At 72.4% G+C, this 57,671-nt stretch carries 17 protein-coding genes and 1 pseudogene (1 of these 18 running past the window's edge); 3 read left to right on the top strand and 15 right to left on the bottom strand.

Annotated features, from left to right (window positions below; all coding sequences use genetic code 11):
- The 3 genes from LUZ64_RS16835 to LUZ64_RS16825 form a co-directional block, all read right to left on the bottom strand.
- A protein-coding gene (locus LUZ64_RS16835) for a type I polyketide synthase (RefSeq protein ID WP_232389837.1) crosses the window boundary here: on the bottom strand, positions 1-10,079 show its beginning. The gene continues 15,736 nt to the left of window position 1, outside the view; 10,079 of the gene's 25,815 nt are visible here — the first part of the coding sequence; the start codon lies at positions 10,077-10,079; the stop codon falls past the left edge of the window.
- Between the two features lie 38 nt (positions 10,080-10,117).
- Positions 10,118-29,944, bottom strand: a complete 19,827-nt coding sequence (locus LUZ64_RS16830; protein WP_095583397.1) for a type I polyketide synthase — start codon at positions 29,942-29,944, stop codon at positions 10,118-10,120.
- A gap of 155 nt (positions 29,945-30,099) precedes the next feature.
- On the bottom strand, positions 30,100-35,664 hold the full coding sequence (locus LUZ64_RS16825) for a type I polyketide synthase (RefSeq protein ID WP_372478728.1): 5,565 nt from the start codon (positions 35,662-35,664) through the stop codon (positions 30,100-30,102).
- Between the two features lie 381 nt (positions 35,665-36,045).
- Here LUZ64_RS16825 and LUZ64_RS16820 point away from each other — a divergent pair, with 381 nt between their 5' ends.
- The 3 genes from LUZ64_RS16820 (at position 36,046) to LUZ64_RS16810 (ending at position 43,413) form a co-directional block, all read left to right on the top strand.
- Entirely contained in the window at positions 36,046-36,882 is an 837-nt protein-coding gene (locus LUZ64_RS16820; RefSeq protein ID WP_143593379.1) for a hypothetical protein, read from the top strand.
- Positions 36,883-36,945: 63 nt separating this feature from the next.
- On the top strand, positions 36,946-40,155 hold the full coding sequence (locus LUZ64_RS16815; protein ID WP_095583394.1) for a non-ribosomal peptide synthetase: 3,210 nt from the start codon (positions 36,946-36,948) through the stop codon (positions 40,153-40,155).
- A gap of 423 nt (positions 40,156-40,578) precedes the next feature.
- Positions 40,579-43,413, top strand: coding sequence for a helix-turn-helix transcriptional regulator (locus tag LUZ64_RS16810; RefSeq protein WP_095583393.1), 2,835 nt, complete (start codon positions 40,579-40,581; stop codon positions 43,411-43,413).
- A gap of 81 nt (positions 43,414-43,494) precedes the next feature.
- Here LUZ64_RS16810 and LUZ64_RS16805 read toward each other — a convergent pair whose 3' ends face one another.
- The 12 genes and pseudogenes from LUZ64_RS16805 to LUZ64_RS38085 form a co-directional block, all read right to left on the bottom strand.
- Positions 43,495-44,127, bottom strand: coding sequence for a response regulator (locus tag LUZ64_RS16805; protein ID WP_095584874.1), 633 nt, complete (start codon positions 44,125-44,127; stop codon positions 43,495-43,497).
- Complete coding sequence (locus LUZ64_RS16800; protein WP_095584875.1) at positions 44,124-45,392, bottom strand: sensor histidine kinase; 1,269 nt, start codon at positions 45,390-45,392, stop codon at positions 44,124-44,126. Before LUZ64_RS16800 ends, LUZ64_RS16805 begins: the two co-directional genes overlap by 4 nt.
- Complete coding sequence (locus LUZ64_RS16795) at positions 45,389-46,252, bottom strand: ABC transporter permease (protein ID WP_095584876.1); 864 nt, start codon at positions 46,250-46,252, stop codon at positions 45,389-45,391. The genes LUZ64_RS16800 and LUZ64_RS16795 overlap by 4 nt, the downstream gene beginning before the upstream one ends.
- Positions 46,249-47,103, bottom strand: coding sequence for an ABC transporter ATP-binding protein (locus LUZ64_RS16790; protein WP_095584877.1), 855 nt, complete (start codon positions 47,101-47,103; stop codon positions 46,249-46,251). Before LUZ64_RS16790 ends, LUZ64_RS16795 begins: the two co-directional genes overlap by 4 nt.
- Before the next feature lie 446 nt (positions 47,104-47,549).
- A complete protein-coding gene (locus LUZ64_RS16785; protein ID WP_095584878.1) occupies positions 47,550-48,887 on the bottom strand; it encodes a class I SAM-dependent RNA methyltransferase in 1,338 nt (445 codons plus the stop codon).
- 147 nt (positions 48,888-49,034) lie between these two features.
- Complete coding sequence (locus tag LUZ64_RS16780; RefSeq protein ID WP_095584879.1) at positions 49,035-51,086, bottom strand: APC family permease; 2,052 nt, start codon at positions 51,084-51,086, stop codon at positions 49,035-49,037.
- Positions 51,087-51,337: 251 nt separating this feature from the next.
- On the bottom strand, positions 51,338-52,450 hold the full coding sequence (locus LUZ64_RS16775; RefSeq protein WP_232389870.1) for a cytochrome P450 family protein: 1,113 nt from the start codon (positions 52,448-52,450) through the stop codon (positions 51,338-51,340).
- Positions 52,432-53,877 carry a cytochrome P450 gene (locus LUZ64_RS16770; RefSeq protein WP_232389871.1) on the bottom strand — a complete coding sequence of 482 codons (1,446 nt, stop codon included), beginning with the start codon at positions 53,875-53,877 and terminating at the stop codon, positions 52,432-52,434. Before LUZ64_RS16770 ends, LUZ64_RS16775 begins: the two co-directional genes overlap by 19 nt.
- A gap of 80 nt (positions 53,878-53,957) precedes the next feature.
- On the bottom strand, positions 53,958-54,617 hold the full coding sequence (locus LUZ64_RS16765) for a GTP-binding protein (protein ID WP_095578587.1): 660 nt from the start codon (positions 54,615-54,617) through the stop codon (positions 53,958-53,960).
- On the bottom strand, positions 54,595-54,957 hold the full coding sequence (locus LUZ64_RS16760) for a DUF742 domain-containing protein (protein ID WP_095578588.1): 363 nt from the start codon (positions 54,955-54,957) through the stop codon (positions 54,595-54,597). The genes LUZ64_RS16765 and LUZ64_RS16760 overlap by 23 nt, the downstream gene beginning before the upstream one ends.
- The gene (locus LUZ64_RS16755) at positions 54,954-55,385 is read right to left on the bottom strand and encodes a roadblock/LC7 domain-containing protein (RefSeq protein WP_087925836.1); all 432 of its coding nucleotides are present in this window, start codon (positions 55,383-55,385) and stop codon (positions 54,954-54,956) included. Before LUZ64_RS16755 ends, LUZ64_RS16760 begins: the two co-directional genes overlap by 4 nt.
- A gap of 916 nt (positions 55,386-56,301) precedes the next feature.
- Positions 56,302-57,319: pseudogene (locus tag LUZ64_RS38085) on the bottom strand (ATP-binding protein); the annotation flags it as partial.
- Positions 57,320-57,671 lie beyond the last annotated feature (352 nt).

The raw sequence follows: 57,671 nt of genomic DNA, 5'->3' as shown, positions 1-57,671 counted from the left end.
TCCGGCTCGATCGCCGCGCCCGACGCGTGGCCCAGGACCCCCGCGACCTCGTCGCGCACCAGGTCCGACAGCGCGGCCGGGCGCTCGTCCGCCGTGAGGCCGAGGAGCCGGCGGCGCAGGGAGTCGGCCTGGCGGGCGTCGACGGTCCGACGCACCGGCACCCGCACCAGGCCCCGCAGCATCGACGGCAGGTCGGCCGCCGAGGTGCTCGACCTCATGGCCGCGAGGTCGAGGGGTGCGGGTACGAGCACGGGCTCGCCCGACGCCACGGTGACGTCGAGAAGGGCCAGGCCCTCCCGGGCGCCGAGGGCGCGGACGCCGTCCTTGGTCATACGGGTGGTGTGAGAGGTGTCCAGGACACCGCCCATGCCGCTCGTCTCCGCCCACAGACCCCAGGCGAGCGAGGTGGCGGGCAGGCCCGCCATGGCCCGCTGCTGGGCGAGCGCGTCGAGGAACGCGTTGGCGGCGGCGTAGTTGCCCTGACCCGTGTTGCCGAAGACACCGGCGACAGAGGAGAAGAGGACGAAGGCCGTCAGGTCCATGCCTGCGGTCAGCTCGTGCAGGTACCGGGCCGCGTCCGCCTTCGGAGCGAAGACGGCGTCCAGACGCTCGGGCGACAGCGAACCGATCACACCGTCGTCGAGAACACCGGCCGTGTGAACGACGGCCGTGACCGGGTGAGCGGCCAGAAGCTCCGCCAGCGCGTCACGGTCAGCGACGTCACACGCCGCAACGGTCACCTCGGCACCCAGAGCGGCGAGTTCATCACGCAGCTCGACCGCGCCCGGGGCTTCCAGGCCACGACGGCTGGTCAGCAGCAGACCACGCACACCGTGCTCAGTGACCAGATGACGCGCCACGAGCGCGCCCAGCGCACCCGTACCACCCGTGATCAGCACCGTGCCCTCGGCGCTCCACCGCGCCTGTCCTTCGGAAGCAACGGCCGCACGGGCAAGGCGCGGCGCGAAGACCGCTCCCCCGCGCACCGCCACCTGCGGCTCGTCACCGACAAGAGCCAAAACCTCGGCAGAAAGCTCCTGATCAACATCAAGGAGCACAAACCGGTCGGGGTTCTCCGACTGCGCCGAACGCACCAGACCCCACACCGCGGCCTGCTCCGGATCCACAACCGCGTCCCCGGCAACAACCACCGCCCCACGCGTCACCACCACCAGACGCGACCCGGCGAACCGCTCCTCCGCCAACCACCCCTGAACCAGCGCAAGCACACCACGCACATCAGAAGCGACAGCGGCAACCAGCGGCGGAACCTCCGCGACCTCACCCAGCCCGGCCGCGTCACCCGACCCCAGCACCACCACCGGAACATCCGAGGCATGCGCCTGAACCGGCACCCACTCCACCCGGAACAGCGAGTCCCGCATGCCCCGATCGGCCGCACGCAGCTGGTCCGTGCCCACGGCGCGCACCACCAGCGAGCCGATCGAGGCCACGGCGGCACCCGCGTCGTCGGCCATCTCCAGCGTCACACCGGCGCCGTCTGCCGTGCCCCGCATCCGGACCCGGAGGGCCGTGGCCCCACTGGCGTGCAGGGTGACGTCCGACCAGGCGAACGGCAGCTGCGGGCCGTCCTGGCCCGCGACGAACCCGCCCAGCACGATCGAGTGCAGCGCCGCATCGAGCAGCGCCGGGTGCACCCCGAACGTCTCGGCGTCGGCGCCCTCCGGCAACGCCACCTCGGCGAAGACCTCGTCGCCCTTGCGCCACACGCCCGTCACACCACGGAAGACGGGTCCGTACTGGAGTCCCCCGTCGGCGAGTTCGGTGTAGAAACCCTCGATGTCCACCGGCGCGGCGCCGGCCGGCGGCCACTCGGCGAGGTCCGCACCACCGGCAGCGGCGGCCGCGGACAGGAAACCGGACGCGTGCCGCGTCCACAGCTCGTCGTCCTCAGGGCGCGAATGGACGGCCAGAGCACGCCGGCCCTCGCCGTCGGGCTCGCCCACAGTGACCCGCAGCTGCACACCACCGCGCTCCGCCAGCACCAACGGCGCTTCGAGCGTCAGCTCGTCGACCACGGTGCAGCCGGCCTCGTCGCCCGCGCGGATCGCGAGCTCCACGAATGCCGTACCGGGCAGCAGGACGCTGCCCGCCACCACGTGATCGGCCAGCCACGGGTGCGTACGCAGCGACAGCCGCCCCGTGAACAGGAACCCTTCCGAGTCCGGCAGCGCCACCGCCGCACCGAGCAGCGGGTGACCGGTCACCCCGAGTCCGGCCGCCGTGACGTCACCCGGCACGGAGCCCGAGGAGCTCAGCCAGAAGTTCTCGTGCTGGAAGGGGTAGGTGGGGAGGTCGGTGAGGCGGGCGCCGGTACCGGCGAAGAAGGCCGACCAGTCGACACGGGTGCCCGTGATGTGGAGACGACCGAGGGCGGTGACGAGCGACACCGGCTCCGGACGATCCTTACGGAGGGCCGGAACGAACGCTACGTCCTCGGCGTCCGGCAGGCACTCCTGGGCCATGGCCGACAGAACACCGTCGGGACCCAGCTCAAGGAAGGTACGGACGCCTTCGGCGTGGAGGGTCTGGATGCCGTCGGCGAAGCGGACGGCCTCACGGACGTGACGCACCCAGTACTCGGGCGAGGTCAGCTCCTCGGCCAGGACACCGGTGACGTTCGAGACGACCGGGATCGCCGGGACGTTGTAGGTCAGGGACTCGGCGACCTCACGGAAGCCGTCCAGCATCCCGTCCATACGGTGCGAGTGGAACGCGTGCGACACGTTCAGGCGACGGGACTTCTCGAAGCCCTCGGCCACCTGCTCAACAGCGGCCTCGTCACCCGAGATCACCACGGAGGACGGGCCGTTCACAGCGGCGATGTCCACACCGTCGACGAGGGCCTCACGGACCTCCGCCTCGGTCGCACGCAGGGACACCATCGCGCCACCGGCCGGGAGCGCCTGCATCAGACGGGCGCGGGCCGCGACGAGCTTGCCCGCGTCCTCCAGCGAGAACACACCCGCCACATGCGCCGCAGCAATCTCACCGATCGAATGACCAGCCAGGAAATCGGGGCGGATACCCCACGACTCGGCCAGACGGTAGAGCGCGACCTCGACCGCGAACAGCGCAGGCTGCGTGTTCTCCGTACGCGCCAGCGACTCGGCGTCATCCAGAACGGCCGGGTCCAGACCCAACGCGGCACAAGCAGCGTCAAACGCCTCCGCGAACACCGGATAGGCCGCGTACAACTCACGCCCCATCCCCGCCCGCTGAGCACCCTGACCCGTGAACAACGCGGCAACCTTCCCGCCCAGCACACGGCCCTTGACTATCTGCTCACCCACTACAAGGGCCCGGTGCTCGAACTGCGCACGCGAGGTCGCCAACGTGAAACCGACACCCACCGCGTCAAGACCAGCGGCAGCGCCCACAACCTGAGCGACCTGCGCGTCCAGCGCCTCCGCCGTCTTACCCGACACCACCCACGGCACCACCGGAAGCTCCCGATCAACGGAAACCTCAACGGCCTCCTCCACCGGAGCCTGCTCCACGATCACGTGCGCGTTCGTACCACTGAACCCGAACGACGACACACCCGCACGACGCGGACGCCCACCCTCCGGCCACTCACGCGCTTCGGTGAGGAGCTCGACAGCGCCGTCCGCCCAGTCGATGTGCGGCGACGGCTCATCGGCGTGCAGGGTCTTCGGCAGAACACCGGCCCGCATCGCCATGACCATCTTGATGATCCCGCCGACACCGGCAGCCGCCTGGCTGTGACCGATGTTCGACTTCAGCGAGCCGAGCCACAACGGCTCGTCACCGGCCCGCTCCTGGCCGTACGTGGCCAGCAGCGCCTGAGCCTCGATCGGATCACCCAACGTCGTACCCGTACCGTGCGCCTCAACAGCGTCCACATCCGCAGCCGACAAACCAGCCGTAGCCAGCGCCTGCCGGATCACCCGCTGCTGCGACGGACCATTGGGCGCCGTCAGACCATTGCTCGCACCGTCCTGGTTGATCGCCGAACCACGCACGACACCCAGCACCTGATGGCCCTTACGACGGGCATCCGACAGCCGCTCAACAAGCAGCATGCCCACACCCTCAGCCCAACCCGTACCATCCGCACCCGCACCGAACGCCTTACAACGACCATCCGCCGCAAGACCCCGCTGACGCGAGAAATCGATAAACGCACCCGGCGTCGACATCACGGTCACACCACCGGCGAGCGCCATCTCGCACTCGCCCTGGCGCAGCGCCTGCACGGCCAGGTGCAGAGCCACCAGCGACGACGAACACGCCGTGTCCACCGTCACCGCCGGGCCCTCCAGGCCCAGGGCGTAGGAGACGCGTCCCGACACGACGGCCGAGGACGTACCGGTACCGAGGAACGCCTCGACGTCCTCGGGAATGTTCATCGTCTGCGTGCCGTAGTCGTGGTAGCCGACGCCCGCGTAGACGCCGGTGCGGCTGCCGCGCAGGGCCGTCGGGTCGATGCCGGCCCGCTCGATCGTCTCCCAGGTGATCTCCAGCAGCAATCGCTGCTGCGGGTCCATCGCCAGCGCCTCGCGCGGGCTGATCCCGAAGAAGCCCGGGTCGAAGTCGCCGGCCTCGTGCAGGAAGCCGCCCTCACGGGCGTAGATCTTGCCGGGCACGCCCGGCTCGGGGTCGTAGAGCCCCTCGATGTCCCAGCCACGGCCGGTCGGGAAGCCGGTCACACCGTCCCGGCCGCCGAGGACGAGGTCCCACAGGCCCTCGGGGGAAGTGATGCCGCCGGGGTAGCGACAGGCCATGCCGACGATCGCGATCGGGTCGTCGTCGAGCGCCACGACGGGCGCGGCGGAGGCGGCGGCCTGTGCGGCGAGGCCGCCGGCCAGTTCCTCGCCGACGAACTCCGTCAGCAGGCGGGGCGTCGGGTAGTCGAAGACGAGCGTGGCCGGCAGCCGGAGGCCGGTGGCGGTGTTGAGGCGGTTGCGGAGCTCGACGGCCGTGAGGGAGTCGAAGCCGATCTCCTTGAAGGAGCGTTCGGAGTCGACGGTCTCCGGCCCGGCGTACCCGAGGACCGCCGCGACGTTCGTGCGGATCAGTTCCAGGAGCACGCGCTCGCGCTCGGACTCGCGCAGGGCGGCCAGGCGCAGCGTCAGGGCGTCGGCGACCGCGGTGCCCGCCGACGCGACGCGGCGGCGCGGTACGTGCACGAGGCCGCGCAGCAGGTGCGGTACCTCGTCGGCGACCGGGGCGAGTACCGACGGGTCGAAGTGCATCGGGAGGGTGTGGGCGTCCTCGGCGGCGTGGGCCGCGTCGAAGAGGGCCATGCCGTCCTCGGCCGACAGCAGCGTGACACCGTCGCGCGCCATGCGCTTGATGTCGACCTCGCTGAGCGTGCCGGTCATGCCGTCGGCCGCGGCCCAGGCGCCCCAGGCCATCGAGACGCCGGGCAGTCCGGCGGCGCGCCGGTTCAGCGCGAGGGCGTCGAGGCAGGCGTTGGCTGCGGCGTAGTTGCCCTGGCCCGGGCTGCCGTACGTACCGGAGGCGGAGGAGAAGAGGACGAACGCGGACAGGTCCAGGTCCGCGGTCAGCTCGTGCAGGGTGAGCGCGGCGTCGGCCTTCGGGCGGAACACGGCGTCGACACGGGCCGGGGTGAGCGCGTCGACGGTGCCGTCGTCGATGACGCCGGCGGTGTGGACGACGCCCTTCAGCGGGTGCCCGGCCGGTACGGAGGCGAGCAGGGCGGCCAGCGCGTCGCGGTCGGCGATGTCGCAGGCGGCGACCGTCACTTCGGCGCCGAGGGCGGTCAGCTCGTCGCGCAGTTCGCCGGCGCCGGGCGCGTCGGGGCCGCGGCGGCTGGTCAGGAGCAGGTGCCGCACCCCGTGCGTGGTTACGAGGTGGCGGGCCACGAGCGTGCCCAGCGCGCCCGTACCACCGGTGATCAGGACCGTGCCGTCGGTGTCCCAGTGGCCGGACGGGTCGGCCTCGGGCACGGTCGCGCGGGCGACGCGCGGTACGTGCACGGCGTCGCCGCGGACCGCCGTCTGCGGCTCGTCGGAGAAGACGGCGGCGGCGGGCAGGGCGAGGGGGCCCGTGGCGGCCGCGGCCCCGGCGGCGAGGTCGAGGTCGACGACCACGACGCGGTCGGGGTTCTCGGTCTGCGCGGAGCGGACGAGGCCCCAGACGGCGGCCTGGCCCAGGTCGGCGACGGTTTCGCCGGCGGTGACGGCCATGGCTCCGCGCGTCACGATCACGAGGCGGGACGCGCCGAAGGCGGGTTCGGCCAGCCACTCCTGGACGAGTCCGAGGGCCCAGTGCGTGGCGGCGTGGACGTCGTCGGCGACTGCCGGGGCGGTGGCGAGCACGACGGCCGGGACGGAGCCGGGGCCGGTGGAGCCCGCGAGCGCGGAGAGGTCGGCGAACGCGCCGGTCGCCGCGTTCCCGGCGCCCACGAGCTCGTACGGCACGTGGTCGCCGAGCACGGCCCAGGTGAGGTCGCCCGGAGTCTCGGCCGTGAGGGGGTTCCACTCCAGGCGGAAGAGCGATTCGACGTGGGCCGCGGAGGTGGCGAGGTCGGCGGTGGTGAGGGTGCGCGCGGTGAGCGCGTCGACGGAGGCCACGGGGGCCCCGGTCCCGTCGGCGATCAGGACGGAGACGGCGTCGCCGGCCGCGGAGGGGCGCACCCTGACCCGCAGCCGGGCGGCGCCGGAGGCGTGCAGCGTCACACCACGCAGCGCGTGCGCCACGGCCGGCCCGCCGGCGGGCGCGGCGGACGTCAGCGCGACGGCCTGGAACGCCGCGTCGAGGACGGCCGGGTGGATGCCGTACGCGCCGGTGTCCGCCCCCAGTTCCTCGGCGAGGGCGACCTCGGCGAGGACGTCCTCGCCGTCCCGCCAGACGCCCGTCACGCCCTGGAAGACGGGCCCGTACTCCATGCCCGCGGCGGCAGCGCGCTCGTAAAGGCTCGCGACGTCGACGGCCTGGGCCCCGGCCGGCGGCCAGGACTCCAGCCCGGTGGCCGCCGCCGGTGCCCCGGCGGCGACGGCGAGCACACCGGTGGCGTTGCGGGTCCACCGCTGCTCGTCGGTGTCGTCCTCCGGGCGCGAGTACACGCTAAGACGGCGTCGGCCGTCGGCGTCGGGCGCCTCCACGGTCAGCTGGACGTGCACGCCGCCGTGCTCGGGCAGGACGAGCGGGGTCTCCAGCGTCAGTTCGTCGAGTACGTCGCAACCGACCTGGTCACCGGCGCGCACCGCCAGTTCGACGAAGGCCGACTCCGCGACGGCCACCGCGCCGAGGACCGTGCGGTCCGCCAGCCAGGGGTGGGAGAGCAGCGACAGCCGCCCCGTGAACAGGAATTCGCCCGAACCGGCCAGCATGACCGAGGCGCCGAGCAACGGGTGATTGGCCGACCCGAGCCCCAGCCCGGAGACGCCCTTGCCGTAGACCGAACCCTGCGGCCAGTAGCGCTGGTGCTGGAAGGGGTAGGTGGGGAGGTCGGTGAGGCGGGCGCCGGTACCGGCGAAGAAAGCCGACCAGTCGACGCGGGCGCCGGTGATGTGGAGACGGCCGAGGGCGGTGACGAACGCGGCAGGCTCCGGGCGGTCCTTACGGAGGGCGGGGATGAACGCGACGTCGTCGGAAGTGTCCGGCAGGCACTCCTGGGCCATCGCGGACAGGACACCGTCGGGGCCCAGCTCCAGGAACGTACGAACGCCCTGGTCGCGGAGGGTCCGGACGCCGTCGGAGAAGCGGACCGCCTCACGGACGTGACGCACCCAGTACTCGGCGGAGGTCAGGTCATCCGCCAGAGCACCGGTGACGTTGGAAACGACCGGGATCGCCGGAACGCTGTACGTCAGCGACTCCGCGACCGCGCGGAACTCCGCCAGCATCCCGTCCATACGGTGCGAGTGGAAGGCGTGCGAGACGTTCAGGCCACGGGACTTCTCGAAGCCACCGGCCACCTGCTCGACCGCGTTCTCGTCACCCGAGATCACCACGGACGACGGACCGTTGACCGCGGCGATGTCGACACCGTCGACGAGGGCCTCACGGACCTCGGCCTCGGTCGCGCGCAGGGAGACCATCGCGCCACCGGCGGGCAGCGCCTGCATCAGCGCGGCGCGGGCGGCGACCAGCTTGCCCGCGTCCTCCAGCGAGAACACCCCGGCGACGTGCGCGGCGGCGATCTCACCGATCGAATGACCCGCGACGTAGTCCGGACGGACACCCCACGACTCGGCCAGACGGTAGAGCGCCACCTCGACCGCGAACAGCGCGGGCTGCGTGTTCTCCGTACGCGCCAGCAGATCGCCATCGTCCAGAACGGCCGGGTCCATGCCCAGCGCCGCACACGCGGCGTCGAAAGCCTCAGCGAAGGCAGGGTAGGAGGTGTAGAGCTCACGGCCCATCCCCGCCCGCTGAGCACCCTGACCCGTGAACAGCGCGGCAAGCTTCCCCTCGGAGACCTGGCCCGAGGCCGCCGGCTCGCCGTCCACCAGAACGGCCCGGTGCTCGAACTGCGCACGCGCCGTCGCCAGCGTGAAGCCGACGCCCACCGGGTCGAGCCCGGTACCGGCCTCCCGGATCCGTGTGACCTGCGCGTCCAGCGCCTCCGCCGTCTTGGCCGAGACCACCCACGGCACCGCCGGCATCCCGACGGCGTCAGCCGCGGCGTCTCCGGCGGCGGCCTCGGCCTCCACCGGCGCCTGCTCGACGATGACGTGCGCGTTCGTACCGCTGAAGCCGAACGACGACACACCGGCACGCCGCGGCCGGCCGTCGGCCACGGCCCATTCGCGCGGCTCGGTCAGCAGCTCCACCGCGCCCGCCGACCAGTCCACCTGGTCTGTGGGCCGGTCGACGTGGAGGGTCCTGGGCAGCACGCCGTGGCGCATCGCCATGACCATCTTGATGATCCCGCCGACACCGGCGGCGGCCTGCGCGTGGCCGATGTTCGACTTGAGGGAGCCGAGCCAGAGGGGACGGCCGGCGGGCCGGTTCTGCCCGTACGTGGCGAGGAGGGCCTGCGCCTCGATCGGGTCGCCCAGGACGGTGGCCGTGCCGTGCGCCTCGACCGCGTCGATCTCGACGGCGGACAGGCCGGCGTCGGACAGGGCCTGGCGGATCACGCGCCGCTGGGAGGGCCCGTTGGGGGCGGTGAGGCCGTTGCTGGCGCCGTCCTGGTTGATGGCCGAACCGCGGACCACCGCGAGGACCGGGTGGCCGTTGCGGCGGGCGTCGGACAGGCGCTCGACGAGGAGCATGCCGACGCCCTCGCCCCAGCCCGTGCCGTCGGCGCCGTCCGCGAACGAGCGGCAGCGTCCGTCCGGCGCGAGGCCGCCCTGACGCGAGAAGTCGACGAACGAACCGGGCGTCGCCATGACCGTGGCGCCACCGGCCAGCGCGAGGTCGCACTCGCCGGACCGCAGGGTCTGGATCGCGAGGTGGAGGCCCACCAGCGAGGACGAACACGCGGTGTCGATGGTGACGGCGGGGCCCTCGAGGCCGAAGGCGTAGGAGATACGGCCGGAGGCGACGCTGCTGGACGTACCGGTGCCGAAGTAGCCCTCGATGCCCTCGGGTTCGGTGTTCTCCAGGACGGTGGCGTAGTCGTGGTAGGCGATGCCCGCGAAGACGCCCGTGCGGCTGCCGCGCAGCGACTCGATGTCGATGCCTGCGCGCTCGACGGCCTCCCAGGAGGCCTCCAGCAGCAGGCGCTGCTGCGGGTCCATGGCCAGCGCCTCACGGCGGTTGATGCCGAAGAAGCCGGGGTCGAAGTCGGCGGCCTCGTGCAGGAAACCGCCGTGGCGGGTGAAGGACGTGCCGGGCTTGGTGCCGGTGGGGTCGTACAGCGACTCGACGTCCCAGCCGCGGTCCTCGGGGAACGGCGAGATGCCGTCGGCGCCCTCCGCGACCAGCTTCCACAGGTCCTCCGGGGAGCCGACCCCGCCCGGGTAGCGGCACGCCATGCCGACGATGGCGATGGGTTCGGACCGCGCGGCGGACTGCGCGGAGTGGGCGGCCTCGACGTCCTTCAGGCGCTGGCGCGTCTGGTGCAGGTCGGAGGTGACGCGCTTGAGGTAGTCGAGAAGCTTCTGTTGGTCGTTCATCGACTCAGCCTTCGAGGGGTCGCGGTGGTTCGTGTTCGTCATTCTGAGAGCCCCAACTCGTTGTCGATAAAGGCGAAGATCTCGTCGGCCGTCGCGGCTTCGAGCTTGTCCGCGACGACCTCCTCGGGCTGGTCGTCGATGGTCGTGGTGGTGGATGAGCCCGGTGCGTCGAGCGCGCCGGGCGCGGTCGCCACGGCCGGGTGGAAGGAAGTGGGTGAGCCGGTGGCGGCCGCGCAGCGCGCGAGGAGCGCGCGCAGGCGGTCGGCGGTCCGGGCCCCGGCCAGGTCCGCCGCGTCCATGGCCGAGATCACGGCTTCGAGCCGGTCGAGATCGGCCAGCAGCCGCTCCGTGCCGATCGCGTCGGGCACGAGCTCCGAGCGGAGCAGCGCGACGACGGCGTCGGGCGTCGGGTGGTCGAAGACGAGCGTGGCGGGGAGCCGGAGCCCGGTGGCCCGCTGGAGGCGGGTGCGCAGCTCCACCGCGGTGAGCGAGTCGAAGCCGAGGTCCCGGAAGGGACGGCCCGGTTCGATGTCGCCCGGCGCGGCGAGGCCGAGCACGCCCGCGACCTGGATGCGTACGAGGTCGAGCAGTACGTCGTACTGCTCGGTGTCCGGCAGCTCCGCCAGCCGTCCGACGAGCGCCTCGGCACCGGCCGCGGCGGCCTCGGCGCGCTCGGCCTCGATCCGCCGGATCTCGGGCAGCTCGCGGTAGAGCGAGTGGGACCCGGCGGCCGATACGCCCTTGAGGAGCTCGGGCCAGTCGAAGTCGACCACGGAGACGCCGGCTTCGGCGGTCGCCGCCGAGGCGCGGGTGAGGACGGTCCCGAGCACGGAGCCGGGCAGGCCGCGCAGTACGCCCGCGTCCTCGTCCTCTCCGGCCCAGGGGCCCCAGCCGATGGCGGTCGCCGGGAGGCCCGCCGCCCGGCGCTGCCGGGCGAGCGCGTCGAACACGGCGCTCAGCGCGGCCGCTCCCGCCTGGCCCGGTCCGCCGATCGTGCCGGCGGCGGAGCCGAACAGCACGAACGCCGAGAGGTCCAGGCCGCGGGTGAGCTCGTCCACGGTGAGGGCGGCGTCGATGTGCGCACGCAGCTCCTCCTCGTACGCGGCGGGGTCGAGGGCGGTCAGGTCGGCGTCGGCGGGCAGGGCCGGTACGTGAACCACAGCGGTGGGCGCGGAGCCCTCGCCGCCGACGGTCAGCTCCTCCAGCAACGCGGTGAGCACCTGCCGGGCGCCGCCGGTACGGGTGTCGGCACGGTCACCGGCACGGACGTCGGCACGGACGTCGGCGAACACGACGCGCTCGGCGCCGCGTTCGGTCAGCAGGCGTGCGGTACGCGCCCGGAGCTCGCAGTCGTCGCCGGTGACCAGGACGGTGCCCCGGGGGATCCAGTCCTCGCCCTGCGCGGTGGCCGGGACGTTCTGGAGGCGGGGGGCGAACACGCCGGTGTCGCGCACCGCCACCTGGTCCTCGTCGACCGCGCCCGCCAGCACGGCGAGCAGGCGGGCGACGGTCCGGTCGTCCACGGCGCCGGGCACGTCTACGACGCCGCCCCAGCGCTCCCCCAGCTCGAACCCGGCCACCCGGCCGAGCCCCCACGCCGCCGCCCGTACGGGGTCGGTGATCGGGTCCGTACCGCTCGTGGACACCGCGCCCCGCGTGGCGAACCACACCCGGCCGCCGACAGCGGCCGCGTCCAGCGCCTGTACGAGCGCCACGGAGGGCACCCACGCCAGGACGCCCGTCACGGAGGCGGCGTCGACCCCGGCACCGGCCAGGACGTCGGCCACCGGCGGGAGTTCGCAAGAGGACTCGTCGGCCGCGAGCTCGACGACGTGGGCGCCGGCCTCGCGCAACGCCTCGACGGAGGCAAGGGCCCAGGGGCGGTGGTCACCATCGGCGGGGACCACGACGAGGTGTGTGCCGCTCGCGGTCCGCACGGACGCTTCGACCACTCGCTGCCAGACGGTGCGGTAACGGAGGGGGTCGGCCCCCGAGTCGGCGCCGGTCGCGGCGCCCCGACCGGCGGCGGGGGCGGAGGACGCCAGCCAGAAGTGCTGGTGCTGGAAGGGGTAGGTGGGGAGGTCGGTGAGGCGGGCGCCGGTACCGGCGAAGAAAGCGGACCAGTCGACGCGGGCGCCGGTGATGTGTAGACGACCGAGAGCGGTGACGAACGCCGCAGGCTCCGGACGATCCTTACGAAGCGCCGGAACGAACGCAACGTCGTCGGAGGCATCGGCCAGGCACTCCTGCGCCATCGCCGACAGCACACCGTCGGGGCCGAGTTCCAGGAAGGTACGGACGCCTTCGGTGTGGAGGGTCCGGATGCCGTCGGCGAAGCGGACCGCCTCACGGACGTGACGCACCCAGTACTCGGGCGAGGTCAGGTCATCCGCCAGAGCGCCGGTGACGTTGGAGACGACCGGGATCGCCGGGGCGGTGTAGGTCAGGGACTCGGCGACCTTACGGAAGCCGTCCAGCATCCCGTCCATGCGGAGCGAGTGGAACGCGTGCGAAACATTCAGGCGACGGAACTTCTCGAAACCACCGGCCACCTGCTCGACGGCGGCCTCGTCACCCGAGATCACCACAGACGACGGACCATTGACCGCGGCAATGTCGACACCGCCGACCAGCGCGGCACGGACCTCGGCCTCGGTCGCACGCAGGGACACCATCGCGCCACCGGCCGGCAGCGCCTGCATCAGCGCCGCACGCGCCGCCACGAGCTTGCCCGCGTCCTCCAGCGAGAACACACCCGCCACATGCGCAGCAGCAATCTCACCAACGGAATGACCCGCCACGAAGTCGGGACGAACGCCCCACGACTCGGCCAGACGGTAAAGAGCCACCTCGACAGCGAACAGCGCGGGCTGCGTGTTCTCCGTACGCGCCAGCGCCTCCGCATCGTCCAGAACAGCCGGGTCCAGGCCCAGCGCCCCACACGCAGCGTCGAAGGCGGCGGCGAACACCGGGTAGGCCGCGTACAACTCACGCCCCATCCCCGCCCGCTGAGCACCCTGACCCGTGAACAGCACGGCAAGCTTCCCGCCCAGCACACGGCCCGACACGACCTGCTCGTCCACCACCACAGCCCGGTGCTCGAACTGCGCACGCGCCGTAGCCGACGTGAAGCCGACGTCCAGCGCTTCGCGGCCTTGCCCGGCCTCGCGGACGCGGGACACCTGGGCGGTCAGGGCCTGCTCGCTCTTCGCGCTCACGAGGAGCGGTACGGCCGGAAGCTTCCGGTCGGCCGCGGCCTCGGGGGCCGTCGTCACGGGGGCCTGCTCAAGGACCACGTGGGCGTTCGTGCCGCTGAACCCGAAGGACGACACACCCGCCCGGCGCGGGCGGCCCGCCTCCGGCCAGTCACGCGTCTCGGTGAGGAGCTCGATCGCGCCTTCCGACCAGTCCACCCGGTCCGTGGGCTCATCGGCGTGCAGCGTCTTGGGCAGGACGCCGTGGCGCATCGCCATGACCATCTTGATGATCCCGCCGACACCGGCAGCCGCCTGCGCGTGGCCGATGTTGGACTTCAGTGAGCCCAGCCACAGAGGCTGGCCCTCAGCACGCTCCTGGCCGTAGGTGGCGAGGAGCGCCTGTGCCTCGATCGGGTCGCCCAGTGTCGTACCGGTGCCGTGCGCCTCGACCGCGTCGACGTCGGCGGCCGACAGACCGGCCGTGGCCAGGGCCTGGCGGATCACGCGCTGCTGGGACGGGCCATTGGGGGCGGTCAGGCCGTTGCTGGCACCGTCCTGGTTGATCGCCGTGCCGCGCACGACGCCCAGCACCTGGTGACCGTGACGACGGGCATCCGACAGCCGCTCCACGAGCAGCATGCCCACGCCCTCGGCCCAACCGGTCCCGTCCGCACCCGCACCGAACGCCTTGCACCGGCCATCCGCCGCAAGGCCCCGCTGGCGCGAGAAGTCGATGAACGCACCCGGCGTCGACATGACGGTCACACCACCGGCGAGCGCCATCTCGCACTCACCGCTGCGCAGGGCCTGGACGGCCATGTGCAGCGCGACGAGTGAGGACGAGCACGCCGTGTCGACAGTGACCGCCGGGCCCTCCAGGCCCAGGGCGTAGGAGACGCGTCCCGACACGACGGCCGAGGACGTACCGGTACCGAGGAACGCCTCGACGTCCTCCGGGATGTCCGAGGTCTGCGTGCCGTAGTCGTGGTAGCCCACACCCGCGTAGACGCCGGTGCGGCTGCCGCGCAGGGTCGTCGGGTCGATGCCCGCCCGCTCGATCGTCTCCCACGTGGTCTCCAGCAGCAGACGCTGCTGCGGGTCCATGGCTAGGGCCTCGCGCGGCGAGATCCCGAAGAACGCCGGGTCGAAGTCGCCGGCCTCGTGCAGGAAGCCGCCCTCACGGACGTAGCTCTTGCCCGGCAGGCCCGGCTCGGGGTCGTAGAGGTTCTCCAGGTCCCAGCCTCGGTCGGTCGGGAAGCCGGTCACACCGTCCCGGCCGCCGAGGACGAGGTCCCACAGGCTTTCGGGCGAGGTCACCCCGCCCGGGTAACGGCAGGCCATGCCGACGATCGCGATGGGGTCGTCGTCGAGCGCCGCGACGGGCGCGGCGGACGCGGCGGCCTGTGCGGCGAGGCCACCGGCCAGTTCGTCCCGCACGTACTCCATCAGTACCCGGGGTGTCGGGTAGTCGAAGACCAGGGTGACCGGCAGACGCAGACCCGTCCCCGCGTTAAGACGGTTACGGAGCTCTACGGCCGTCAGGGAGTCGAACCCGCTCTCCTTGAACGACCGCTCCGGATCCACCGCCTCAGGACCGGCATGACCCAGAACAGTCGCGACGTCAGCCCGAATCAGATCGAGAATCGCTTCCTCACGCTCGGGCCCGCCCAGACCCGCCAGGCGCTGCCGCAGCCCTTCGGCCGCGACCGACGAACGCGCGGCGGCACGGCGCGTACGCGCCCGCACCAGCCCGCTGAGCAGCGGTGTGACCTGGGCGTTCGGTGACGCGGCCAGGGCGGCCGTGTCGAGCCGGAACGCTACGAGCAGACCGTCGTCGTCCAGGTTCCGCGCCGCGTCGAAGAGGGCGAGGCCCTCCTCGGTGGACAGTGGCGGCATGCCCGAACGGTTCATCCGCTCGACGTCGGCCGCGGAAAGCTCGGCGCCCATGCCGCTCGCTCCGGCCCACAGGCCCCACGCCAGGGACAGACCCGGCAGACCCGCCGCCCGGCGCTGCTGGGCCAGCGTGTCCAGAAGGGAGTTGGCGGCCGCGTAGTTGCCCTGGCCGGGGTATCCCATGACTCCGGCGACGGAGGAGAAGAGGACGAACGCCGAGAGGTCGAGGTCCTTGGTCAGCTCGTGGAGGTTGAGGGCGGCGTCGGCCTTGGGGCCGAAGACCGTGTCGATGTCCTCTGGCGACAGCCCGGTGACCAGGCCGTTGGCGTGAACGCCGGCAGTGTGGACGACGCCGGTGAGCGGGTTCCCTGCGGGTACGGACGCGAGCAGGGCGGCCAGCGCGTCGCGGTCGGCGACGTCACAGGCCGCGACCGTGACGCTCGCCCCGAGCGCCGTGAGCTCGTCGCACAGCTCGGCGGCACCCGGCGCACCGAGACCACGGCGGCTGGTCAGCAGCAGATGACGCACACCGTGCTCCGCCACCAGGTGACGGGCGAAGAGCGCACCCAGCGCACCCGTACCACCGGTGATCAGAACCGTGCCGTCGGCAGTCCACCGCGGCTGCGCTTCGGCGGAGGCGGAAGCGGAAGCGGAGGCCGAGGCCGAGACCGAGACCGAGGCCCGGGTGAGACGCGGCGCCCACAAGGCGCCACCGCGTACCGCGAGTTCCCCCTCTCCGCAGAACAGCGCGGAGGCGGGAAGAACCGGCAGGCCGGTGGCAGGGATGTCGACGAGAACGATCCGGTCGGGGTTCTCGGACTGCGCGGACTTCACCAGGCCGCGGACGGCGGCCTGCGCCAGGTCCTGGACGCCATCGGCGTCGGCGACGGACACCGCGCCCCGCGTGACCAGCACGAGCCGGGAGCCGGCGAACCGTTCCTCCGTCAGCCACTCCCGCACCAGGGCGAGGACCTGGTGGGCGACGTCCCGCACCTCGCCGGGGGCCGGCTCGGGCGAGCCCGCCGGGCAGACGGCGAGTACGTACTCGGGAATCTCCGCCGCCTGGCGGAGCTCCGCCAGGCGGCCGAAGGCGCCTGCTGCCTCGCCCGCGCCGTCGAGACGGCACAGGGCGTCGGCGTCCTCACCGCCGAGCGTGGCCCAGGAGACCGCCGGAGCCGAGGACGTGGGGAGCTGCTTCCACTCGACGCGGAAGAGCGCGTCGGCCGGCCGCGGGGCGGAGCCCGGTTCGGCGGCGGAAAGCTCGCGCAGGACAAGCGAGTCTATGGACGCCACAGGAGCCCCGGCCGTGTCGGTGACCGTCACCGACACACCTTCCGTCTCCGAGGGGCGCACCCGCACACGGAGCCGCTCCGCCCCGGAGGCGTGCAGCGTCACACCGCGCAGCGCGTACGCCGTGGCCTGGCGGCCGCCGGACGGAGAGGCATCGGACTGGGAGGCGTCGGACGGGTAGGCGTCGGTCATTTCCGCGACCTGGAAGGCGGCGTCGAGCAGGGCGGGGTGGAGCCCGTACGACGCGACGTCCGTGTCCTCGGGCAGCGCCACCTCGGCATGGACGTCGTCGCCCGAGTGCCAAGCGGCGGTGACGTCCGCGAAGCCGTCGGCGCGCAGAGCGTCCGCGTCGACGCTTCGGGCGCCCACGGGCGGCCACACGGCCGGGTCGGGAGCGTGGGCGGTGACCGGACCGGCCGAGAGGAAGCCGTCGGCGTGCCGCGTCCAGCGCTGCTCGCCCTCGTCCTCGCGCCGTGAGTGGACGGACAGGGCATGCCGGCCCTCACCGTCGGGCTCGCCGACGGTGACGCGCAGCTGGACCCCACCGCGCTCGGCGAGCTGGAGCGGCGCGTGCAGTGTGAGCTCGTCGACGGTGGTGCAGCCGACCTCGTCGCCCGCGCGGACCGCGAGCTCGACGAAGGCGGCGGCCGGCAGCAGGGCCGTACCGGCCTCGACGTGCTCCGCCAGCCACGGGTGGGTGCGCAGCGACAGCCTGCCCGTGAGCACGTGGCCGTCGGGGAGAGCCACGACGGCGCTCAGGATTGCGTGCCCGGCCGGGCCCTGGCCCATGGCGCTCGCGTCGTTGCCGAGGGGCGCGGACTCCAGCCAGTAGGACTGGCGCTGGAAGGGGTAGGTGGGGAGGTCGGTGAGGCGGGCGCCGGTACCGGCGAAGAAGGCCGACCAATCGACACGGGCACCGGTGATGTGGAGACGACCCAGGGCGGTGACGAGGGCCGCCGGTTCCGGGCGGTCCTTACGGAGGGCCGGAATGAAGGCGACGTCGTCGGAGGCGTCCGGCAGGCACTCCTGGGCCATCGCGGACAGCACACCGTCGGGGCCGAGTTCCAGGAAGGTACGGACGCCTTCGGCGTGGAGGGTCTGGATGCCGTCGGAGAAGCGGACGGCCTCGCGGACGTGACGGACCCAGTACTCGGGCGACGTCAGGTCATCCGCCAGAGCACCGGTGACGTTCGAGACGACCGGGATCGCCGGGGCGGTGTAGGTCAGGGACTCGGCGACCTTACGGAAGCCGTCCAGCATCCCGTCCATACGGTACGAGTGGAACGCGTGCGAGACATTCAGACGACGGGACTTCTCGAAGCACCCGGCCACCTGCTCAACAGCGGCCTCATCACCCGAGATCACCACAGACGACGGACCATTGACCGCAGCAATGTCGACACCATCGACGAGCGCGGCAAGAACCTCAGCCTCAGTGGCACGCAGCGACATCATCGCGCCACCGGCGGGCAGCGCCTGCATCAGACGGGCTCGGGCCGCGACGAGCTTGCCCGCGTCCTCCAGCGAGAACACCCCGGCGACGTGCGCCGCAGCAATCTCACCAATGGAATGACCCGCCACGAAGTCGGGACGAACGCCCCACGACTCGGCCAGACGGTAAAGGGCCACCTCAACCGCGAACAACGCAGGCTGCGTGTTCTCCGTACGCGCCAGCGCCTCCGCACCGTCCAGAACGGCCGGGTCCAGACCCAGCGCGGCACAAGCAGCGTCAAACGCCTCCCCGAACACCGGATAGGCCGCGTACAGCTCACGGCCCATACCGGCCCGCTGAGCGCCCTGACCGGTGAACAGGGCGGCGGTCTTGCCGTCCAGCACACGGCCCTTGACCGTCTGCTCACCCACCACCACAGCACGGTGCTCGAACTGCGTCCGAGCAGTCGCCAGCGTGAAACCGGCATCCACCGCATCGAGGCCGACGGCAACACCAGCCACCTGGGCCACCTGCGCGTCCAGCGCCTCAGGTGACTTGGCCGACAGCACCCACGGCACCACCGGCAGCTCGACAACATCACCGGCAGCAGCCTCGGACGCCTCCGGACCCTGCTCGATGATCACGTGCGCGTTCGTGCCACTGAAGCCGAAGGACGACACGCCCGCACGACGCGGACGCCCGTCGACAGCCGCCCACTCCCGGGCCTCGGTCAGCAGCTCGACCGCACCTTCGGTCCACTCCACCTGATCCGAAGGCGTGTCGGCGTGCAGGGTCTTCGGCAGAACACCGGCCCGCATCGCCATGACCATCTTGATGATCCCGCCGACACCCGCAGCCGCCTGGCTATGACCGATGTTCGACTTCAACGACCCCAGCCACAACGGCCGGCCGGCCGCGCGCTCCTGACCATACGTAGCCAGCAGCGCCTGCGCCTCGATCGGATCACCCAACGTCGTACCCGTGCCATGCGCCTCAACAGCGTCCACATCCGCAGCCGACAAACCGGCCGTAGCCAGCGCCTGGCGGATCACCCGCTGCTGCGACGGACCGTTCGGCGCCGTCAGGCCGTTGCTCGCACCGTCCTGGTTGATCGCCGAACCACGCACCACCGCGAGGACGCGGTGGCCGTTGCGACGGGCATCCGACAGCCGCTCAACAAGCAGCATGCCCACACCCTCAGCCCAACCGGTCCCGTCCGCACCCGCACCGAAGGCCTTGCACCGGCCGTCCGCCGCAAGGCCCCGCTGACGCGAGAACTCCACGAACGCGCCGGGCGTCGACATCACGGTCACACCACCGGCCAGGGCGAGTTCGCACTCACCGGCCCGCAGCGCCTGCACCGCCATGTGCAGCGCGACCAGCGACGACGAGCACGCCGTGTCCACCGTCACCGCCGGGCCCTCCAGCCCGAAGACGTAGGAGAGGCGGCCCGACACGACGCTGCCGGAGGTGCCCGTGCCCAGGAAGCCGTCGACCTCCTTCACCGAACCCTCGGCGCCGACGCCCTGCGCATAGTCGTGGTACATCACTCCGGCGAAGACACCGGTCCGGCTGCCGCGCAGGGTCGTCGGGTCGATGCCCGCCCGCTCGACGGCCTCCCACGTGGTCTCCAGCAGCAGACGCTGCTGCGGATCCATCGCCAGCGCCTCGCGCGGCGAAATCCCGAAGAACGCCGGGTCGAACGCGGCGGCATCGTGCAGGAAGCCACCCTCACGCGTGTACGAGCTCCCCGGGCGCTCGCCGGTCGGGTCGTAGAGGGAGTCGAGATCCCAGCCACGGTCGACCGGGAAGCCGGAGACGCCGTCCTGGCCGTCGCGGACCAAGTTCCACAGGTCCTCGGGCGAGGACACACCGCCGGGGTAGCGGCAGGCCATGCCCACGATCACGATCGGGTCGTCGCCGGCGGACGCCCGTACCGGTACGGGCCGGGTGTCCTGTGCCGCGCCGCCGGCCAGCTCCTCCAGAAGGTGGTCCTTGATCGCGGTGGCGGTGGGGTAGTCGAAGACGAGCGTCGCGGGCAACCGGAGCCCGGTCACCTTGTTGAGGCGGTTGCGCAGCTCGACGGCGGTGAGGGAGTCGAACCCGAGCTCGGTGAACGCCCGGCCCGGCTCGACGGCCGCGTTCGAGGCGTAACCGAGAACCCCGGCCACCTCCGTACGGACCATATCGAGCAGCAGACCCGCACGCTCCCCCTCGGGCAGCCCGAGGATCTGGTGACGCAGGACGTCCGCCTGACCTGCGTCGACGGTACGACGCACCGGGCCACGGACGAGCCCGCGCAGCAGTGCCGGTACCTCGCCGCCGCCACGGGCCATGGCCCGCAGATCGAGCGGGGCGGGCACGAGCAGCGCCTCACCCGACGCCACGGCGGCATCGAAGAGGGCCAGGCCCTGAACCTGCGTGAGGGCGATGACACCTTCCTGCGCCATGCGCGAGACGTGGGCGGCGCCGAGTCCACTGTCCATGCCCTCCGTGTTCTCCCAGAGGCCCCAGGCGAGGCTGGTGGCGGGGAGACCGGCGGCGGCACGCTGCTGGGCGAGAGCGTCCAGATAGGCGTTGGCTGCGGCGTAGTTGCCCTGACCCGCGTTACCGAAGACACCGGCGGCGGAAGAGAACAGCACGAACGCCGTCAGATCCATCCCGGCGGTCAGCTCGTGCAGATGCCGGGCCGCGTCCGCCTTCGGAGCGAAGACAGCGTCCAGACGCTCGGGCGACAGCGAACCGATCACACCGTCGTCGAGAACACCGGCCGTGTGAACGACGGCCGTGACCGGGTGAGCGGCCAGAAGCTCCGCCAGGGAGGAACGGTCGGCTACGTCACACGCGGCAACGGTCACCTCGGCACCCAGAGCGGCGAGTTCATCACGCAGCTCCACGGCGCCCGGGGCTTCCAGGCCACGACGGCTGGTCAGCAGCAGACCACGCACACCGTGCTCCGCCACCAGATGACGAGCGACAAGGGCACCCAGAGAACCCGTACCACCCGTGATCAGAACCGTGCCCTCGGCGTCCCACGCGGGCACCGCGCCGGCCGTGACCGAGGCACGTGCGAGACGCGGCGCATACGCCGAACCGGCGCGCACCGCCACCTGCGGCTCGTCACCGACCAGGGCCAGAACCTCCGAAGAGACCTCACCATCCAGGTCAAGGAGGACGAAACGGCCAGGGTTCTCCGACTGCGCCGAACGCACCAGACCCCATACGGCGGCCTGTACGGGATCGACGTCGGCGTCACCTTCCAGCGCCACCGCGCCCCGGGTCACCAGGACAAGACGGGTGTCGGCGAACCGCTCGTCGGCCGTCAGCCACTCCTGTACAAGGCCCAGCGCGCCATGGGCGTCGACGACCCGTACGGCGACCAGTCCGGGTACGGGCGCGCCCTGGTCCACGGCCTCGTACAGCGCCGCGAGATCCAGGTGGTCCGAACCCAGGACGGTGGCGGAGACGGCGTCGGCGCGGGTCGCGACCGGCGCCCAGTCCAGACGGAACAGCGCGTCCCGCATGCCCTGGTCGGCCGCGCGGAACTGGTCGGCGGCGAACGGCCGCACGACGAGCGACTCCACCGTCGCCACCGCCGTACCGCTGGGGTCGGCCAGCTCCAGAGCCGCACCGCTGCCGTCGGGCGTCGCCCGCAGCGCGACGCGCAGCGCCGTGGCACCGGCGGCGTGCAGGGTAACTCCCGACCAGGCGAAGGGCAGCTGCGGGCCGTCCTGACCCGCAGCGGAACCACCCAGCACGAGGGCGTGGAGCGCGGCGTCGAGCAGGGCGGGGTGCGCACCGAACGTGCCGGTGCCCGGGGTGCCCTCGGGCAGTTCCACCTGGGCGAAGATCTCGTCGCCACGGCGCCAGGCTGCGGTCACGCCCTGGAAGGCGGGCCCGTACTCCAGCCCGGACTCCGCGAGGCCCGCGTAGAGCCCGTCGACATCGACGGCCTCGGCACCGGCCGGCGGCCACTCGGTGAGGTCCGCACCACCGGTAGCGGCGGCCACGGACAGGAAACCGGACGCGTGCCGCGTCCACGCCTCGTCCTCCGGCACGCCCTCCGGACGCGAGTACACGGCCAGGGCCCGACGACCCGACCCCTCCAGCTCACCCACCAGAACACGCAACTGAACACCGTCGCGCTCCGCGAGCACGAGCGGCGCTTCGAGCGTGAGTTCGTCGACGGTCGCGCAGCCGACCTCGTCGCCCGCGCGGACCGCGAGCTCGACGAAGGCCGTGCCCGGCAGAAGCACGCTGCCGGCGACGACGTGATCGGCCAGCCACGGGTGGGTGCGCAGCGACAGCCTGCCCGTGAACAGGTAGCCCTCGGGCAGAGCGACCACGGCACCCAGAATGGGGTGATCGGCCGGGCCCTGACCGACGGAGGCCACATCGCTGCTGAGCGCGGCGGCCTCAAGCCAGTAGGACTGACGCTGGAAGGCATACGTCGGCAGGTCGACACGACGAGCACTGGTACCGGCGAAGAACGCCGACCAATCGACACGGGCGCCGGTGATGTGGAGACGACCGAGAGCGGTGACGAACGCGGCAGGCTCCGGACGATCCTTACGAAGCGCCGGGACGAACGCGACGTCGTCGGACACGTCGGCCAGGCACTCCTGCGCCATCGCGGACAGCACACCGTCCGGGCCCAGCTCCAGGAACGTACGGACGCCCTGGTCGTGGAGGGTCTGAATGCCGTCGGCGAAGCGGACGGCCTCACGGACGTGACGCACCCAGTACTCAGGCGAGGTCAAGTCGTCGGCCAGAGCGCCGGTGACGTTCGGGACGACCGGAATCGTAGGAACGCTGTACGTCAGCGACTCCGCGACCTTACGGAAGCCGTCCAGCATCCCGTCCATGCGGTGCGAGTGGAACGCGTGCGAGACATTCAGGCGACGGGACGTCTCGAAACCACCGGCCACCTGCTCGACCGCGTTCTCGTCACCCGAGATCACCACGGCCGACGGACCGTTGACCGCAGCAATGTCGACACCATCGACGAGCGCGGCAAGAACCTCAGCCTCAGTGGCACGCAGCGACACCATCGCACCACCAGCAGGCAGCGCCTGCATCAAACGGGCGCGGGCCGCCACAAGCTTGCCCGCGTCCTCCAGCGAGAACACACCCGCCACATGAGCCGCAGCAATCTCGCCGATCGAATGACCTGCGACGTAGTCGGAACGGACGCCCCACGAATCGGCCAGACGGTAAAGGGCCACCTCGACCGCGAACAACGCGGGCTGCGTGTTCTCCGTACGCGCCAGCGACTCGGCGTCATCCAGAACGGTCGGGTCCAGACCCAACGCGGCACAAGCAGCGTCAAACGCCTCTGCGAACGCCGGATAGGCCGCGTACAACTCACGCCCCATCCCCGCCCGCTGAGCACCCTGACCCGTGAACAACGCGGCAACCTTCCCGCCCAGCACACGGCCGACGAGGGCGTGATCGTCCACCACGACGGCCCGGTGCTCGAAGTGCGCCCGCGAGGTCGCCAGTGTGAAGCCGACGTCCACCGGGTCGAGGTCGACACCGGCCTCCCGCACCCGGGCGACCTGCGCGTCGAGTGCCTCCGGCGACTTCGCCGACACGACCCACGGCACCACCGGCAGAACGGCATCGCCGACAGTCGCGGCGGTCACAGCCTCCGGCGCCTGCTCGATGATCACGTGCGCGTTCGTGCCACTGAAGCCGAAGGACGACACGCCCGCACGTCGCGGACGCCCGTCGGCCGTCGCCCACTCCCGGGCCTCGGTAAGCAGCTCGACCGCACCTTCGGTCCACTCCACCTGATCCGTGGGCGTGTCGGCGTGCAGGGTCTTCGGCAGAACACCGGCCCGCATCGCCATGACCATCTTGATGATCCCGCCGACACCCGCAGCAGCCTGGCTATGACCGATGTTCGACTTCAACGACCCCAGCCACAACGGCTCGTCACCGGCCCGCTCCTGACCATACGTGGCCAGCAGCGCCTGAGCCTCGATCGGATCACCCAGCGTCGTACCCGTGCCATGCGCCTCAACAGCGTCCACATCCGCAGCCGACAAACCAGCCGTAGCCAGCGCCTGCCGGATCACCCGCTGCTGCGACGGACCATTCGGCGCCGTCAGACCATTGCTCGCACCATCCTGGTTGATCGCCGAACCACGCACGACACCCAGCACCTGATGGCCCTTACGACGGGCATCCGACAGCCGCTCAACAAGCAGCATGCCCACACCCTCAGCCCAACCCGTACCATCCGCACCCGCACCGAACGCCTTACAACGACCATCCGCCGCAAGACCCCGCTGACGCGAGAAATCGATAAACGCACCCGGCGTCGACATGACCGTCACACCACCGGCAAGCGCCATATCGCACTCACCGGCACGCAGCGCCTGCACCGCCATGTGCAGAGCCACCAGCGACGACGAACACGCCGTGTCCACCGTCACCGCCGGGCCCTCCAGCCCGAACAGATACGACACACGGCCCGAGACCACGCTGCCCGCCGTACCCGTGCCCAGGAAGCCGTCCACGCCTTCGGGGGCGATGGAGTCCATGCCCAGCGCGTAGTCGTGGTACATGACGCCCGCGAAGACGCCCGTACGGCTGCCGCGCAGCGCGGACGGCTCGATGCCCGCCCGCTCGATCGTCTCCCACGTGGTCTCCAGCAGCAGACGCTGCTGCGGGTCCATCGCCAGCGCCTCGCGAGGCGAAATACCGAAGAACGCCGGGTCGAACTCGTCAGCGTCGTGCAGGAATCCGCCCTCGCGGGCGTAGCTCGTGCCGGGTACGGACGGGTCGGGGTTGTAGAGGTTCTCCAGGTCCCAGCCACGGTTGACCGGGAACTCGGACACCCCGTCCCGCCCGCCGACGACCAGGTCCCACAGGTCCTCCGGGGAGGTCACCCCACCCGGGTAGCGGCAGGCCATGCCGACGATCGCGATCGGGTCGTCGTCCACCGGTGCGAGGGTCGCGACCGGGGCGGCCCCCTGGGCCGCCGTGAGGTCGCCGAGCAGTTCGTCCGTCAGGTGGCCGGTGACGGCGGCGGCGGTCGGGTGGTCGAAGACGAGGGTCGCCGACAGCTTCAGGCCCGTGGCCGTGTTGAGGCGGTTGCGCAGTTCGATCGCGGTGAGGGAGTCGAACCCGAGCTCGGTGAAGGCGCGCTCCGGCTCGATCGCCGCGCCCGACGCGTGGCCCAGGACCCCCGCGACCTCGTCGCGCACCAGGTCCAGCAGGAGGTTCGTGCGCTCGTCCTCCGCCAGCGGCAGGAGGCGGCCACGGAGCGACTCGGCCGCGCGCCCGGCGCGGGCTCGCCGCACCGGTACCCGCACCAGGGCGCGCAGGAGCGCCGGGAGCGGGCTCGTCGCCGCGCTCGCGCGCAGGGCGGCGAGGTCCAGCGGCATCGGTACGAGCACGGGCTCGCCGGACGCCACCGCGGCGTCGAACAGTGCGAGGCCCTCCCCGGGCGCGAGGGCCGGGAAACCGTCCTGCGCCATCCGGGAGACGTGGGGGTCCGATTCGCCGCCCATGCCGTCGCCGGTCTCCCAGAGGCCCCAGGCGAGGGAGGTGGCGGGCAGGCCGGCGGCGACGCGCTGCTGGGCGAGAGCGTCCAGGTAGGCGTTGGCCGCCGCGTAGTTGCCCTGACCCGCGTTGCCGAAGACACCGGCGGCGGAAGAGAACAGGACGAACGCCGACAGGTCCATCCCGGCGGTCAGCTCATGGAGGTTCAGCGCCGCGTCGGCCTTCGGGGCGAAGGCCGCGTCGATACGCGCCGGAGTGAGCGAGGCGACGGTGCCGTCGTCGAGAACACCGGCCGTGTGAACGACGGCCATGACCGGGTGAGCGGCCAGAAGCTCCGCCAGCGCGTCACGGTCGGCGACGTCACACGCCGCAACGGTCACCTCGGCACCCAGAGCGGCGAGTTCATCACGCAACTCGACCGCACCCGGAGCGTCCACACCACGACGGCTCGTCAGCAGCAGACCACGCACACCGTGCTCCACCACCAGATGACGCGCCACGAGCGCACCCAGCGCACCCGTACCACCGGTGACCAGAACCGTGCCCTCGGCGTCCCAGACACCCTGGCCGCCGCCGGTGGCGACAGCCGCCCGCGTCAGGCGCGGCGCGAAGACCGCTCCCCCACGCACCGCCACCTGCGGCTCATCACCAACAAGAGCCAGAACCTCGGCAGAAAGCTCCTGATCAACATCGAGAAGCACAAACCGGTCGGGGTTCTCCGACTGCGCCGAACGCACCAGACCCCACACCGCGGCCTGCTCCGGGTCGACATCCGTGTCACCGGCCACCGCCACGGCGCCACGCGTCACCAGGACAAGGCGGGAATCAGCGAACCGCTCCTCCGCCAGCCACCCCTGAACCAGCGCAAGCACACCACGCACATCAGAAGCGACAGCAGCAACCAGCGACGGAACCCCCGCGACACCCGCCAGACCCTCACGATCCAGCAACGCCACCGCAACATCCGAAACAGACGCCGCAACCGGCACCCACTCCACACGGAACAGCGAGTCCCGCGTGCCCCGATCGGCCGCACGCAGATCGTCGGCGCCCACCGGTCGTACCACCAGCGACTCCACCGATGCCACAGCGAGGCCGGTGGCGTCCGCCAGGTCGATCGTGGCGCCCTGGTCCGACGGCGAGACCCTGACCCGCAGCGCGTTCGCGCCCGCCGCCTTCAGCGTCACCCCGCGCCACGCGAAGGGGAGTTCGGCACCGGCCGACCGGCGCTCCGGCCCGGCCTCCGGCCCGTGTTCGGCGCCCGCCGCCGCGCTGACGTGCAGTGCGGCGTCGAAGAGTGCCGGGTGCAGGCCGTACGACGCCACGTCCGTGCCGTCCGGAAGGGCCACTTCGGCGAAGAGTTCCTCGCCCTTGCGCCACGCGGCTCGTACGCCCTGGAAGGCCGGGCCGTACTCGAGCCCGGCCTCGGCGAGACCCGCGTACAGGCCCTCGACGTCCACCGGCGCGGCGCCGGCCGGCGGCCACTCGGTGAGGTCCGCACCACCGGCAGCGGCGGCCGCGGCCAGGAAACCGGACGCGTGCCGCGTCCAGAGCCCTTCGCCCTCGGGGCGCGAGTGGACGGCCAGGCCGCGCCGGCCGTCGCCGTCGGGCTCGCCCACGGTGACGCGCAGCTGGACGGCGCCCCGCTCGTCGAGCACGAGCGGCGCCTCCAGGGTGAGTTCGTCGACGACGGGGCAGCCGGCCTCGTCGCCCGCCCGGACGGCGAGTTCCACGAAGGCGGTGCCCGGCAGCAGCACGCTGCCCATCACCACGTGGTCCGCCAGCCAGGGGTGGCTGCGCAGCGACACCCGGCCGGTCAGGAGGACGCCGTCCGAGTCGGGGAGGGACACGGCCGCGCCGAGCAGCGCGTGGCCCGCCGCGCCCAGGCCGAGGCCGGGGGCGTCCAGGGCGGGACGGCCGCCGCGCGGCCAGTAGTCGCGGTGCTGGAAGGCGTACGTCGGCAGGTCGACGCGGCGGGCGCCCGTGCCGGCGAAGAACGCCGCCCAGTCCACCGCGCACCCCGCGACGTGCAGCCGTCCCAGCGCCCTGACCAGCGAGCCCGACTCGGGGCGCGCCTTGCTCAGCGTCGGGACGAACGTCATGCCGCCGGCGTCGGCCAGGCACTCCTCCGCCATCGCCGACAGCACACCGTCCGGGCCCAGTTCCAGGAAGGTGCGCGCGCCGTTCGCGTGCAGCGTCCGGACGCCGTCGGCGAAGCGGACGGCCTCACGAACGTGACGGACCCAGTATTCAGGGGAATCGAGCTCGTCGGCCAGGACACCCGTGACGTTCGAGACGACCGGGACGACGGGGACGCCGTACGTCAGCGACTCCGCGACCGCACGGAACTCCGCCAGCATCCCGTCCATACGGTGCGAGTGGAACGCGTGCGACACGTTCAGGCGGCGAGACTTCTCGAAGCGTCCCGCGACCTGCTCGACGGCGGCCTCGTCACCCGAGATCACCACGGCCGACGGGCCGTTGACCGCAGCAATGTCGACACCATCGACGAGCGCGGCAAGAACCTCAGCCTCAGTGGCACGCAGCGACACCATCGCGCCACCAGCAGGCAGCGCCTGCATCAGACGGGCGCGGGCCGCCACAAGCTTGCCCGCGTCCTCCAGCGAGAACACACCCGCCACATGCGCGGCGGCGATCTCGCCGACGGAGTGGCCCGCGACGAAGTCCGGCAGCACGCCGTACGACTCCACGAGGCGGTAGAGCGCGACCTCGACGGCGAACAGCGCGGGCTGCGTGTTCTCCGTACGCGCCAGCGTCTCCGCGTCGTCCAGAACGGCCGGGTCCAGACCCAGCGCCGCGCACGCCGCGTCGAACGCCTCCGCGAAGACGGGGAACGCCGCGTACAGCTCGCGCCCCATGCCCGCCCGCTGCGCGCCCTGGCCGGTGAAGAGGACGGCCAGCCTGCCCTCGGACGCCTGGCCCGAGGCCACCGGTACGCCGTCCACCAGGGCGGCCCGGTGCTCGAACTGCGCGCGCGCCGTCGCCAGCGTGAAGGCGACGTCCGCCGGGTCGAGGTCCGCACCGGCCTCCCGGACCCGCGCGAGCTGCGCGTCCAGCGCCTCCGCCGTCTTACCCGACACCACCCACGGCACGGCCGGCAGTTCCCGCTCGACGGAGACCTCGACGGCCTCCTCCGCCGGAGCCTGCTCGATGATCACGTGGGCGTTGGTGCCGCTGATGCCGAAGGACGAGATGCCCGCGCGGCGCGGCCGGCCCTCGGCCGACGTCCACTCCCGGGCCTCCGTAAGGAGCTCGACAGCCCCTTCCGTCCAGTCGATGTGCGGCGACGGCTCATCGGCGTGCAGGGTCTTCGGCAGAACACCGGCCCGCATCGCCATGACCATCTTGATGATCCCGCCGACACCCGCAGCCGCCTGACTATGACCGATGTTCGACTTCAACGACCCCAGCCACAACGGCCGACCGGCCGCGCGCTCCTGGCCGTACGTAGCCAGCAGCGCCTGCGCCTCGATCGGGTCGCCCAGCACCGTGCCCGTACCGTGCGCCTCGACCGCGTCGACCTGATCGGCGGACAGGCGGGCGCCGGCCAGGGCCTGGCGGATGACGCGCTGCTGGGACGGGCCGTTCGGGGCCGTCAGACCGTTGCTCGCGCCGTCCTGGTTGATCGCCGAGCCACGGACCACGGCCAGTACCCGGTGGCCCTTGCGGCGGGCGTCCGACAGCCGCTCCACGAGCAGCATCCCGACGCCCTCGCCCCAGCCGGTGCCGTCGGCCCCGGCGCCGAACGCCTTGCACCGGCCGTCCTCCGCCAGGCCCCGCTGCCGCGAGAAGTCGACGAACGTCTCCGGGGTGGCCATGACGGTCACACCGCCGGCGAGCGCCATGTCGCACTCGCCCCGGCGCAGGGCCTGGACCGCCCAGTGCAGGGCGACCAGCGAGGACGAGCACGCGGTGTCGACCGTGACGGCCGGGCCTTCCAGGCCGAAGGTGTAGGCGACGCGGCCGGAGGCGATGCTGCCGCCGGTGCCCATGAAGCCCTCGACCTGCTCGGAGGTCTGCTCCAGCACGGAGGCGTAGTCGTGGTACATCACGCCCGCGAAGACGCCCGTGCGGCTGCCACGGGCGGCGTCCGGGCTGATGCCGGCCCGCTCGAACGCCTCCCAGGTGGCTTCGAGGAGCAGCCGGTGCTGGGGGTCCATGGCCAGCGCCTCGCGGGGCGAGATGCCGAACAGGGCCGGGTCGAAGGCCGTGGCGTCGTCGAGGAAGCCGCCGGAGCGCGTGTAGGTGGTGCCCTGGTGGTCGGGGTCGGGGTGGTACAGCCCGTCGAGGTCCCAGCCGCGGTCGGTGGGGAAGCCGCCGATGGCGTCGCCGCCCGTGGCGACGAGGTCCCACAGGTCCTCGGGTGAGCGGACGCCGCCGGGGTAGCGGCAGCTCATGCCCACGATCGCGATCGGCTCGTGGGCCTCCGCGGTCAGCTTCCGGTTCTGCTCGCGCAGCCGCTCGGTCTCCTTCATGGAAGCGCGGAGCGCCTCGATGATGCGTGCGTCGGAAGAACTCATTCTGGGCTGTTACCTCTCGCGGTTTCTCGCGGTGTCGCGGGTTCTCGCTGGTCGCGGGTTCTCGCTCGTTTCATGGGGCCGGGCCGGTCCGGGGTCCCGCCCGGGCCGGCCGGCCGAACCGGCCCGTGGGCCGGTTTCAGAGGTCCGACGACCCCCTACGGCTCCGGCGTCTCCCAGGGCTCCGCGGACTGTCCGAGCGCCATCCGCACCAGCGCTTCGGCGTCCATGGAGTCGAGGGACTCCGTCGGCTGCCCCGTGTCCTCCGCGCCTCGCGCGGCCGGGTCGTCGCCGTCGTCGGCCGCGCCGTCGAGGAGCCGCCCGTCCAGGCCCGCGAGTTCCAGGAGGCTGCCGAGCAGACCGGCCTCCCTCAGCCGCGTCAGCGGAACGGCCGCCAGGGCCGCCCGGAACGCGGCTTCGCCGTCGGCGCCGTCGGCGCCGTCACCGCCGCCCGCCTCGGTGACGAGTTCGGTGCGTAGGTACGCGGCGAGGGCGCGCGGTGTGGCGTAGTCGAAGATGAGGGTCGCGGGGAGCCGCAGCCCGGTCGCGTTCTGCAGGCCGTTGCGGAACTCCACGGCGGTCAGCGAGTCGAAGCCGAGGTCGTTGAACTCCCGTCCCGCGCCGACGCCTTCCGGCCCGTCGTGGCCGAGCACGGCGGCCGCCCGCTCCCGTACGAGGTCGACGAGCATCCGTGTGCCGGCGGCCTCGGGGAGGGCGCGCAGCCGCTCGGCCAGGTCCACGGCCGGCGGGGTGGTCTCCGTGCCCGGGGCGGTCCGGCCGGCCCGCCGTGCGGGGGTGCGGACGAGCCCGGCCAGCAGCGCGGGCACCGGGCCGGTGCCCGCGGCCGCGCGGAGGTCGAGGCGGACCGGTACGCGCGGTCCGGGGGCTCCGGCGGCGCGGTCGAACAGCGCCAGGCCCTCGTCCGCGGTCAGTGGGAGGAAGCCGTCGCGGGCCATGCGCCGCACGTCCGCCTCGTCGAGGGCGCGGGTCATGCCCCCGCCGGTCTGCTCCCAGGGGCCCCAGGCGAGGGAGACGGCGGGGAGGCCGAGGGCGCGGCGGTGAACGGCGAGCGCGTCGAGGAAGGCGTTGGCCGCCGCGTAGTTGCCCTGACCGGAAGCGTCGAAGACACCCGCCACCGAGGAGAACAGCACGAACGCGGAAATGTTCATGCCCGCGGTCAGCTCGTGCAGATGCCAGGCGGCGTCGACCTTCGGCCGGAACACCGCCTCCAGACGCTCGGGAGTCAGCGAACTGATCACACCGTCGTCCAGGACGCCGGCGGTGTGCACCACCGCCGACAACTCCACACCCTCCAGCAGCTTCTCCAGAGCCGAACGGTCGGCCACATCGCACGCTTCGACGGTCACTTCCGCGCCGAGCGCCGTGAGCTCGTCACGGAGCTCCACGGCACCGGGCGCGCCCAGACCACGGCGGCTCGTCAGCAGCAGACCACGCACACCGTGCTCGGCCACCAGATGACGGGCCACCAGCGCGCCCAGACCACCCGTACCACCCGTGACCAGCACCACCCCCTCACCGAACCGGCCGGGAACGGCGGGCGCGGCATCGACGGTACGCGCCAGGCGGGGGGCCGTAGCCGTGCCCGCGCGCAGGGCGAGGCGCGGTGCCCCGGTGGCCGCCGCCGCGGGCAGGGCCCGGTCGGAGGCGTCCGTGCCGTCGGTGTCGACGACGGCGAAGCGGCCGGGGTGCTCGGCCCGCGCCGAGGCGACGAGGCCCCGGACCACGGCCTGCGCCGCGTCCACCTCGCCGGCGGTGCCCGCGTCCTCCGCCCCGCGTGTCACGAGGACCAGGCGGGAACCGGCGAGCGCGTCCTCCGCGAGCCACCGCTGTACGAGCGTGAGGGTACGGGCGGCCAGCGCGTGGGCGCGGTCGGCGGTCGTCCCGTCCGGGTCCACCGGGCCGGGCGCGATCACGTACGCGGGCGTCGTGCCGCTCGCGGCGAGCTCCGCCGCGTCCACGTAGCCGGGAGCGCCGAGCAGGCCGGCGAGGCGGTCGTCACCGAGCACTGCGCAGTCGGCCGCCGCCGGTGTGGCCGGGAGCTCCACCGTGCTCCAGTCGAGGTGGAACAGCGCGTCCGTGCCGGCGCCGAGCTGGTCGGGGGTGAAGGGGCGCAGCGTGAGCCGGTCGACGGTGGCGACGGGCTTGCCGTCGGTGTCGGCCAGGGTCAGGGCGACGGCGTCGCCGCGCGGCGTCACAAGGACGCGGAGCGCGGTGGCGCCGGTCGCGTGGAGGGTCACTCCCGACCAGGCGAAGGGCAGTTCGGCACGGCTGTCGTCCGACCCCAGGCCGATGGCGTGCAGGGCGGAGTCCAGCAGCGCCGGATGCAGCCCGAACGCACCGGCCTCCGCACCCTCGGGCAGGGCGACCTCGGCGAGGATGCCGCCGTCGTGCGACCAGGCCGCCGTCACGCCCTGGAACAGCGGGCCGTAGCCCAGGCCGGCGTCGGCGAGCCGGTCGTAGAGGTCGGCCACGGGCAGCTGCCGGGCGCCGGCCGGGGGCCACTGCGCCCCGAGGACGGCCGTCGGCTCGCCCGCGGCGGGGGCCAGGGCGCCGGAGGCGTGGCGGGTCCACGTGCCGGACCCGTCCTCGTCCTCGCGGCGGGAGTGGATGCCGAGGGCCCGGCGGCCGGTGTCGTCCGCGTCGGCGACGACGACGCGGAGGCGGACCGCGCCGTGCTCGGGCAGGACGAGGGGGGCTTCGAGGGTGAGCTCGTCGAGGACGGTGCTGCCGAGGCGGTCGCCGACGCTCAGCGCGAGGTCGACGAGGGCCGCGCCGGGGAGGAGCACGACGCCGGCGACGGTGTGGTCGGCGAGCCAGCCGTGGGTGCGCAGCGAGAGGCGGCCCGTGAAGAGGTGCCCGTCGGGGAGTTCGGCGGCGGCGCCGAGCAGGGGGTGGCCGGGGGCGTCGAGGCCGGCGGCGGAGAGGTCGCCGAGGCCGTCGGCGGCGCCGTCGAGCCAGAAGTGGCGGCGCTGGAAGGCGTAGGTCGGCAGGTCGGCGCGGCGCGCGCCGGTGCCTTCGTAGAAGGCGGTCCAGTCGACGGTGTGGCCGCTGACGTGCAGTCGTCCCAGCGCGGCGGCCAGGGTGGCGGCCTCGGGGCGGCTGCGGCGCAGGGCGGGTACGAGCACCGCGGTGTCGCCGTCGGCGCCCGTGCCGGGCAGGCAGTCCTGGGCCAGGCCGGTGAGCACGGCGTCCGGGCCGAGTTCGAGGTACGTGCGGACGCCCTGGTCATGGAGGGTCCGGATGCCGTCGGCGAAGCGGACGGCGTCGCGGACGTGCCGCACCCAGTACTCGGGCGAGGTCAGGTCGTCGGCCAGGGTGCCGGTGACGTTGGAGACGACGGGGATCGCCGGGGCGCTGTAGGTCAGCGACTCGGCGACCGTGCGGAACTCCGCCAGCATCCCGTCCATGCGGTGCGAGTGGAAGGCGTGCGAGACCTTCAGGCGCTTGGTCTTGCGGCCCAGGTCCCGGAAGTGTTCGGCGAGCGTGCCGACCGCGTTCTCGTCGCCGGATATCACCACGGACGACGGGCCGTTGATCGCGGCGATGTCCACGCCGTCGACCAGCGTGGCACGGACCTCCGCCTCGGTGGCCTGGAGCGAGATCATCGCGCCGCCGGCCGGCAGGTCCTCCATCAGGCGGCCGCGGGCGGCGACCAGCTTTCCGGCGTCCGCCAGGGAGAGGACGCCCGCCACGTGGGCGGCGGCGATCTCGCCGATCGAGTGGCCGGCCACGAAGTCGGGGCGTACGCCCCAGGATTCGGCGAGCCGGTACAGCGCGACCTCGACGGCGAAGAGGGCGGGCTGGGTGTTCCGGGTGCGGGCGAGCGCCTCGGCGTCGTCGAGGACGGCCGGGTCCAGGTCCAGGGCGGCGCACGCGGCGTCGAACGCCTCGGCGAAGGCCGGGAACGTGGCGTGGAGTTCGCGGCCCATGCCGGCGCGCTGGGCGCCCTGGCCGGTGAACAGGACGGCCAGGCGGCCGCCTTCGTCCGCGGTGCCCTGTGCCGTGCCCAGCACGGTGGTGCCCTTGGCCAGGGCGGCGAGGCCGCGCTGGAAGTCCTTGGGTGCGGCGCCGGTCAGCACGGCGCGGTGTTCGAGGGCGGCGCGTCCGGTGGCGAGGGAGTAGGCGACGTCCAGCGGCTTCAGCCCGTCCGCGGCCTCGCTCAGGCGGGCGGCCTGGGCGCGCAGGGCCTCGGCGGTCGTGGCGGAGAGCAGCCACGGGACGGCGGGCAGCGTCACCGGTGCCCCGGCCTCGTCGGCGGGCTCCTCGGCCGGGGTCTCCTCCAGGATGACGTGGGCGTTGGTGCCGCTGATGCCGAAGGAGGACACGCCCGCACGGCGCGGCCGTCCTTCGGCCGTCGTCCAGTCGCGGGCCTCGGTGAGGAGCTCGACGGCGCCCGCCGCCCAGTCGACCTGCTGCGACGGCTCGTCGATGTGCAAGGTCTTGGGCAGGACGCCGTTGCGCATCGCCATGACCATCTTGATCACACCACCGACACCGGCGGCGGCCTGTGCGTGCCCGATGTTCGACTTCAGCGACCCCAGCCACAGCGGCTGTTCGTCGGCGCGCTCCTGACCGTACGTAGCGAGCAGGGCTTGCGCTTCGATCGGATCACCCAGCACCGTGCCGGTGCCATGGCCCTCGACCGCGTCCACGTCCGAGGCGGACAGCCCGGCCGACGCCAGAGCCTGACGAATGACCCGCTGCTGCGACGGGCCGTTCGGCGCGCTCAGGCCGTTGCTCGCGCCGTCCTGGTTCACCGCCGAGCCACGGATGACGCCCAGCACCTGGTGTCCGTTACGGCGCGCGTCCGACAGCCGCTCGACGAGCAGCATGCCGACGCCCTCGGCCCAGCCCGTACCGTCCGCACCCGCCGCGAACGCCTTGCAACGGCCGTCAGCCGCGAGCCCACGCTGACGGGAGAAGTCCACGAACGTGTCCGGCGTGGTCATCACGGTTACGCCACCGGCCAGCGCCAGCGAGCATTCACCCGAACGCAGCGCCTGAATCGCCCAATGCAACGCCACCAGCGACGACGAACACGCCGTGTCCACCGTCACCGCAGGACCTTCGAGACCGAAGGTGTATGCCACGCGGCCCGAGACCACACTGCCCAGGCCCCCGTTGCTGAGGAATCCCTCCAGGCCCTCGGGAACCGACCGCAGCCGCGGTGCGAAGTCGTGGTACATCACGCCCGCGAAAACACCCGTACGCGAACCCCGCAACGAAGAAGGCTCGATACCGGCCCGCTCGAACGCCTCCCACGACGCCTCCAGCAACAACCGCTGCTGCGGATCCATCGCCAGCGCCTCACGCGGACTGATACCGAAGAAATCCGGATCGAACTCGCCCGCGTCGTGCAGGAAGCCGCCCTCGCGGGTGTAGCTCGTGCCGGGTACGGACGGGTCGGGGTCGTAGAGGTTCTCGATGTCCCAGCCGCGGTTCTCCGGGAAGCGCGAGACACCGTCCCGGCCACCGGCGACGAGGTCCCACAGGTCCTCGGGCGACGTCACGCCGCCCGGGTAACGGCAGCTCATGCCCACGATCGCGATCGGTTCGCGGCGGCGGTCCTCGGCCTCCCGCAGGCGGCGCTTGGCCTCACGCAGGTCGGTCGTCGCCCGCTTGAGATAGCCCAGGAGCTTCTCTTCGCCCTCCATCTGCCGCCACGCCCCCATAATTCGCCGATCGGGATGCCATGAAGGCATCGGCCCGAGCCGGCCGGGATGAATTCACCCGTTGAATTCTTCACATTGCGAACATGGCACTACACGTAGAAGGGTAGACGTGCGTACGGGACGCACCAACCCCTAACTCTCCCCAGCGTTCCCCCTAGTGAGCGCCAATGCCTGGCACCGGTTCCACCCAATTCGCAAGGGGCCGGGAAGGATATAGGGGTCGATAGGGGCTCGCTAGGGGTTTCTCGGCCGGAGTGCCGCTTCATACCCTTGACGCGATTATTGACCGTTGCCGTGCGCCTTTGATTACGGGTGCCTATTACGGTGCCCATAATTATCGGCGCCATGCGGCCGGCGCCGGCTGACCGGATGCCGGGCCGAACCGGCGCCCAGCGAACCAAAGGGGGATTCGTGCACGATCTCGACGGATGGCGAGTGCACAGGAGCGGCACCTCGGGCGAGGTCGTGCTGGCCGTCGACTTCCCGATGACAGGGCGGTCGGAGGCGGGTTTCGCCGAGCTCGCGCAGTTGCTGGACCCGTCGCTCGCCGTGTGGGAGACGCTGCCTCCGCCGGTCGGCGAGGGTGCCCCGGCCACGGGCGCCGAGTTCGTCGGCCAGTGGCTCGCGGACGTCCGTGAGAGCGGGCTCGTCGTGCGCGGCCTGCTGAGCTTCTGCGCCGGCGCCGCCTATCTGGGTGAGCTTTCCGACGGCATCGCGCGGTGGCAGGACGAGGCGCCCGCGATCGTCATGATCGACCCGGAGGTGCCGGCGCCGATCACGCTGAAGTCGCACTTCCTGCGGGCGCTGGAGCAGTTCGCCGTGATGTACCCGCAGGAGCGGGCCACGCGGATGCGCGAGGACGCGCGGGCGCTGTGCGACGAGCTGGGTCACGACATCGATCTGCTGCTGCCGGCGGTCACCGGGATGTTCCGCGAGGTGGGCCTGGAGTCCTTCGCGCACATCGACATCGACCCCCGGCACGGTTCGGGCCTGCTGGACGCGTTCGACGCGTTCGCCAAGTACGTCGTCGGTGGTACGCAGCTGGACGCGACGCGCTGCTGGGACCGGGGCGTCGCCCTGTCCTCGAACACCCCGACCAACGGGCTGAACCTCCTGCCGCCGGAGGCGGACCGCGCCGGTGCGGTCGGCGAGGAGATCCGGTTCGACATCGTGCACGCCGAGATGCTGGGCAACTCCGTGATCGCCGCGAAGGTGGACGAGCTGCTGGCCCGCACCGCGCGCGCCTGAACCGGGCCGCGCCGCAAACAAGTCGGGCCGAGTGGGGCCGGAAGCCGAGTGAGAGGAACCGGGATGCAATACGTGGCCGAGAACGACGGACGCTCCGCGACGGGCGGGCCGGCGACCGTCCCGGCGAGCCGCAAGGAAGAGGCCCTGTGGCTGCTGGAGCGCTTCGTTCCGGGCACGGGCGTCAACAACCTCTCGCTCGCCTTCCGGGTGGCGGGCCGGCTGCGGCCGGAGCTCGCGCAGGAGACGCTGACCTTTCTGATCCGCAGGCACGAGGTGCTGCGGACGGCGTTCGTCGCCGGTGACCTCACGCTCGCCCGGCGGGTGCTGGACGCCGACGAGGCGAAGGTCGTCGTGACCGAGGCGGAGCTGCCGGCCGAGGCCTTCGCCGACGGTACGTCCGCCGAGGCCGCCGCTGCGGCCGAAGAGGTCCTGGACGGGATCCTCACCCGGTACGTCGGCGCCGGCTTCGCCATGGACGGCGGCCCGCTGCTGCGCGCCCGGCTGTTCCGGGGCCCGCGGGAAGACGTCTTCTGCGTCGCCCTGCACCACCTCGTCTTCGACACCATCTCCGCGACGACGCTGCTCGGCGAATTCGCCGTCGTCTACGGCACGCTGGCGTCCGGCGGGCGCCCCGAGGAGGTGCTGGGCGGTGTCGTACCCGCGGCCCGGGACATCGAGCCGACCGACCGCAGCCGCCGCTTCTGGCGCAAGCAGCTGCGTGACTTCGGTGCCGTGCAGCCGCGGCTGTGGCTGGGTACCGACGCCGGTGACGAGCCGGACCTCGTCGGCGGCACGATCACTCGGCCGCTGCAGGACGAGGCCGTCGCGGCCGTGCGCCGGCTCCAGGAGGAGCTGCGCGCCCCGGAGGCCGTGGTGCTCCTCGCCGTCTACTACCTGCTGCTCACCCAGCACGGCGCCGGCCCCGACCTGGTCGTCGGCTCGCCGGTGAACAGCCGGCGGCCCGAGGACGCCGCCGCCATCGGCTACCACGTCAACGTGGTGCCGCTGCGGTTGCGCGTCGACCCGGAGCAGGGTTTCGCGGAGCTCGTGCGCAAGGCCCGCGGCGTGTTCATCAACTCGATCTCGCACGCCGACGTGCCGGTGGACTCCCTGCTGCTGGAGGTCGACCGCGCCGACTCGGCGGGCTGGCGCAACACCCTCTTCCAGCACGTCTTCAACTACGTGCCCGGCGTGGGCGTGGAGGAGTTCACCCTCGACGGCATGCCCGCCCGCTTCCAGCCGGTGGAGAACGGCTTCAGCAAGTTCGACCTGGAGTTCTTCGTCCTCCCGTCGGACGACGGCATCCGGCTGCGGACGGCGTACCACCAGGGCGCGTTCGCGCGGGACGAGATCGAGGCCCTGATCGGGCGGTACGAGACGCTGCTCATCGCGGTCGGCGCCGATGTGGAGCGGCCCGTCGGTGAGCTGTCCTCGTGGAGCCCGGACGACCACGAGATCATCGGGGCCGCGCACCGCGCCGCTCCGGCAGGCCCGGTGGTGAGCGTGCCGGAGGCCGTCGCCGAGCGGGTGCGCAGTACGCCGGACGCCGTCGCGGTCGTCGACGGCGGGCGGGAGCTGACGTACGGGCAGCTGTGGGCCGCGGCCGAGCGGAACCGGGAGCGGCTCGCCGCCGCGGGGCTCGGGCGGGGCGACGTGGTCGCGGTGGCGGCGTCGCGCGGCGCGGAGCTGGCGGCGGCGACGCTGGGCGTGTGGCTCGCGGGTGGGGCCTATCTGCCGGTCGACCCGGACCACCCCGAGCAGCGGATCGCCTATCAGTTGTCGGACTCGGGGGCGCGGGCGGTGCTGCTGGGGCCGGGCGTCGAACTCGCCGCGGGCGAGGGCGTGTTCGTGGCGCCGATGGCCGGCGTCGGGGAGCCCGGGGAGGCACCGGCCGTGCCGGTGACCGCGGGTCCCTCGGACCTGGCCTATCTGATCTACACATCGGGTTCCACGGGCCTGCCCAAGGGCACCCTGCTCACCCACGGGAACCTCGCCAATCTCGTCGAGCACTTCCGTGAGGAGCTCGGCGCGGATGCGGGTGAGAGCACGCTGTGGCTGACCACGTTCACGTTCGACATCTCGGCGCTGGAGCTGTTCCTGCCGCTGGTGACGGGTGGGCGGCTGGTGGTCGCGCCGGACGAGGCGCGTACGGACGGAGCGGTACTGGCCGGGCTGCTGACCTCGTACGACGTGGGCATCGTGCAGGCCACGCCGACGACGTGGCGGCTGGTCGTGGAGGCGGCGGGTCCGGCACTGGCCGGGCGGCGGGTGCTGTGCGGCGGCGAGCCGCTGCCGGTGGCCCTGGCCCGTGAGCTCGCGGCCACGGGCTGTGTGCCGCGGAACGTCTACGGTCCGACGGAGACCACGATCTGGTCGACGTCGGGTCTGGTCGGGCCGGACGTCGAGCGGGTGAGCGCGGGCCGCCCGGTGCGGGACACACGGGTGTTCGTGGCGGATCCGGCGGGCCGGGAGCTTCCCGTGCTGGTGCCGGGTGAGCTGTGTGTGGCCGGTGGCGGTGTGGCCGCCGGGTACCACGGGCGGCCCGAGCTGACGGCCGAGCGGTTCGGCGAGCACGCGTCGTACGGGCGGTTCTACCGCACCGGCGACCGGGCGCGGTGGCTCGCCGACGGCACGGTGGAGGTGCTCGGCCGGGTGGACCGGCAGATCAAGCTGCGCGGTGTGCGGATCGAGCTGGGCGAGGTGGAGGCCGTGCTGGCCGAGCACCCGGCGGTGCGGGCGTGCGCGGTGGTCGTCGCGGGTGACGCCGGTGGCGACGGTGTGCTGGTCGCGTTCGCCGAGTCCGCGGCGGGCGAGGAGTTGGTGGAGGAGCTGTGGCGGCGGGCGTCGGCCAGGCTGCCGCGCGCCTCGGTGCCCCAGGAGTTCGTGGTGGTGGAGTCCTTGCCGGTCAACGCCAGTCAGAAGGTGGACTACCCGGCGCTGGTGCGGACCGCCTCGGAGCGGCTGACCCGGGCGGCCGCCGACGCCGGCGCGGACGGTGCCGGCGTTCCCGAACCGGCGGCCGTCCATGAGGACGAGCTGGTGGCGGCCCTCATGGGGCTGTGGGGCGAGGTGCTCGGGCGGGACGGCATCACGCCGGACACCAACTTCTTCACGCACGGTGGCCATTCACTGCTGGGCGTGAAGCTGGTGCAGCGCCTGGAGGAAACCCAGCGCGTCACCCTGAAACTGGCACAAATCTTCTCTTACCCGACACCCGCGACTCTTGCGGATTTTGTTCGCGCGAACCTGGTCCGGACCAATAGCGAAAGCTGAGCCGGATTCATATTGAACAGGAAACGAATGAAACGCCGGTCATGAGTAGCGCCGCCGGCTAATTCGAGCCCGTACGACGTCGGCCTTCGAGACCCCCTCGGTCCCGGAGGCCGACGTCGTCGTTTAGGCCCCGCGCCCCGTCGCACATACGGAACGGATGCGGAACAGATGCGGAACACCTGTGGAGCGCATAGGGATCGCGGCTTGCCGACGGCCCGTCAGGCGGGCGGCAAGGGACCGGAAGGGCTGGTTCCACTTGTCTACGGCAACCGATCGCACCGCAGGTGGGGCATGGGGTAGATTGAGCCGCAATTGGGAATTGAGCGCTTTCCAGACACCGCATGGGTAAAGGGATTCCCAAAAAATGGCAAATGAATTCCCCATGCGGTGCCGGGAGGTGCTCCCGAACGGGGGAAAGACTGCATGGCATTTGTCGAGCGGTGTACGGAGATGGCGCGCCTGCGGGAGCTGTTCGCGCAAACGGAACAGGGCAAGGCACAGACGGTCGTCATCAGCGGGGCCGTCGCCAGCGGCAAGACCGAACTGCTGCACACATTCGCCGAGGAGACGGCCCGTTCCGGCGCGCTCGTCCTGACGGCGACCGGGGCCCGCGCCGAAAGCGGCCTCGCGCTCGGCGTCATCTGCCAGCTCGTCCACAACGGAGACCTGCCGCCGGACCTGGTGCAGCAGGCGGACTCCCTGCTCAACCAGAGCATCCAGCACCCGGAGGACCCCGAGCGGGAACCGGTCACCCTCCAGCAGACCTCGGCGAAGGTCGCGCGCGGGCTCAGCACCATGCTGCTCGAACTCGCCGCCGAGCGCAGCGTCGTCCTCGTCATCGACGACATCCAGTACGCCGACGGCCCGTCCCTCCAGTTCCTGCTCTATCTGATGCGCCGGCTGACCAACGGCCGCCTCATGGTCGTCCTCAGCGAATGCGCCGTCGCGCACCCCTCGCACCCCACCTTCCACGCGGAGCTGCTGCGTCAGCGCAACTGCCATCGTGTACGGCTGCACCTGCTCTCCCCGCAGGGCGTGCGGGAGCTGCTCGCCGAGCTCACCGACGAGGACACCGCCGGCCGGCTCGCCCCCGTCTACCACCAGGTCAGTGGCGGAAACCCGCTGTTGCTGCGCGGGCTCGTCGAGGACGGCATGGTCCGGCTCGCGGGCGGCACCGAGGCGCTGTCGACCAGGCCGATCACCGAAGAATCGTTCCAGCAGGCCGTGCTCGCCTGCCTGTACCGCTGGGACTCCACGACCATCCGGGTCGCCCATGGCCTCGCCGTGCTCGGCCGGTGGGCCACTCCCCCGCTCGTCGCCGCGCTCGTCGACGTCAAGGCCGCGCGCGTGGAACAGAGCGTCGCCGACCTGGCCCGCTCCGGCTTCCTCACCGACGGCCGGCTCCGCCACCCCGCCGTCACCGCCACCGTCCTCGGCACCATCGGCCTGGAGGAGCGGACCCGCATGCACGGCCGCGCCGCCGAGCTCCTGCACGACAACGGTGTCCGGGAGACCGATGTCGCCGAGCACCTCGTCGCGGCCGGCCGGATCCGCGGCCAGGACGACGTGTCCGTTCTGCGCAACGCCGCCGTGCAGTCGCTCGCCGAGGACCACGTCGACTTCGCCGTCGAGTGCCTCACCCTCGCCTGCGCCGGCTGCACCGACGAGCGCCAGCGCGCCGCCCTCACCCTGACCCTGACCCGGCTGGAGTGGCGCACCCGGCCCTCCGCCGCCGCCCGCCACCTCACCCCGCTCACCGAGGCCCTCCGGGCCGGCCACCTGGAGAGCGAGGACGCCGTCACCATCGCCGACTACCTCTTCTGGCACGGCAGGGCCGACGAGGCCCGCGCCGTCCTGGGCGTGCTCGGCACCGACGGCGGCGCCTCCGGCCCGCGGTCCGTCACCGACCCGTACCACCCCGGCCACCTCCAGCCGTGGATGCACCTGAGCCGCCCCGGCACCCCGAAGGCCCTGCCCCGGGACGGCCGGAACGGCGGCATACCCGGCCATGTGGGCCTCACCGCCTCCGCCGCGCTGACCTCCGCCCTCATCGACGGCCCCGGCGAGAAGGCCATCGGCTGGGCCGAGCAGGTGCTGGCCGACTGCACGCTCTCCGACTGCACCGTCGCCGCCGTGCAGTCGGCGCTCTACGCGCTGATCCACTGCGACCGGGCGGCCAAGGCCGCGCCGTGGTGCCACGTCTTCATCGCCGAGGCCCGCGCCCGGCAGGCCACCACCTGGGAGGCCCTGTTCAAGGGCGTACGAGCGGAGATCGCGCTGCGTCAGGGCGACCTGCCGACCGCCGCGCGGTGGGCCGAGGAGGCGCTGTCCCTGATCTCGCCGCGCTGCTGGGGCGTCGCCGTGGGCGAGCCGCTGGCGGTGCTGCTGCTCGCCCGGACCGCGATGGGCCGCCACGAGGAGGCCGCCCAGCTGCTGCGGCACGTCGTGCCGGACGCGATGTTCGAGACCCGGTTCGGGCTGAAGTACCTGCACGCGCGCGGCCACCACCACCTCGCCGTGGGCCGGCTCCAGGCCGCGCTCGCCGACTTCCGGCGGTGCGGCGAGCTGATGCGGGAGTGGTCGCTGGACCTCCCGGCCCTGGTGCCCTGGCGCAGCGACGTCGCCCGGGTCCAGCTGGCCCTCAACCAGCGGGAGGCCGCCCGCGAGCTGGTCACCGAGGAGCTGGCGCTGCCCGGGGCGACCGGTGCCCGCTCCCGCGGCGTCGCGCTGCGCGTCCTCGCCGCCGCCCGTGACCTCAAGCAGCGGCCGCTGCTCCTGCGGGAGGCCGTCGATCTGCTCCAGGCCGCGGGCGACCGGGTGGAGCTCGTCCGCGCGCTGGCCGAGCTGAGCCGGGCGCACCACGGCCTCGGCGAGTTCAACCGCGCCCGGATGATGGGCCGCCGGGCCATGCAGGTGGCCAAGGACTGCGGGGCCGAGGAGCTGTGCCGGCAGTTGCTGGCGGACCAGGACGTGGCGGACGGCGCCGACGGCGGGGAGGCCCACGGGGGCGAGAGCGCCGAGGCCCTCAGCGACGCCGAGCGGCGGGTGGCGGCGCTGGCCGCGATGGGGCACACCAACCGTGAGATCGGCAGCCGGCTGTACATCACGGTCAGCACGGTGGAGCAGCACCTGACGCGGGTGTACCGGAAGCTGGACGTGACGCGGCGGACGGATCTGCCCCTGCGGCTGAAGGACGGCGACTACAGCCTTCCGCAGCAGGTGGCGGCCGAGCGGTGGCCGGTGGGGGCGGAGGCGTAAGCGGGGCGGGGCCGGGCGGGTCATTAAAAGCGGGGCGGGGCGGGTCGCGGAAGGCCGGACAACCCCGCCTGCCGGGGGCGGTCAGTCGGTCGAGAGCAGTCCGTACTGCATCGCCCGGGTGACGGCGGCGGTGCGGTCGGAGACCCCGAGCTTGTTGAAGCTCCGCAGCAGATGGGTCTTGACGGTGCTCTCGCCGACGAACAGCCGGCGGCCGATCTCGGAGTTGGTGCAGCCCTCGGCGACCAGCCGGAGCACCTCCAGCTCCCGCTGGGAGAGCTGCGGCCGGTCCGGTTCGCCGCCGCGCAGCCGGGAGACCAGGGCGGCCGCGACGGTGGGGGCGAGTACGGTCTCGCCGCGCGCGGCCGCCCGTACGGAGTCGGCGAGGTCGCCGCTGGAGGCGTCCTTGAGGAGGTAGCCGGCGGCACCGGCCTCGACGGCCCGCAGGATGTCGCGGTCGGTCTCGTAGGTGGTGAGCACCACGACGCGGGTCGCGGGGTGGGCGGCCCGGATCTTCCGGGTGGCCTCCACCCCGTCGCCGCCGGGCATCCGCAGGTCCATCAGGACGATGTCGGGCTCCAGCCGGGCGCACAGCGCGACGCCCTCGGGCCCGGAGGAGGCGCCGCCGACGACCTCCAGGTCGGGCTGGACGTCGAGCATGCCGCGCAGTCCCTCCCGTACCACGGGGTGGTCGTCGACGAGCAGGATCCGGATCATCGGTGGGCCTCCTGGAACGGTGCGGTCTGGGCGTGCGCGTCGGGGGGGCAGGCCGCGGCCGTCAGCCGTACGGTCAGCCGGGTGCCCTCGCCGGGGGCGCTGGTCAGCTCCGTGGTGCCGCCGACCTCCGAGACGCGGGCGCGCATGCCGGGCAGGCCGTAGCCCTTGCCGGAGCGCCGCGCGGTGGGGACGAAGCCGCGGCCGTCGTCCCGTACGGTCAGCTCCAGGCCCTGGGGGGTGTAGGTCAGGGAGATCTCGACGCGGGTGGCGTGCGCGTGCTTGCGGATGTTGGACAGCGCCTCCTGGGAGGCTCGCAGGGCCACGACCTCGACGGCGGGCGGCAGCTCGCAGGGGGTGCCGGAGACGTGGACGGCCATCTCGACGCCGAGTTCCTCGGCGAGGCGGTCGCCGAGGCGTCGTACGGCCTCGTCCAGCGAGCTGTCGTCGAGCTGGGCGGGGCTGAGCGAGGCGACGAGGGAGCGGGACTCGGCGAGGTTCTCGCGGGCGGTGCGCTGCATCAGGTCGAGGTAGCGGCGGGCCTGCTCGGGGTTCTTCTCCAGCTCGCCCTCCAGCACCTGGCAGAGCATGACGAGGCTGGTGAAGCCCTGGGCGAGGGTGTCGTGGATCTCCCTGGCGAGGCGCTCGCGCTCCAGGATGGCGCCGTGCGCGACCGAGAGGCGGGCCAGCTCGTCACGGCTCTCGTCGAGTCGGCGGATCAGCTCGGCGCGCTCGCTGCTCTGCACGACGATGCTCTCGACCCAGCCGCCGATGCCCAGCGAGGAGCCGGTGACGACGGCGGCGATCAGGGTGGTGCGCAGCAGGTGGCCGGGGGCGTCCCACATCAGGAACGTCCAGCCGACGAGCGGGACGAGGTTGTAGACCAGCAGGTAGGCCATGGCCCGGAGGCGGTCGAGCAGCATGTACGGCAGCGGCGCCAGGGCGACCATGGCGACGGACGCCTCTTGGGCGAGCATCGCCGCCGGGGTGTAGAGGACGGCCATGCCGGCGCAGAAGGCGACGGCCCGCCGGGAGTTCTCCGGGTCGCCACGGAGGGCCGGCCGGCCGACGGTCACGTACAGCGGCACGGAGAGCAGCAGCCAGCCGTTCATCAGCCAGACCCACAGGCCGGGCCCGTGCGAGAAGGCGACGAAGAGCTCCGCCGCCACCAGCGCCGTACCGCAGTGGAAATCCCACAGCCGGGCGTTCCGCTGCCACGCGTGGGTGACACGGACGCCCGGCTGCGGGGCCGCGGGGGGCACGGTCATCCGTCGCGCCGACCCTTCCAGCGGAATGTCGTCAAGCACAGAACCAGTCCTCCGATGCACCAAGCGCCCAGGACGAGGGCGACCCGGCCGAGCTCCCAGTCTCCGGCCTGCTCGAGCACCTTGGCCTGGTCAGGCAGGAAGACCGCACGGAAACCTTGGCACATCCACTTCAGCGGGAAGAAGGCGCCCACGTTCTGCATCCACCCGGACATGGAATTGATCGGGATGTAGACGCCGGAGATGAACTGGATGACGAGGAAGGGCAGGGTGATGATCGGCGTGGCGCTCTTGGCGTCGCGGGGGACGCTGCTCATCGCGATGCCCAGCAGGGAGCAGGCGATGAGGCCGAGGATCAGCACCCAGGCGAAGGTGAACCACTTGGCCGGGTCGGACGGCAGCTCCAGGCCGAAGAAGGAGACGCCGAAGATCAGCAGCAGCACCGTCTCGGCGACGCCGGTGGTGAGGACCAGCCACAGCTTGCCGAAGAAGAACGAGCTGCGCGGGATGGGCATGGCCGCCAGGCGGCGCAGGTTGCCCTCCTCGCGCTCGGTGGCGATGCCGATGGCGATGGCCTGGAAGCTGGTCGACATCAGACCGGCGCCGAGCATCGCGGCCACGTACAGCTGGGAGACGGTGATCCCGGCGCCCTCGACCTTGTCACGGAAGATCGACGCGAACATCGTCATCATCATGATCGGCAGGGCGAAGGTGAAGACCACGGCGCCGGGGTTGCGGAAGAACCCCTTGATCTCCAGGCCGCCGCGGAGCAGGCCGAGGCGGAAGGCGCCGGGGAGCTTGCCCGACCCGCCGGCCGGGTGCGGGCCGGTTGCGGGCCGGTTGCCCGCGAGAGTCTGGGTCATGCCGCTGTCTCCTGCTCCTTGATGAGGCCGAGGTAGATGTCTTCGAGGGACGGCCGGGTGACCGTGAGCTCGGGGATCTCGCCCTTGAAGTACGCCGCGAGCTCGGCGACGACCGTGGTCGGCGAGTCGGTGCGGTGCGTCATGGGCCCGTCGGCGCCGAGCCAGGAGACCTGGGCCTGCGCGGAGGCGCGTCCGCCGAGGGTGGCCGGGTCGCCTTCGGCGACGACCTTGCCCTTGACGACGACGGCCAGCCGGTCGGCGAGCGCCTCGACCTCGTCCAGGTAGTGCGACGTGAGCACGATGGACGTGCCGCCGTCGGCGAGCGACCGGATCAGGTCCCAGAACTGCCGCCGGGCCGCCGGGTCGAAACCGGTGGTCGGCTCGTCCAGGAACAGCAGCTCGGGCCGGCCGATGACCCCGATGGCGACGTCGACACGGCGCCGCTGACCACCGGAGAGACCGCTGACGCGAGCGTTGGCCTTCTCGGTGAGCCCGACGAGGTCGATGATCTCCTCGGGGTCCCGCGGGTCGGGGAAGTACCGCGCGAAGTGCCGCACGGTCTCGGCGACCGTCGTGTCGCCGATGACGACCTCGTTCTGCCAGACGATCCCGATCCGCGACTTCCACCGCCGCGACGCCTTGCCCGGGTCCTCCCCGAGCACGTCCACCTCACCGGCGTCCCGCGTGCGGTGCCCTTCAAGGATCTCCACGGTGGTGCTCTTGCCCGCGCCGTTCGGCCCGAGGATGCCGAATATCTCACCCCGCCGGATGTCGAGGTCCAGACCGTCGACGGCGACGTGGTCACCGTAGACCTTCCGCAATCCGCGGACCCGTACTGCTGTTTCTGCCATGGCTCCAGCATGGCGGGACGGGGAAACCGGCGGGACGACCGGTAGGTCGGAGTGGTGTCCACCGTTCGGTGGACAAGGGGGGTGTGGTCAGGTCGCCTCGCGCTGCGCGGCAGGGCCGAGCCGAGGGGCGCCGGACGGCGAGGGCCCCTCTACTCAATCCTCGCGTGGGCGAGAGCAATCTGGGAGGCGCACGCGTGACGCCACCAGGGGAACGCCGGGGGGTGCGAGGCCAGTGCGGTCCGGCCACCACTGGCAGTCGGCAGGAGCGGAGTCGCCACGTGCCGACGTCCGAACCGATGAAGCCGTATGCCCACCCCTGTGCCCTGCGCCAATTGAGGGGGAGGCAGAAAGACACTCCGGCAGGAGTGGGCTCCACGACAGCTAACCGCCGCGAAGCCGAGCGTCCTGCCCTGGGCCGATTCCCGGGCAGGACGCTCTGATGCGGGTCAGGCGCTCTTCTCCACCGGCTTCAGAATCGCCACGCATTCCACATGATGCGTCATCGGGAACAGATCGAACGCCCGCAGCGTCACCGGCCTGTACCCCTCCTCCGCGAAGTACGCCAGGTCCCGCGCCAGCGCCGCCGGGTCGCACGCCACATACGCGATCCGGCGCGCGCCCAGCGAAGCCAGGTGGCGGACCGTCTGCTTGCCGGCGCCCGCGCGGGGCGGGTCGAGGACGATGATGTCGGCGCTGTCGATGCCGGTGCGCGGGAGGACCTGTTCGACCTTGCCCTGTTCGATGCGGACGCGGTCGAGGTCCTGGAGGTTGTGGCGGGCGTCCTCTACGGCGCGCTTGCTGGACTCGATGCCGAGGACCGCGCCCTTGTCGGTGATGCGCTCGCCGAGGGCGCCGGCGAAGAGGCCGACGCCGCAGTACAGGTCGAGGGCCATGTCGTTCTTACGGGGCATCAGGCCCTGCATGACGGCCTTGATCAGGGTGTCGGCGGCCTGCGGGTGGACCTGCCAGAAGCCGCCCTCGCCGACGCGGTACGTGCGCTCGTCGGCACGCTCGCGGACGAAGGGGCGGCCGTGGACGCGGTGGACCTGCTTCTCGCCGCGGCGGTTCTCGCCGACGCGCATCACCGACACCGGCTTGTCCAGCTCCACGATCGGGAGGCGGGCTCCCGGCTTCGGCGTCAGGATGACCTGGCGGTCCGCCGAGCCGCTCGCCGCGATCGCGTCGATCGAGGCGAGCGTCGGCCACTCGCGCTTCTCGATGCCCAGCTCGGTGACGCCCGGCGCCGCGATCATGCAGTGGTCGATGACCTGGACCTCGTGCGAGCGGTGCTTGCGCAGGCCCGCGTGGCCCTCGGCGTCGACGGCGTACTGGACGCGGGTGCGCCAGGCCGGGACCTCGCCCGCCGGGAGCTTGTCGCCCTCGGCCGGCATCACGGTGCCGTCCCAGCCGGCCTCCTCGGGCGTGAGGCCCGCCAGGCGCTTGAGCTGCTCGGCGATGACCTCGCCCTTGAGGCGGCGCTGGGCGCCCGGCTTGGCGTGCTGCCAGTCGCAGCCGCCGCACATGCCCGGGCCGGAGAACGGGCAGGGGGCAGGCACCCGGTCCTTGGAGGCTTCGAGGATCTCCACCGCGTCCGCGCGCAGGAAGCGCGACGTCGACTCGCCCTCGGTGATGCGGGCGCGGACGCGCTCGCCGGGGAGGGCGTGGCGGACGAACAGGACCCGGCCCGAGTCGGTCCGGGCCACGCAGTGGCCACCGTGGGCCACCGGGCCGACCTCCACCTCGTACTCGTGGCCGATCAGCGATGCGTCGGTGTCGTGCTGCATGGCGGGATCGGCTCCAGGAGTTAGGGGTGAGAACGAAAGGGGTGAGAACGATGGAGTGCGGCGCGGTGTTACGGCCGGACGGCAACAGCCGTCCAGTCTACGTCCCACCGCACCGCACTCCTGACCTTCCGGGGCGGCGCCGCGCGGCTACTTCTTCGTCGCCGCCTTCTCCCGCTTCGGTTCGCCGACCGGGCCGCGGCGCACCGAGCCCGGCGCGTTCCACTCGGCGCGCTTGCGGGCCCGCCGCTTGGCCGCCTCGGAGGAATCGAGCTGCCAGGGCACCGAGGTGACCATGACGCCCGGGGTGAAGAGCAGCCGGCCCTTGAGCCGCAGCGCGCTCTGGTTGTGGAGCAGGTGCTCGTACCAGTGGCCCACCACGTACTCGGGGATGTAGACGCTCACGACGTCGCGCGGGCTCTCCTTACGGAGGCTCTTGACGTAGTCGATGATCGGCCGGGTGATCTCGCGGTAGGGCGAGTCGAGGATCTTCAGCGGGACGTCGACACCGCGGCGGTGCCACTCGTCGCGCAGGGCCTTGGTCTCGGCCGGGTCGACGCTGATGCTGAGCGCTTCGAGGGTGTCGGAGCGCATCAGCTTGGCGTAGGCGAGGGCCCGCAGCGTGGGCTTGTGGACCTTGGAGACGAGGACGATGGAGTGCACCCGGGAGGGGCGCACGGTCTCGTCGCCCGGCTCGTCCTCGGCGGCGATCTCCTCGGCGACCCGGTCGTAGTGCTTCCGGATCGCGGTCATGGTGGCGTAGAAGATCACCATGCCGAGCAGGGCGACCCAGGCGCCGTGGGTGAACTTCGTCAGCAGCACGACGACGAGGACGAGGCCGGTGAAGAAGGCGCCGAAGGTGTTGATCGCGCGGGAACGGATCATGCGGCGGCGCTCGGCCGGGTCGGTCTCCGTGGCCAGATGGCGGTTCCAGTGCCGGACCATGCCGATCTGGCTGAGGGTGAAGGAGACGAAGACGCCGACGATGTAGAGCTGGATCAGCCGGGTGGAGTCGGCCCCGTAGATCACGACGAGTATGGCGGCGGCGCCGGCCAGCAGCACGATGCCGTTGGAGAACGCGAGCCGGTCGCCGCGGGTGTGCAGCTGGCGCGGCAGGTAGCGGTCCTGGGCGAGGATCGAGCCGAGCAGCGGGAAGCCGTTGTACGCGGTGTTGGCGGCCAGGAACAGCACGAGGGCGGTGGCGGCGGCGAGCACGATGAAGAGGAACGAGCCGTTGCCGAAGACCGCCTCGGCGACCTGGGAGATCACCGGGTTCTGGGTGTAGTCGGAGCCGACCGGCTGCCCGTCCTTGAGCAGGTCGGTGGCCGGGTGCTCGGCCATCCGCACCTTGGTGACCATGGCCAGGGCGATGATGCCGCAGAACATGGTGACGGCGAGGCCGCCCATGAGGGCGAGGGTGGTCGCCGCGTTCTTGCTCTTGGGCTTGCGGAAGGCGGGCACGCCGTTGCTGATGGCCTCCACGCCGGTGAGCGCCGCACAGCCGGAGGAGAAGGCGCGCAGCAGCAGGAAGACGAGCGCGAAGCCGGCCAGGCCCTGGTGCTCGGCGTGGATGGTGTAGTCGGCGGTGGGCGCCTTCATGGTCTCGCCCATGATCAGGCCGCGTACCGCGCCCCAGGCGATCATGATGAAGACGCCGCCGACGAAGATATACGTCGGGATGGCGAAGAGCTTCCCGGACTCCTTGACGCCCCGCAGGTTCATCAGGGTCAGCAGCACGATCACGCCGACGGCGCAGGCCGTCTTGTGCTCGACCACGAACGGGACGGCGGAGCCGAGGTTCTCGATGCCGGAGGAGATCGAGACCGCGACGGTCAGGACGTAGTCGACGAGCAGGGCGCTGGCGACGGTGAGTCCGGCCTTGGGACCGAGGTTGGTGTTGGCGACCTCGTAGTCACCGCCACCGCTGGGGTACGCGTGCACGTTCTGGCGGTACGAGGCGACCACCGTGAACATCAGCACCACGACCGCGACGGCGATCCAGGGACTGAAGTGGTAGGCCGACACACCTGCCACGGAGAGCACGAGGAGCACTTCGCCCGGCGCGTACGCCACGGAGGAAAGAGGGTCGGAGGCGAAGACGGGGAGCGCGACGCGTTTGGGGAGAAGGGTCTCTCCCAGCTTGTTGCTGTGCAGCGCCCGCCCGATGAGGATCCGTTTCGGCAGGTCGGTCAATTTGGACACCCAGGGATCGTAAGGGTTCCATATGGATGCCGCCCACCCGGCTGCCCGTGTGAGCCGGAATCCGTTAAAGGGGCGTTAAGACGCTCCGATAATGGCGCCCGAAGGCCCCGGCCGGGGTTATAAGCGGCCTCCGGAAACATGCGAAGGGTTCCCGGAAACCGCGTGCGACGGCTTCCGGGAACCCGGAGAAGTGGCCGACCCGGCAGGCGCGGCGGTCAGAGCGGCGGTCGGGGCGACGGTCGGAGCGGCCGTCAGCGCGACAGCACCACCGGCAGGCTCCGGTGCCCGTTGGAGATGAAGGACTCCACCGGTCGCAGCTCCTCCGGGGCGGCGAGGGCCAGGTCGGGGAAGCGTGCGAAGAGGGCGGGCAGGGCGACGGCGGCCTCCAGCCGGGCGAGGGGCGCGCCGAGGCAGAAGTGGACGCCGTGGCCGAAGGCGAGGTGGTCCTTGACGGCTCGGGTGACGTCGAAGCGGTCGGCGTCGGCGCCGTGCAGTTCCGGGTCGCGGCCGGCGGCCGCGTAGGCGGCCAGGATGGGCTCGCCGCGGCGGATGGTGACGCCGTCGAGCGCGATGTCCTCGGTGGCGTAGCGCAGCGGCAGGCTGGCTACGGGCGCCTGGACGCGCAGGGTCTCGTCGATCACCGCGTCCCAGTCGGCCTTGCCCTCGCGGACGAGGGCGAGCTGGTCGGGGTGGGTGAGGAGGGCGTGGATGGCGTTGTCGAGGAGGTTGACGGTCGTCTCGTGGCCGGCGCTGATCACCAGCAGCAGGGTGTCGACCAGCTCCTGCTCGGTGAGGCGGGAGCCGTCCTCGTCGCGGGCCGAGATCAGGATGCTGGTCATGTCGTCGCCGGGGGCGGCGCGCTTGGCGGCGACGAGGCCGCCGAGGATCTCGTAGACGCGGGCGTAGGTCGCCGTGACCTCGTCGGCGTCGGCGGAGGTGTGGAAGATGCTGTCGACGCAGGCCCGCAGGCCCTCGCGGGTGGCCTCGTCGGTGACGCCGAACAGCTCGCAGATGACCTGGATGGGGATCGGGTACGCGTAGTTCTCGCGGAGGTCGACGGGCCGGCCGGGCGGGGTGGCCGCGAGGTCGTCGAGGAGGCCCTGGGCGAGTTCCTCGATGCGGGGGCGCAGGGCGGCGGTGCGGCGGGCGGTGAAGGCCCGGGCGACGAGGGACCGCAGGCGCTTGTGGTCGGTGCCGTAGGCCGTGAACATGTTCTGGACCGCGACCCAGGTGAAGAGCGGCCACTCCGGCGAGATCTCACCGTTGATCCACGCCGGCCAGTGCCGGCGCGGGTCCTTGGAGACGCGGGGGTCGGTGAGGAGCTCCTTCAGGAGGGGCTGGGTCGTTATTGCCCACGCCACCACTCCCCCAGGAAGCTCCACGGGCGTCGCCGCTCCGCGGGCCCGGATCCGGGCGGCCTCGCCGTGGATGTCACCGCCGGTGGGGTCGATGGCGACGGAGCTGAGCTTGCTGAGCTGACTGAGCTGACTGAGCTGGCTTTCCATCGGCTGTCTCCAGGGGTCTCGGCCTGCTTCTGACGGGGGTGGTACGGGGCTCCCGGCGGTCCCGCGGCGGCGGGGACGCCGGATGCCGCGAGGTCGTGGACGGGCGCGGGGGCGGGCCTGGTGGGGTGGACCGGGGGGAAGCGGACGGGCAGGGCGGTGAGGGCGCGGTGGAAGGGGCCGGGCCGCCAGACCAGCCGGTCGGCGGGGACGGCCAGCTCCAGGTCGGGCAGCCGGTCGAGGAGCTTCTCGACGGCGACGGCCGCGATGAGGCGGGCGGCGTCCTTGGCGGGGCAGGTGTGCGGGCCGGCGCTCCAGGCGAGGTGGGCGCGGTTGCCGGTGCGCTGGTCGGACAGGAGGGCCGGGTCGGTGTTGGCGGCGGCGAAGCTGACGACCACGGGCTCGCCGGCGCGCAGCGGCACACCGCCGAAGTCGACGTCCTGCACGGGGTAGTGGACGCCGTAGTTGGCCATCGGCGGGTCGAGCCAGAGGACCTCGTCCAGGGCGTCCTCGACGGGCATGCTGCCGCCGGCGAGGTCGCCCGCGAAGCGGTCGTCGGAGAGCAGCAGGCGCAGCGCGTTGGCGATGAGGTTCTGCTGGGGCTCGGTGCCGGCGCCGATGAGGACGACGTGCTGGTGGATCAGCTCCTCGTCGGTGAGCCGGGCGTGGTGGGCCATGAGCCAGGAGGTCATGTCGGCGCCGGGCTCGGCGTGCTTGAGGCCGATGAGTTCGACGAGGCTGTCGGCGATGAGGGCGTCGGCGCGTTCGGCGTCGACGCCGTCGAAGATGCCGGAGAAGCCCTCGACGAGGCGGTCGCCGAGCTCCGGCGGGCAGCCGAAGAGCTGCTGGAAGACCAGGAGCGGCAGGACCTTGGCGTAGGCGCCGAGGAGGTCGGCCTCGCCGAGGCCGGCGAAGCGGTCGATGAGGGTGTCGGCGCTGCGCTCGACGTAGCCGCGCAGGGCGTTGGGGTCGATCCGGGACAGGGAGTCGGTGACGGCCTGGCGGAGCCGGCGGTGGGCGTCCCCGTCGGAGAAGAGGCAATTGGGGCGGTACGCCATCATCGGCACGACGGGGTTGTCGGCGGCGACCCGGCCGTCGGCGAGGGCGCGCCAGCGGCGGGCGTCCTTGGCGAAGATCTCGGGGCTGCGGAGCACCTCGAGCGCGGCCCGGTAGTCGGTGACGAGGGTGGCGTGGGCGCCGGGCGCCAGCTCGACCGGCGCTGCGGGCCCGAGGGCCCGCAGCCGCTGATAGACGGCCTGCGGGTCGGCGGCGAAGTCGGGCCCGTACATCGGTGTCGCGGCGCCCTGGTGCGCGGGGCAGCCCGGCGGGGCGCCGGGGGCCGCTGCGGGGCCGGCGTCGGGGTGAGGGGTCACACGGGCTCCTGGGCGGTACGGGGCTGCTCGCCGTACCCGGCCGCACCGGTGAAGGAGGGGGCCGGGGCCGCCTGTCGCGCCTGGAGGTATTCCACGAGGGCGATCAGGGCGCGGGTGGAGGAGATCCGGTCGCGGGCGTCACAGGTGATCAGCGGGGTCTCGGGGAGGAGGTCGAGGGCCTCGCGGATCTCCTCCTCGGGGTGGGACGGGGCACCGTCGAAGTGGTTGATCGCGACGGCGTAGGGCAGGCCGTGCTCCTCCAGCAGCCCCATGACGTCGAAGGACTGTTCGAGTCTGCGGGTGTCGGCCAGTACGAGCGCGCCGAGGGCCCCGTGCGTCATGTCCTGCCAGAGCCGGGTGAAGCGCTGCTGGCCGGGGGCGCCGAAGAGATAGAGGACGAGGCTGTCGCTGAGGGTGACGCGGCCGAAGTCCATGGCGACCGTGGTGGTCGTCTTGCCGTCGATGCCGGCCAGGTCGTCGACGAGCGCCCCGGCCTGCGTCATCGTCTCCTCGGTGCGCAGCGGCCGGATCTCCGACAGCGAGCCGACGAAGGTCGTCTTGCCGACGGCGAAGTGACCCACGACGAGGAGCTTCGCGGCGGTCCGCACGGACCGCCGCAGGTAGAGCGCTCCGTCAGAGGCGAGCGCGGAGTCCATCCAGCACCTCCTGAAGGATCTGGGCCTCGGGAAGTTGTGCCGAGGGGATGGGGGCCCGGGTGATGAGGTGACCGCTGTCCACGAGATCGCCGAGCAGCACCTTGGTGACGCTGACGGGCAGCACCAGGTGGCCGGCGATCTCGGCGACGGACAGCGGCCCGCCGAGGCAGAGTTCCATGAGCCGGTACTTCTCGGGGCTCAGTCCGCCGAGCGGGCGGTCGTACTGGGCGATGACGAGGGTGACCAGGTCGAACGTGTTGCGGGTGGGGTGGGCGCGGCCGTCGGTGACGACGTACGGCCGTACTAATCCTTGTCCGCGCCTCGGCGTGGGCGGCGTCATGCCGGGCTGCCGCCCTGCCAGGCGTCCCGCCGGGGCGGGCTGGTGAGCTCCTTGCCGAGCCGGTCGACGAGCTTCTGCATGCGGTAGGTCACGGCCTCCATGTCGACGTGCTCGGTGGCCGAGACGGCGAGGTAGGCACCGGGGCCGGCGGCGATGAGGAAGACGTAGCCGCCCGCGAACTCCACGAGGGTCTGCCGCCAGGGGCCGGACTGCTGGATCTGCGGGCTGCAGAACTCGGCGGTGGAGCGGCTGATGGACTGGAGGCCGGAGAGGGCCGCGGCCTGCCGCTCGGCCTCGTCGCGCTCGATGCCCTCGGAGCGGGCGCGGAGCATGCCGTCGGAGGAGAGGAGGATCGCGTGCCGGGCCTCCGGCATCTTCACGACCTCGTCCAGCATCCAGCCCAGCTCGTTGTTCAGGTGGTCGTTCACGCTGGGAAGTTCCCTTCGTCGTCTTCGGGTGGCTGTTCGGGGTGGCCGCCGTGGCGGGGGGCGCGACCGGGGTGCTCGGGGCGACCGGAGCGGCCGGGCCGGCCCGTGTGCCCGGCGCGGCCGGAGCGGGTACCGCGGGCGAAGGCGCCCATGCGCCGGGCGGTCTCCTCCGCGCTGCGGGGCGGCGGTCCGTCCAGGTCGAGGGGCGTGCCGCCGGGCGGGGTCGTCATACCGCCCAGGCCGAGGATCTCCACGGTCCGCTCGGCGGGCGGCGGCCCGTCCTGCCCGGCGCCCGCCGAGGGCTGCCTGCGGCGGCGCTTGGGCAGACCGCCCGCGGTGGAACCGGTGACGGCTCCCGGGTGAACGTCCGGAGAGGCGGCGGCGGCCGGCGGCGGGAAGGCGTCGGGGGCGGGTGTCCCGGGCGCCGGGGGCGCCGCGTGGGCGGCGTGGCCGGTACGGGCGCCGGGGTCGGAGTGACCGCTGCGGTCGCCAGGGCCGCCGTGGGCACCGGAAGCGCCCGGACCGCCGTAGGCACCGGGGCCGCCGGGGCCGCTGCGTGCGCCGGGGCCGCCGTGCGCGGCCGAGTCGGCGTGGCCGCCGCGGGAGGCTTCGTCGGCGGCGTGCGGAACACCGCCCGGGACCCGCTGCCCGGGGAACCCTGCCCCGGCGGCTTCGGCACCGCCGGGGACAGCGGAGACACCTGGGGCCCCAAAAGCACCGGAAGCACCGGAAGCACCGGAAGCACCGGCAACGCCGGAGCCGCCCGAGACACCCGGGGCAGCAGAAGACCCCGGGGCACCGGAGTCACCGGAAGCACCGGCACCCGCACCCGCACCGGGCGACGCGAGCGCGTCGTCCGCCCCGCGCCGTCCGCCGCCGGGTGCCTTCGCCGTACGGCCGGGAGGGCCGAGCGGAGTGGTGTCGGGCCCGTCGAGTTCGAGGTGCACCAGCAGCGCGCTGGGCAGGAAAAGCACCGCCCGCACACCGCCGTACGGCGAGCGGGTGTCGACGGAGACGCTGAAGCCATAACGGGCGGCGAGCACGCCGATGACGGGGAAGCCGAACTGCGGCGGGTCGCCGAGCCGGGAGACGTCGACGGTCCGCTGCCCGGACAGCAGCGCGGCCGCACGCTGGACCTCCTGGCCGTCCATGCCCACGCCCGCGTCGTCGATGACCACGCAGGCGCCGTTGTGCACGGGCTGGAGGCCGACCTGGACGGTGGTGTTGGGCTGGGAGTGGCGGGCGGCGTTGTCCAGCAGCTCGGCGACGGCCAGCACCACGGGCTCCACGGCCCGGCTGACGACGGCGAGATCGGCCTGGTTGTGCACCTGGACGCGCCGGTAGTCGCGGATCCGCGAGGTGGCGCCGCGTACGACGTCGGTCAGCGGGGACGCGGTGCGCTGCCGGCCGGGCCAGGAGCCGCACAGCACGGAGATGGCCTGGGCGCGGCGGCCGAACTGGGAGTTGGCGTGGTCGATCTGCAGGAGGTCGCGCAGCACATCGGGGTTGTCGTGCCGCTCCTGCATGTCCGAGATGGCCAGCTGCTGTTCGTGCGCCAGCCCCTGGAGGGCGCGCATGGACGCCTTGAGCGCCGCCTTCGCCGACTGGTCGGCGCGGGCCTGGGCCTTGTCCACGGCCTGGGTGAAGGTGTCCATCACGGACTGCAGGCCCTGGGCGAACACGGTGCCGGTCAGCCGCTCGTCGAGCAGTCCCGGCAGGGGCACGGGCTGGTGCATGGAGGCCGTCACGGCCGGCAGCCGGACGGCGACCAGGTGCCGCACCTCGGTGTCACGCGCCTGAAGGCTCTCCTCCAGCGCGGTGACCCGCCTGCGCACGGCGGCGGTGATCCCCCGCTGGCGCACCAGCAGCACCGCCACGGCGACCAGCACGATGGCCAGACACCAGCTCACCACCTCCGGTATGTGATGTGACATCAATTCCTCGTGGACGAAGGGGGCATGCGGTCGGCGGGGACAGGTGGCGTCCTGACGTCCCGTCCAAAACGGAATACGCGGATCATCCTAACCACGCGGATGGGCGTCTGGCCGATCTTCGTTCACGAGTTACCGAACAGACATACGCCTCATGTCACGACCGTAGCGTGCGCCCCCTCAGCGCGTTCGCGGCCCCCGTACGGGCGGGCCCGGCGACGCGCTCACACGATCACGCCCGTCAGTTCCGCGTCGGCGACCTCGCGGCGCAGGGCGGGGGGTACGTGGGCGACGGGTGGGAGGGTGAGGACGGCGCGGGCGATGGCGTCGGAGTCGCCGAGGGTGACGGAGTCGA

Source organism: Streptomyces albireticuli (genome assembly GCF_021228125.1).
GTDB lineage: Bacteria > Actinomycetota > Actinomycetes > Streptomycetales > Streptomycetaceae > Streptomyces > Streptomyces albireticuli.
This window is presented reverse-complemented; position numbering and strand designations above follow the sequence as displayed.

Bases quoted from the DNA above. Each gene is read 5' to 3' on its own strand.
- LUZ64_RS16830 (WP_095583397.1), bottom strand. From the start codon at position 29,944: ATGAGTTCTTCCGACGCACGCATCATCGAGGCGCTCCGCGCTTCCATG.
- LUZ64_RS16825 (WP_372478728.1), bottom strand. From the start codon at position 35,664: ATGCCTTCATGGCATCCCGATCGGCGAATTATGGGGGCGTGGCGGCAG.
- LUZ64_RS16815 (WP_095583394.1), top strand. From the start codon at position 36,946: ATGCAATACGTGGCCGAGAACGACGGACGCTCCGCGACGGGCGGGCCG.
- LUZ64_RS16810 (WP_095583393.1), top strand. From the start codon at position 40,579: ATGGCATTTGTCGAGCGGTGTACGGAGATGGCGCGCCTGCGGGAGCTG.
- LUZ64_RS16805 (WP_095584874.1), bottom strand. From the start codon at position 44,127: ATGATCCGGATCCTGCTCGTCGACGACCACCCCGTGGTACGGGAGGGA.
- LUZ64_RS16800 (WP_095584875.1), bottom strand. From the start codon at position 45,392: ATGACCGTGCCCCCCGCGGCCCCGCAGCCGGGCGTCCGTGTCACCCAC.
- LUZ64_RS16795 (WP_095584876.1), bottom strand. From the start codon at position 46,252: ATGACCCAGACTCTCGCGGGCAACCGGCCCGCAACCGGCCCGCACCCG.
- LUZ64_RS16790 (WP_095584877.1), bottom strand. From the start codon at position 47,103: ATGGCAGAAACAGCAGTACGGGTCCGCGGATTGCGGAAGGTCTACGGT.
- LUZ64_RS16785 (WP_095584878.1), bottom strand. From the start codon at position 48,887: ATGCAGCACGACACCGACGCATCGCTGATCGGCCACGAGTACGAGGTG.
- LUZ64_RS16770 (WP_232389871.1), bottom strand. From the start codon at position 53,877: ATGTACGGGCCCGACTTCGCCGCCGACCCGCAGGCCGTCTATCAGCGG.
- LUZ64_RS16765 (WP_095578587.1), bottom strand. From the start codon at position 54,617: ATGGACTCCGCGCTCGCCTCTGACGGAGCGCTCTACCTGCGGCGGTCC.
- LUZ64_RS16760 (WP_095578588.1), bottom strand. From the start codon at position 54,957: ATGACGCCGCCCACGCCGAGGCGCGGACAAGGATTAGTACGGCCGTAC.